The 56,840-nt window shown below is 69.9% G+C and carries 53 protein-coding genes (2 of these 53 cut by a window edge); 28 read left to right on the top strand and 25 right to left on the bottom strand.

Translation table 11 applies throughout. The features are described from left to right. Positions 1–364: the 5' end (the start) of a LacI family DNA-binding transcriptional regulator gene (locus GON06_RS00725; protein ID WP_157310363.1), read on the bottom strand. The gene continues 665 nt to the left of window position 1, outside the view; 364 of the gene's 1,029 nt are visible here — the first part of the coding sequence; its start codon is at positions 362–364; its stop codon lies off the left edge, out of view. A 278-nt stretch (positions 365–642) separates the two neighbouring features. On the opposite strand from GON06_RS00725, the gene GON06_RS00730 reads away from it, so the two are divergent. The 6 genes from GON06_RS00730 to GON06_RS00755 are packed head-to-tail and all read left to right on the top strand — an operon-like array spanning position 643 to position 10,140. Beyond that, positions 643–1,971, top strand: coding sequence for an ABC transporter substrate-binding protein (locus tag GON06_RS00730; RefSeq protein WP_157310365.1), 1,329 nt, complete (start codon positions 643–645; stop codon positions 1,969–1,971). Positions 1,972–2,014: 43 nt separating this feature from the next. Then, positions 2,015–2,977: a carbohydrate ABC transporter permease gene (locus GON06_RS00735; protein WP_157310367.1), complete on the top strand. Its 963-nt coding sequence runs from the start codon at positions 2,015–2,017 to the stop codon at positions 2,975–2,977. Then, positions 2,974–3,870, top strand: a complete 897-nt coding sequence (locus GON06_RS00740; protein WP_157310369.1) for a carbohydrate ABC transporter permease — start codon at positions 2,974–2,976, stop codon at positions 3,868–3,870. The genes GON06_RS00735 and GON06_RS00740 overlap by 4 nt, the downstream gene beginning before the upstream one ends. Further along, the gene (locus tag GON06_RS00745; protein ID WP_232528017.1) at positions 3,867–6,329 is read left to right on the top strand and encodes a glycoside hydrolase family 2 protein; all 2,463 of its coding nucleotides are present in this window, start codon (positions 3,867–3,869) and stop codon (positions 6,327–6,329) included. The genes GON06_RS00740 and GON06_RS00745 overlap by 4 nt, the downstream gene beginning before the upstream one ends. Next, positions 6,326–7,279 (top strand): glycoside hydrolase family 113, encoded by a 954-nt coding sequence (locus GON06_RS00750; protein ID WP_442923165.1) that lies wholly within the window; start codon positions 6,326–6,328, stop codon positions 7,277–7,279. The genes GON06_RS00745 and GON06_RS00750 overlap by 4 nt, the downstream gene beginning before the upstream one ends. 23 nt (positions 7,280–7,302) lie before the next feature. Next, entirely contained in the window at positions 7,303–10,140 is a 2,838-nt protein-coding gene (locus tag GON06_RS00755; RefSeq protein ID WP_157310371.1) for a glycosyl hydrolase, read from the top strand. Positions 10,141–10,145: 5 nt separating this feature from the next. Here the strand turns inward: GON06_RS00755 and GON06_RS00760 are convergent, their stop codons facing one another. From GON06_RS00760 to GON06_RS00795, 8 genes are all read right to left on the bottom strand, one after another. Beyond that, complete coding sequence (locus GON06_RS00760) at positions 10,146–10,928, bottom strand: PaaX family transcriptional regulator (protein ID WP_332837032.1); 783 nt, start codon at positions 10,926–10,928, stop codon at positions 10,146–10,148. Between the two features lie 89 nt (positions 10,929–11,017). Next, on the bottom strand, positions 11,018–12,277 hold the full coding sequence (locus GON06_RS00765; protein WP_157310375.1) for a kynureninase: 1,260 nt from the start codon (positions 12,275–12,277) through the stop codon (positions 11,018–11,020). A gap of 24 nt (positions 12,278–12,301) precedes the next feature. Continuing rightward, complete coding sequence (locus tag GON06_RS00770) at positions 12,302–13,441, bottom strand: hydrolase (protein ID WP_157310377.1); 1,140 nt, start codon at positions 13,439–13,441, stop codon at positions 12,302–12,304. Further along, positions 13,438–14,310 (bottom strand): tryptophan 2,3-dioxygenase, encoded by an 873-nt coding sequence (locus GON06_RS00775; RefSeq protein ID WP_157310379.1) that lies wholly within the window; start codon positions 14,308–14,310, stop codon positions 13,438–13,440. Before GON06_RS00775 ends, GON06_RS00770 begins: the two co-directional genes overlap by 4 nt. A 47-nt stretch (positions 14,311–14,357) precedes the next feature. Next, positions 14,358–14,891 carry a cysteine hydrolase family protein gene (locus GON06_RS00780; protein WP_157310665.1) on the bottom strand — a complete coding sequence of 178 codons (534 nt, stop codon included), beginning with the start codon at positions 14,889–14,891 and terminating at the stop codon, positions 14,358–14,360. Between the two features lie 74 nt (positions 14,892–14,965). Further along, a complete protein-coding gene (locus GON06_RS00785; protein WP_157310381.1) occupies positions 14,966–16,417 on the bottom strand; it encodes a purine-cytosine permease family protein in 1,452 nt (483 codons plus the stop codon). Between the two features lie 56 nt (positions 16,418–16,473). Continuing rightward, complete coding sequence (locus GON06_RS00790) at positions 16,474–17,757, bottom strand: M18 family aminopeptidase (RefSeq protein ID WP_157310383.1); 1,284 nt, start codon at positions 17,755–17,757, stop codon at positions 16,474–16,476. Between the two features lie 88 nt (positions 17,758–17,845). Further along, positions 17,846–18,484: a hypothetical protein gene (locus GON06_RS00795; RefSeq protein WP_157310385.1), complete on the bottom strand. Its 639-nt coding sequence runs from the start codon at positions 18,482–18,484 to the stop codon at positions 17,846–17,848. Between the two features lie 88 nt (positions 18,485–18,572). Here GON06_RS00795 and GON06_RS00800 point away from each other — a divergent pair, with 88 nt between their 5' ends. Further along, positions 18,573–19,103, top strand: a complete 531-nt coding sequence (locus GON06_RS00800; protein WP_157310387.1) for a MarR family winged helix-turn-helix transcriptional regulator — start codon at positions 18,573–18,575, stop codon at positions 19,101–19,103. Positions 19,104–19,254: 151 nt separating this feature from the next. Then, positions 19,255–20,118 carry an EamA family transporter gene (locus GON06_RS00805; RefSeq protein ID WP_157310389.1) on the top strand — a complete coding sequence of 288 codons (864 nt, stop codon included), beginning with the start codon at positions 19,255–19,257 and terminating at the stop codon, positions 20,116–20,118. A gap of 6 nt (positions 20,119–20,124) precedes the next feature. Here GON06_RS00805 and GON06_RS00810 read toward each other — a convergent pair whose 3' ends face one another. Continuing rightward, positions 20,125–20,868 (bottom strand): GntR family transcriptional regulator, encoded by a 744-nt coding sequence (locus GON06_RS00810; RefSeq protein ID WP_332837033.1) that lies wholly within the window; start codon positions 20,866–20,868, stop codon positions 20,125–20,127. 168 nt (positions 20,869–21,036) lie between these two features. On the opposite strand from GON06_RS00810, the gene GON06_RS00815 reads away from it, so the two are divergent. The 7 genes from GON06_RS00815 (at position 21,037) to GON06_RS00845 (ending at position 27,994) form a co-directional block, all read left to right on the top strand. After that, positions 21,037–21,960: a phosphate/phosphite/phosphonate ABC transporter substrate-binding protein gene (locus tag GON06_RS00815; RefSeq protein WP_157310391.1), complete on the top strand. Its 924-nt coding sequence runs from the start codon at positions 21,037–21,039 to the stop codon at positions 21,958–21,960. 166 nt (positions 21,961–22,126) lie between these two features. Beyond that, a complete protein-coding gene (phnC, locus tag GON06_RS00820) occupies positions 22,127–22,939 on the top strand; it encodes a phosphonate ABC transporter ATP-binding protein (protein WP_157310393.1) in 813 nt (270 codons plus the stop codon). Beyond that, positions 22,936–24,660 carry a PhnE/PtxC family ABC transporter permease gene (locus tag GON06_RS00825; RefSeq protein WP_157310395.1) on the top strand — a complete coding sequence of 575 codons (1,725 nt, stop codon included), beginning with the start codon at positions 22,936–22,938 and terminating at the stop codon, positions 24,658–24,660. The genes phnC and GON06_RS00825 overlap by 4 nt, the downstream gene beginning before the upstream one ends. Next, positions 24,657–25,802, top strand: coding sequence for a TIGR03364 family FAD-dependent oxidoreductase (locus tag GON06_RS00830; protein ID WP_157310397.1), 1,146 nt, complete (start codon positions 24,657–24,659; stop codon positions 25,800–25,802). Before GON06_RS00825 ends, GON06_RS00830 begins: the two co-directional genes overlap by 4 nt. Further along, positions 25,799–26,503, top strand: a complete 705-nt coding sequence (locus GON06_RS00835) for a phosphonatase-like hydrolase (RefSeq protein WP_157310399.1) — start codon at positions 25,799–25,801, stop codon at positions 26,501–26,503. The genes GON06_RS00830 and GON06_RS00835 overlap by 4 nt, the downstream gene beginning before the upstream one ends. A gap of 132 nt (positions 26,504–26,635) precedes the next feature. Then, positions 26,636–27,721, top strand: coding sequence for an alcohol dehydrogenase catalytic domain-containing protein (locus tag GON06_RS00840; protein WP_157310401.1), 1,086 nt, complete (start codon positions 26,636–26,638; stop codon positions 27,719–27,721). Between the two features lie 69 nt (positions 27,722–27,790). After that, positions 27,791–27,994, top strand: a complete 204-nt coding sequence (locus GON06_RS00845) for a hypothetical protein (protein WP_157310403.1) — start codon at positions 27,791–27,793, stop codon at positions 27,992–27,994. A 9-nt stretch (positions 27,995–28,003) separates the two neighbouring features. Here GON06_RS00845 and GON06_RS00850 read toward each other — a convergent pair whose 3' ends face one another. Then, positions 28,004–28,456 carry an FHA domain-containing protein gene (locus GON06_RS00850; protein ID WP_157310405.1) on the bottom strand — a complete coding sequence of 151 codons (453 nt, stop codon included), beginning with the start codon at positions 28,454–28,456 and terminating at the stop codon, positions 28,004–28,006. A 363-nt stretch (positions 28,457–28,819) separates the two neighbouring features. Here GON06_RS00850 and GON06_RS00855 point away from each other — a divergent pair, with 363 nt between their 5' ends. Next, positions 28,820–29,800, top strand: coding sequence for a hypothetical protein (locus GON06_RS00855; protein WP_157310407.1), 981 nt, complete (start codon positions 28,820–28,822; stop codon positions 29,798–29,800). Positions 29,801–29,908: 108 nt separating this feature from the next. Further along, positions 29,909–30,952, top strand: coding sequence for an NAD(P)H-dependent flavin oxidoreductase (locus GON06_RS00860; protein ID WP_157310409.1), 1,044 nt, complete (start codon positions 29,909–29,911; stop codon positions 30,950–30,952). Between the two features lie 183 nt (positions 30,953–31,135). Here the strand turns inward: GON06_RS00860 and purU are convergent, their stop codons facing one another. Further along, positions 31,136–31,987, bottom strand: a complete 852-nt coding sequence (purU, locus tag GON06_RS00865) for a formyltetrahydrofolate deformylase (RefSeq protein ID WP_157310411.1) — start codon at positions 31,985–31,987, stop codon at positions 31,136–31,138. A gap of 68 nt (positions 31,988–32,055) precedes the next feature. Between purU and GON06_RS00870 the strand changes: the two genes are divergently transcribed. Together GON06_RS00870 and GON06_RS00875 are read left to right on the top strand one after the other, a co-directional pair. Continuing rightward, entirely contained in the window at positions 32,056–33,255 is a 1,200-nt protein-coding gene (locus tag GON06_RS00870; protein WP_332837034.1) for a cation:proton antiporter, read from the top strand. Next, complete coding sequence (locus tag GON06_RS00875) at positions 33,252–33,713, top strand: glutaminase (protein WP_332837035.1); 462 nt, start codon at positions 33,252–33,254, stop codon at positions 33,711–33,713. Before GON06_RS00870 ends, GON06_RS00875 begins: the two co-directional genes overlap by 4 nt. 140 nt (positions 33,714–33,853) lie before the next feature. Here the strand turns inward: GON06_RS00875 and GON06_RS00880 are convergent, their stop codons facing one another. Continuing rightward, positions 33,854–34,570 (bottom strand): glutamine amidotransferase-related protein, encoded by a 717-nt coding sequence (locus GON06_RS00880; protein ID WP_332837036.1) that lies wholly within the window; start codon positions 34,568–34,570, stop codon positions 33,854–33,856. 98 nt (positions 34,571–34,668) lie between these two features. Between GON06_RS00880 and GON06_RS00885 the strand changes: the two genes are divergently transcribed. Next, positions 34,669–37,197, top strand: coding sequence for an ATP-dependent Clp protease ATP-binding subunit (locus GON06_RS00885; protein WP_232528020.1), 2,529 nt, complete (start codon positions 34,669–34,671; stop codon positions 37,195–37,197). A 147-nt stretch (positions 37,198–37,344) separates the two neighbouring features. Here the strand turns inward: GON06_RS00885 and GON06_RS00890 are convergent, their stop codons facing one another. From GON06_RS00890 to GON06_RS00905, 4 genes are all read right to left on the bottom strand, one after another. Beyond that, positions 37,345–38,070: a LysR substrate-binding domain-containing protein gene (locus GON06_RS00890; protein ID WP_332837037.1), complete on the bottom strand. Its 726-nt coding sequence runs from the start codon at positions 38,068–38,070 to the stop codon at positions 37,345–37,347. A 121-nt stretch (positions 38,071–38,191) separates the two neighbouring features. Then, the gene (locus GON06_RS00895) at positions 38,192–38,866 is read right to left on the bottom strand and encodes a helix-turn-helix transcriptional regulator (RefSeq protein WP_157310415.1); all 675 of its coding nucleotides are present in this window, start codon (positions 38,864–38,866) and stop codon (positions 38,192–38,194) included. Between the two features lie 48 nt (positions 38,867–38,914). Then, entirely contained in the window at positions 38,915–39,262 is a 348-nt protein-coding gene (locus GON06_RS00900; protein ID WP_198346567.1) for a hypothetical protein, read from the bottom strand. Next, positions 39,259–40,812 (bottom strand): PspC domain-containing protein, encoded by a 1,554-nt coding sequence (locus tag GON06_RS00905; RefSeq protein WP_157310417.1) that lies wholly within the window; start codon positions 40,810–40,812, stop codon positions 39,259–39,261. The genes GON06_RS00900 and GON06_RS00905 overlap by 4 nt, the downstream gene beginning before the upstream one ends. 114 nt (positions 40,813–40,926) lie before the next feature. Here GON06_RS00905 and GON06_RS00910 point away from each other — a divergent pair, with 114 nt between their 5' ends. After that, positions 40,927–42,120, top strand: coding sequence for an ATP-binding protein (locus GON06_RS00910; RefSeq protein ID WP_157310419.1), 1,194 nt, complete (start codon positions 40,927–40,929; stop codon positions 42,118–42,120). A 118-nt stretch (positions 42,121–42,238) separates the two neighbouring features. Beyond that, the gene (locus GON06_RS00915; RefSeq protein WP_332837038.1) at positions 42,239–42,895 is read left to right on the top strand and encodes a response regulator transcription factor; all 657 of its coding nucleotides are present in this window, start codon (positions 42,239–42,241) and stop codon (positions 42,893–42,895) included. Between the two features lie 4 nt (positions 42,896–42,899). Here GON06_RS00915 and GON06_RS00920 read toward each other — a convergent pair whose 3' ends face one another. The 4 genes from GON06_RS00920 to tyrS form a co-directional block, all read right to left on the bottom strand. Then, a complete protein-coding gene (locus tag GON06_RS00920; protein WP_332837039.1) occupies positions 42,900–43,307 on the bottom strand; it encodes a DapH/DapD/GlmU-related protein in 408 nt (135 codons plus the stop codon). A gap of 67 nt (positions 43,308–43,374) precedes the next feature. Beyond that, positions 43,375–44,148 carry a DNA-formamidopyrimidine glycosylase family protein gene (locus GON06_RS00925; protein ID WP_157310423.1) on the bottom strand — a complete coding sequence of 258 codons (774 nt, stop codon included), beginning with the start codon at positions 44,146–44,148 and terminating at the stop codon, positions 43,375–43,377. Continuing rightward, a complete protein-coding gene (locus GON06_RS00930) occupies positions 44,135–44,884 on the bottom strand; it encodes an EI24 domain-containing protein (protein WP_157310425.1) in 750 nt (249 codons plus the stop codon). The genes GON06_RS00925 and GON06_RS00930 overlap by 14 nt, the downstream gene beginning before the upstream one ends. 31 nt (positions 44,885–44,915) lie before the next feature. Continuing rightward, on the bottom strand, positions 44,916–46,121 hold the full coding sequence (gene tyrS / locus GON06_RS00935; protein ID WP_157310427.1) for a tyrosine--tRNA ligase: 1,206 nt from the start codon (positions 46,119–46,121) through the stop codon (positions 44,916–44,918). Positions 46,122–46,334: 213 nt separating this feature from the next. Here tyrS and GON06_RS00940 point away from each other — a divergent pair, with 213 nt between their 5' ends. Continuing rightward, the gene (locus GON06_RS00940; protein WP_157310429.1) at positions 46,335–46,799 is read left to right on the top strand and encodes an HIT family protein; all 465 of its coding nucleotides are present in this window, start codon (positions 46,335–46,337) and stop codon (positions 46,797–46,799) included. A gap of 1 nt (position 46,800) precedes the next feature. Here GON06_RS00940 and GON06_RS00945 read toward each other — a convergent pair whose 3' ends face one another. Further along, positions 46,801–51,444 carry an ATP-dependent helicase gene (locus GON06_RS00945; protein WP_157310431.1) on the bottom strand — a complete coding sequence of 1,548 codons (4,644 nt, stop codon included), beginning with the start codon at positions 51,442–51,444 and terminating at the stop codon, positions 46,801–46,803. Positions 51,445–51,496: 52 nt separating this feature from the next. On the opposite strand from GON06_RS00945, the gene GON06_RS00950 reads away from it, so the two are divergent. Next, the gene (locus GON06_RS00950; RefSeq protein WP_157310433.1) at positions 51,497–52,108 is read left to right on the top strand and encodes a hypothetical protein; all 612 of its coding nucleotides are present in this window, start codon (positions 51,497–51,499) and stop codon (positions 52,106–52,108) included. A 37-nt stretch (positions 52,109–52,145) separates the two neighbouring features. Beyond that, positions 52,146–52,550: a DUF6157 family protein gene (locus tag GON06_RS00955; protein ID WP_157310435.1), complete on the top strand. Its 405-nt coding sequence runs from the start codon at positions 52,146–52,148 to the stop codon at positions 52,548–52,550. A gap of 3 nt (positions 52,551–52,553) precedes the next feature. Here the strand turns inward: GON06_RS00955 and GON06_RS00960 are convergent, their stop codons facing one another. Together GON06_RS00960 and GON06_RS00965 are read right to left on the bottom strand one after the other, a co-directional pair. Continuing rightward, complete coding sequence (locus GON06_RS00960) at positions 52,554–52,739, bottom strand: PspC domain-containing protein (protein WP_116240776.1); 186 nt, start codon at positions 52,737–52,739, stop codon at positions 52,554–52,556. 31 nt (positions 52,740–52,770) lie between these two features. Next, complete coding sequence (locus tag GON06_RS00965; protein ID WP_157310437.1) at positions 52,771–54,399, bottom strand: ABC-F family ATP-binding cassette domain-containing protein; 1,629 nt, start codon at positions 54,397–54,399, stop codon at positions 52,771–52,773. Between the two features lie 235 nt (positions 54,400–54,634). Between GON06_RS00965 and GON06_RS00970 the strand changes: the two genes are divergently transcribed. Next, on the top strand, positions 54,635–54,883 hold the full coding sequence (locus GON06_RS00970; RefSeq protein WP_157310439.1) for a hypothetical protein: 249 nt from the start codon (positions 54,635–54,637) through the stop codon (positions 54,881–54,883). On the opposite strand, the gene GON06_RS00975 is transcribed toward GON06_RS00970, so the two are convergent. Continuing rightward, the gene (locus GON06_RS00975; RefSeq protein WP_157310441.1) at positions 54,850–55,524 is read right to left on the bottom strand and encodes an alpha/beta hydrolase; all 675 of its coding nucleotides are present in this window, start codon (positions 55,522–55,524) and stop codon (positions 54,850–54,852) included. The genes GON06_RS00970 and GON06_RS00975 overlap by 34 nt on opposite strands. A 71-nt stretch (positions 55,525–55,595) precedes the next feature. Between GON06_RS00975 and GON06_RS00980 the strand changes: the two genes are divergently transcribed. Together GON06_RS00980 and GON06_RS00985 are read left to right on the top strand one after the other, a co-directional pair. Further along, on the top strand, positions 55,596–56,183 hold the full coding sequence (locus GON06_RS00980; RefSeq protein ID WP_157310443.1) for an NUDIX hydrolase family protein: 588 nt from the start codon (positions 55,596–55,598) through the stop codon (positions 56,181–56,183). Positions 56,184–56,196: 13 nt separating this feature from the next. After that, positions 56,197–56,840, top strand: partial view of a hypothetical protein gene (locus GON06_RS00985; RefSeq protein ID WP_157310445.1) — the 5' portion only. It continues 280 nt past the right edge of the window; the window shows 644 of its 924 coding nt (coding positions 1–644); its start codon is at positions 56,197–56,199; the stop codon falls past the right edge of the window.

Consider the following 56,840-nt stretch of genomic DNA (forward strand, 5'->3'; position numbering starts at 1 on the left):
CCCGCTGCGCGAGCAGGGTCTCGGCGACGCGCTCCTCGCCCTCGGCGGTGTCGTCGGTGGTCGCCACCAGGAGCGAGAAGCCGTTGCGGCTGAGCTCGGCCTCGATGCCGGCCGCCACCTTGTAGTAGAACGGGTTGCTCAGATCGCCCATCAGGAAGCCGAACGTCTGCGAAGCGCCGCCCTTGCGCAGTGTGCGCGCGAGCGCGTTGGGGCGGAATCGGAGCCGCTTGGCAGCGCTCAGCACCCTCTCCACCGTCTCGGCCGACACGACGTCGGGGTTCGCGTACACGCGCGACACGGTCTTCGAACTGACCCCGGCCAAGCGGGCGACGTCGTCGAGCGTCGCTCTCTGCTGCACTGCCATCGTCGCTCCTTCGTCCGGGGCCGCACGGTGAGCCTAACAGTCGCATCGTGGTGTGTCCATCGAAGGACATTCAGTAGACATTTCTGATCTTGCGGGGTCGCGTGGAGTGATAGAAGATCCAGTTCAAAGCGATTTATATCAACCCTGCGGGTCTTAGAAGAGCGTGAGACAGCACAGACATTTAGTTGCGTTTCATGTGACCTTGAGCCTACGGTTGCAGCACTGCCCCGCTGGGGCCGTGCCCGGTTTCAAGGGTGAACCTGACAAGGAGTCCACACATGGCGAAGAAGGCAGTGGCAGCAGCAGCCGCGATCGCTGCGGCCGCGATCGTGCTGAGCGGATGCTCGGCCGGCGGCGCGAACGATCCGGAGAACACGATCGACGGCGAGGTGAAGGGCGAGATCACCGTCCTGACCAACCGCACCGACCGCGTCGACGACGGGACCTTCGAGACGTACGCGAAGGAGTTCAACAAGAAGTACCCCGACGTGAAGGTCAAGTTCGAGGGCGTCGACGACTACGACAACGCCATGAAGACCCGCCTGAACGGAGACAAGTACGGCGACGTCCTGGCGATCCCCGCGCAGGTCAAGCCGGGACAGTACGACCAGTTCTTCGAGCCGCTCGGCAAGACCAGCGACTTCGCCGAGAAGTACCGCTGGACCGAGAAGGCCACCTCCGGTGGCGAGCAGTTCGGCATCGTGACCGCCGGCAGCGCGAACGGCATCCTCTACAACAAGGCCGTCTTCGAGAAGGCCGGCGTCACCGAACTGCCGAAGACCGAGGACGAGTGGCTCGCGGCGATGAAGAAGGTCAAGCAGAGCACCGACGCGGTGCCGCTGTACACGAACTACAAGGACGGCTGGCCGCTCGGGCAGTACAACGGCAGCATCGGCGCCATCACCAACGACGTCAACGGCGGAGTGAGCATGGCCGAGAACGATGCGCCATGGACCGAGGGGGGCGAGAAGGGCACCGACATCTACGCCCTCGACAGCTTGATGTACGACACCGTCGCCGCCGGCCTGACCGAGTCCGATCCGCTCTCGACCGACTGGGAGGGATCGAAGACCCAGATCGCCGAGGGCAAGATCGGCGCGATGATCCTGGGCTCGTGGGCAGTCATCCAGATGAAGCAGGCCGCCGAGAAGGTGGGTGCGAACCCGGATGACATCGGATACATGGCCTGGCCGTCGAACATCGACGGCAAGCAGTATGCCGTCACCGACGGCGACTACGCGCTGGCCGTCAGCAAGCACTCGAAGAGCAAGGCGGCCGCCTGGGCTTGGATCCAGTGGTTCGTCGAGGAGTCCGGCTACGCCGAGAACGAGGGCATGATCAACACCGTCAAGGATGCCGACGCACCGAGCTACCTCACCGACCTCCAGGATGCCGGAGTCGAACTGATCTCGCCTGCCCTCGCCCCCGAGGGCAAGGAGAGCCTGCAGAAGGACATCGCGAACGACGCCGGCATCGACCTGTTCGGCCAGGTCTACCGCCAGAAGCTGATCGATATCGCCCGCGGCGCAGCCGACGGTGACAAGGACAGCTACTTCGCCGAGCTCAACAAGAAGTGGGGTGCTGCGGCGGAGAAGAACGCCGAGTAAGCAGCATCCCCTTCCGCAGCAAGAAAACCGACGGAGCATTCCCATGGCGATCACCGCAACGACGAACGCACGCGTGGAAGACTCTGCAACCCCCGTGCGGGGGCGCGGCTCGCGAGAGCCTCGCCCCCGCACGGGCCGGCGGCGGATCTTCACCAGCCTCACCCCGTGGCTCTTCCTCGCGGCGGCGGTGGGACTGCTCCTGATGCTCACCTACTGGCCGGCGCTGAACCTCTTCTACTACAGCGTCACCGACTGGGACGGCATCGACCAGACCAAGAACATCGTCGGCCTCGAGAACTACATCGAGGTGTTCACGAACCCTGAGATCTTCCAGGTGTTCTTCGTCAGCCTCTACTACTTCGCCGCCACGTTCGTGCAGATCGGGCTCGCGCTCTACTTCGCGACGATCCTGAGCTTCAGCACCCGGTTCCAGAACATGTGGCGCGGCATCATCTTCTTCCCTTACCTGGTCAACGGCGTGGCCATCGCCTTCATGTTCCAGTACGTGTTCCAGCAGGGCGGCACGCTCGACATCATGCTCAGCTGGTTCGGCGTCACCGATCCGCCGATGTGGCTCGGCGACCCGGCCATCGCGAACTGGTCACTCGCCAGCACCTCGGTGTGGCGCTACACAGGCCTGAACTTCGTGCTCTTCCTCGGCGCGATCCAGTCGATCCCGTCCGAGCTGTACGAGGCGGCCGAGATCGACGGCGCCTCGAAGTGGCAGCAGTTCTGGACGATCATCGTCCCCGGCATCCGCCGCGTCGTGGTGCTCAGCCTCATCCTCGCCATCTCGGGCTCGCTCGCAGCCTTCGAGACCCCGTTCATCATCACCGGCGGTGCGAACGGCACAGCCACATTCGTGATCAAGACCGTGCAGGAGGCGTTCGTCTTCAGCCATGTCGGCCTCGCCTCGGCGATGGCGGTCGTGCTCCTGATCATCGTGCTGCTGGTCACCTGGATCCAGCGAAAGCTCTTCCCCGACGAGAAGGTCGAACTGTCATGACCGCCACGACGACGCAACAGACCGTCAACCCGCGCGGAACGCGCGGCAGGACCGTGGGGATGGAGGGATTCCGCATCCGCCGGGTCTCTGCGGCGACCGCGAAGTACCTCAGCCTGATCATCGCGGCCTTCTGCACCTTCCTGCCGATGATCGCGATCCTGTTCGCCAGTTTCAAGCCGGCCGCCGAGTACGCCAAGACCTCGGCGCTGACGCCGCCGAGCGACTGGCTGAACTTCGACAACTTCGTGCGCGCCTTCGTCGACGGCGACATGCTCGAGGGCCTGGTGAACACGGCGATCGTGCTGGCTGTCTCGCTGGTCGCGACGATCTTCATCGGCAGCATGGCCGCCTACGCAATCGACCGGTTCACCTTCCACGGCAAGAACATGGTGATCGCGCTGTTCATGATCGCCACCCTGGTGCCCTCGGTGACCTCGCAGGTCGCCACCTTCCAGCTCATCAACGGGCTCGGTCTGTACGACACCAAGGCCGCGCTGATCCTGCTCTTCTCCGGTACGGACATCATCGCGATCTACCTGTTCATGCAGTTCATGGCCTCCATTCCGCACTCGCTCGACGAGGCCGCGATGCTCGACGGCGCGAACCGCTGGACCATCTACTGGCGCATCATCCTGCCGCTGCTCAAGCCCGCCATCGCCACTGTGATGATCATCAAGGGCATCGGCATCTACAACGAGTTCTACACGCCGTTCCTCTACCTGCCCTCGGAGGGCGTCATCTCGACGACGCTGTTCAACTTCAAGAGCGCGACGAACTCCGCCTGGGAGGTCATCGCCGCCGGCACGATCCTCGTCATCATCCCCTCTCTGATCGCCTTCCTCTTCCTGCAGAAGTGGATCTACAAAGGCCTCGCGGCCGGAGCTGTCAAATGACCCTCGTCAACACCATGCCCCACGTCTCGTCCCGCCGGGAACTGCACTCTGGCTGGAGCCTGAGCGCGACCGCCGGTCCGGTGCCGGACTCCATGGGAGCACTCGCGGCCGTGCCGGCGGTAGTGCCCGGATGCGTGCATGTCGACCTGCTCGCCGCGGGCCTGATCCCCGACCCGTACCTGGACGACAACGAGGCACTTCTCGCCTGGATCGGCCTGGTCGACTGGACCTACACGACGACGTTCGAGTGGTCGCCCGACGGCCATGAGCGGCACGATCTGGTCTTCGACGGCCTCGACACGGTCGCGACCGTGCGCGTGAACGGGCGAGTCATGCTCGAGGCGGCGAATCAGCACCGCTCCTACCGGATCGACCTTCGCGACGTGCTAATGCCCGGCGCGAACATGATCGAGGTCGCTTTCCGCTCGCCGATCAAGTACGCGAACGCGCAGAGCCTGGAGTTCGGGGCGCGTCCGCGGCCCTACCCGCTGCCCTACGAGGCCATCCGCAAGTCGGCCGCCAACTTCGGCTGGGACTGGGGCATCGCCACCTACACCTCCGGGATCTGGCGGGCCGTCCGGCTGGAGTCGTGGTCAGTCGCCCGCATCGCCGAGGCGCGGTTCGCCGCGGCTCCCGCCGGCGAGGGCGGCCGGGTGGACATCGCACTGACGATCGAAAGGGCGGATGCCACGAAGGCGCTCTCCGCACGGGCATCCGTCGCCGGTACCGCGACCGAGATCCCGGTCGCGGGCGATCGCGCGAGCGTGACGGTCGAGGCGGCAGACGTCGATCGCTGGTGGCCGGTGGGGCATGGCGAGCAGCCGCTCTATGCGGCGTCCGTCGCTCTTCGTGCAGGCGACCAGGTCCTCGATGAGGTGACCAGGCGTATAGGCTTCCGCACGATCGCATGGGATACAGCCCCCGATGCCGACGGTACGCCGTTCACCCTGGTCGTGAACGACCGCCCGATCTTCGTGAAGGGCGTCAACTGGATCCCCGACGATGCGCTGCCGGTGCGGGTCGACCGCGCCCGCTACGAGCGCCGGCTGCGTCAGGCGGTCGCCGCGAACCTCAACCTGGTCAGGGTGTGGGGCGGGGGAATCTACGAGGCCGACGACTTCTACGAACTCTGCGACGAACTGGGACTGCTGACCTGGCAGGACTTCCTGTTCGCCTGCGCCGCGTACCCGGAGGAGGAGCCGCTGCGGGGCCAGATCGAGGCGGAGGCGCGCGAGAACATTGTGCGGCTCTCGTCGCACGCGTCACTGGTGCTGCTCACCGGCAACAACGAGAACCTGTGGGGGCATGAGGACTGGGGATGGAAGACCTCCCTCGACGGCAAGTCCTGGGGTGCGTACTACTATCACGAGCTGTTCCCGCAGCTGGTGTCAGAGCTCGCCCCGCACCTGCCCTACAGCCCCGGCAGCCCGTTCAGCCCCGGCGGCGAGCACCCGAACGCCGAGTCGCACGGCACCATGCACCTGTGGGAGCAGTGGAACCGGCGCGACTACCTCACCTACGCCGAGCATCGCCCCCGCTTCGTGGCCGAGTTCGGCTGGCAGGGCCCGCCGACGTGGTCGACGCTGGTGCGCTCGGTGTCGGACGCTCCGCTCACACCTGAGTCGCCGGGCATGATCGTGCACCAGAAGGCGATGGAGGGCAACACCAAACTCACGAACGGCCTGCTGCCGCACTTCCGCGTACCTGCCGACATGGAGAGCTGGCACTGGGCGATGCAGCTGAACCAGGCGCACGCCGTGCGCTTCGCACTCGAGCACTTCCGCGCTTCGGCCCCTCACACGATGGGTGCCGTGATCTGGCAGCTCAATGACTGCTGGCCCGTGACTTCGTGGGCGGCGATCGACGGGGACGAGCGGCTGAAGCCGCTCTGGCACGCGATCAAGAACGCGTTCGCGCCGAGGGCGGTGTCGGTCCAGCCACGCGACGAGGGTCTCGCCGCAGTGCTGTCGAACGACTCGGCTGACGACTGGTCCGGGGAGCTGGTCGTCCGCCGAATCTCCTTCGACGGCTCGGAACTCGCCGCGCAGCGGGTCGCGTTCTCGGTGGCACCGTGGGGTTCGGCGACGGTCGGGATCGACGCCACCGTCACGACGCCGGGGGATGCCGCGGCGGAGCTGATCGTCGCGGATGCCGGTGAGCGAGGCTTCCGGTTCTTCACCGAGCCCCGCGACTCCGTGCTCGCCGCGGCCGAACTGTCGTTCGAGACGGCCGTCGTGGCCGGCGGCACCGAGGTGCGGGTGACGGCCTCGAATCTCGTCCGCGATCTGTCGCTGCTGGTGGACAAAGCCGACGAAGCGGCGTTCACGGAGGATGGGCTCGTGACCCTGCTGCCGGGTGAGACGGCGACGTTCACCGTGCGGCATGAAGGTCCGATCGACCCGGCGTCGCTGATCTCCGAGCGAGTCGTCCGCACCGCGAACGAGCTGGTAGCCCGGTGACCGCGGCTCTGGCCGGCGAGTATGTCGCCGGGATGACCTGGGGGTGGACCGGCATCCGCGGCACGTGGGCCACGCCCGCGGCATCCGAATCGCTGGCGAGAATGGCCGACCACGGCGTGAACTGGACGGCGATCGCTTACGCGGTCGAGCAGGCAACGGCGCAGTCCACCGAGCTGCCCTGGGATCAGGCGCCCACGGTGACCGAGGACGAGATCATCTGGGCGATCCGCGAGGCGAAGTCGCACGGGCTGAAGGTGTGCCTGAAGCCGGTCGTGAACGTCAGCGACGGCACCTGGCGCGCGTACATCGGGTTCTTCGACTGGGACGTTCCGGGCGAGCCGACCTGGGGGCAGTGGTTCGTGGCGTACACCGAGTTCATCCTGCACGCGGCCCGGATCGCCGAGGCCGAGGGCTGCGAGATGCTCTGCATCGGCTGCGAGATGGTGCGTGCGGACTCGCGCGAGAGCGAATGGCGGGCGCTGGTCGCGGCCGTGCGCGAGGTGTACTCGGGCGTGATCGCGTACAACTGCGACAAGTACCAGGAGGACCACGTCACCTGGTGGGACGCCGTCGACGTGATCACCGCGAGCGGGTACTACCCGATCGACCGCTGGGACGCCGAGCTCGATCGCATCGAGCAGGTGGTGGATGCCGCCGCTAAGCCGTTCTTCTTCATGGAGGCCGGCTGCCCATCCCGCGTCGGCTCCGCCGACCTGCCCAACGACTGGAATCTCGTCGGCACGCCGTCGGGCGAGGAGCAGCTGCGCTACTACCGCGCGATGTTCGACGCCTGCGACGCCAGGCCATGGATGCGCGGATTCATGCTGTGGGACTGGCCGCCGGTGCTGTACGCCGAGGCGGATGCCGCGGAGAGCGACGACTACTGCCCCTACGGCAAGCCCGCCGGCGCGTACGTGCGAGAGAGGTACCTCGCCACGAGGACCGCTTGACACCCCCCTCGAAGGAGAAGTCGATGAAGACACCCTGGAAACTGATCGCGGCTACCGCCGCGGCCGCGCTGCTGGTCGGAGGCGCGACGCCCGCTGCGACCGCAGCCGGAGACTCGCCATCCGTCGATCTGGCCGACGCGCAAGCCACCGCCGCGACCCGCAGCCTGTTCTCCTATCTGCGGGACACCCGCGGCGAGGGCATCCTGTTCGGCCACCAGCACACCACCGACTACGGCGAGAGCTTCGAGACCCGCGACGGGGTCTCCAGCGACGTGAAAGCGGCGACCGGCGACTATCCGGCGGTGTTCGGCTTCGACACCCTCATCATCGAGGGGCGCGAGAAGCCTGGCGACGCCGATGCCACCCGTGAGCAGAACGCCCTGACTCTGGCGAAGTCGATCCGCGAGGCGCACGACCTCGGCGGTATCGCGACCCTGAGTGCGCACGTGGAGAACTTCGCCACCGGCGGGGACTTCTACGACACCTCGGGCGACGCCCTGCGCGCCGTCCTGCCCGGCGGCCCGAAGAACGCCGAACTCACCGCTTACCTCGACCTGGTCGCGCTCGCCGCGACGAACGCCGTGGATGCCGACGGCACGGCCATCCCGATCTTGTTCCGGCCATGGCACGAGAACGCCGGCTCGTGGTTCTGGTGGGGCGCCGCGTTCGGCTCACCGGGCGAGTACGCCGAGCTCTTCCGCTACACGGTCGAGTACCTGCGTGATGTGAAGGGCGTGCACAACCTGCTCTACGCCTTCTCGCCGGGCGGCGGCTTCGGGGGTGATGCCGAGCTGTATCTGCGCACCTATCCCGGTGACGATTACGTCGACGTCCTGGGCTACGACACCTACGACGCCTCGGCATCGTCATCGTTCCTGACCGGGCTCGTCGACGACCTCGGCATGATCGCGAAGCTCGCCGATCAGCGGGGCAAGATCAGCGCGTTCACCGAGTTCGGCATCACCGGGGGAGTGCAGCCGGACGGCTCGAACGCGAACACGCACTGGTACACCGATGTGCTGAACGCGATCAAGGCCGACCCCGGGGCATCCCGCTCGGCGTACATGCTGACCTGGGCGAACTTCGGTGGCTCGACGACGCCGTACACGCCGACCGACGGCGAGATGCTGCTCGACTTCCTGGCGTTCCACGACGACCCGTACTCGCTCTTCGCCGACGACCTGAGCGGGGTCTACGACAAGGCGACGGATGCGGTGGCCGCGGCGCCGACCGTGCATCTCGCGGCTCCCGCCCACGGCGCCCGGGTCTCCACCGGTACAGTGCCGCTGCTCACATCGGTGCGCGGCGTCGACGCAGACAGGGTGACGGTCACCGTCGACGGCACGGATGTCGTCGATGAGCTGACTGCCCCAGTGGGCGACTCGCTGTGGTGGACCGGCGAACTCACCCTTCCCGCCGAACTGCTCGACAACTCCGCACGTGGGCTCACCGTGCACGTGTTCTCCGACGGCGCCGAGGTCGTGACCGAGGCGTCCTCGATCGTCGCGGGACCGCGGCCCGAGCTCGAGCCCGGCGTGGTCGACGACTTCGAGGGCTACGGCGACGATGCCGCGCTGCGCAGCGAGTACGTGCAGTACGGGGCCAACACCATCGGGCTCGAGCAGGGCGCCGTCGGCGACGGCACCCGGGCGCTGCGACTGGACTACTCGTTCGCGACGCAGTCGTACACCGGCATCGGCAAGCAGGTCAGCGCCGACTGGACCGGCTTCTGGGACTTCCAGGCCTGGGTCGACCCGGATGCCTCGAACAACAAGCTCGTGCTGCAGCTGGTCGCCGACGGCGTGACCTTCGAGGCGTACCCGTCGCTTGCCGGCGACGCGCCGTCGCTCGTGACGATCCCGTTCGCCGACTGGCGTCCCGCGCCCTGGGACACCGCCCACGCCGACGCGCGGCTCACGCCGGACCGGCTGGCGAAGGTGACGCAGTTCAACATCTACGTCAACGCAGTCGACGGCGGCGCGGCATCCGGATCCCTCGGTATCGACAGTCTGCGTGCGGTCGTGGGAACCCCGCCGCCCACGACATACAGCGACGTGCCCCGCGATCACGCGGACTACACCGCGATCGAATGGCTGCACGACGACGTGACCGACCTCGGCGACAAGCACGGCAGGTTCCACCCGATGAAGTCGGTGAAGGACGACGAGGTCGAGGCTGTGCTCGTCGCCTACGACGCCTCGACCGATGTCACAGCGACAGCCAGGCGGCTGTCGGTGACAGAGGCGCTCTGGGCGCTGGCCGGTTCGCCGCAGCCCGCGTCACGGGTTGCGTACAAGGATGTGCCGGCGCCGTCGGCGGATGCCGTCTCGTGGGCTGTCGGCGAGGGCGTCGTCGAGATCTCCTCGGCGAAGATGTTCGGCGCTAACGGAAAGGTGTCCCGCGCCGAGCTCGCCCGCTGGCTGCAGAAGACGGACGCCTATCGCGCGGCGCACCAGGCGCTCACCGTGTCGGACTTCGAGGACGGCGCCGACGGATGGGCGATCGCCTCGTGGCAGAGCACCGGCACCGTCGCCGCGTCGGATGGACGGCTGGTCGTCGACGCCGGTGCGGACGGCAACTGGATCAGCCGCACCGGCGGGCTCGACCTGTCCGGACGTACCGAGCTGCTGCTCGACGTGACAGAGACGTCCGGGTACGACACGAAGGCCGCCCTGCAGCTCGGGCCGGACTGGATCTGGTGCGAGACCGGTCAGGCCGGGTGGACGTCGACGCCGGGGATCATGGCGATCGACCTGACCACGTTGAGCCCCGAATGCCAGGCGATTCTCGATGATGTCCGCGGGATCAACGTGTTCCTGAACGAAGGGCACCACGAGATCGACGTGGTCAGCGCCCGCTGACGGCGTCACGCGATAGCGCGGACATGCTCCCAGGCGGGGGCGGTCAAGCGGGCGGACAGCCCGGCGAATGCGGCGAAGCCGCGCTCGCCGGGCCAGTCCGCCGGCAGCAGCTCTGCGGGCAGGCCGGGATCGACGTAGGGCAGCACGCGCCAGCTGTCGATCAGCCGTACGTAGGCGGCGAAGGGCTCGTCGGGCAGGGCATCGACGGATGCCTGGAATCGGAGGTGCTCGGCGCGGAGCGCGTCGAGATCCCACCATCGGGCGACGGCCTCGGACAGCGGGCCGGCCGGGCGGGGGTCGTCGGCGCGGAAGAGCGTCGCGAACGTGCGCGCCCCCAGCTCGTCGAGCAGCTGTCCGACCTCGTCGTCGAGATACCCGGGCACGATCCACAGTCCCGGCGCGACGGACCCCGCACCGATGAACTGCAGCCGCCTGCGCAGCTGGTGGCGCAGGTCGCGTCGAGCCTCGGGGATCGTCGCCGAGATCAGGCACCACGGATCTCCTGCCTGCATCCGGCGCACCTCGAAGATGCGGCGATCGCCGCGTTCCAGCATCCGCGTCGCCGCCGGATTCAGGAGGTATCCGCCGGGCTGCGACAGCAGCAGCCCTTTTTGCTTGAGACGCGCGATCGCGGTGCGCGCGGGCGCGGGCAGGATCCCGAGGTCGCCGGCGAGGCGCACCAGCGCGGCCGACGAGATCGCGCCGTCTAGCCGGCGCAGATACAGCCCGATCGTCGTGCGCAGCAGCGACGTCGTGCTCCCCGGCCGCGCATCGATGTCGTCGAGCACGGTGTCACCGGCACCCGCATGGGAGCCTTTCGCGGCTCCCGGGGCGCCCGAAGCCGCGTTCGGCTCCCCTGCAGCTGGTCGGCCCATGGTCACGTCAGTGCATCGCGGACGGCGACGACTCCGCGCAGGGTCTCCTCGTGCGATGTGCTCAGCGGCGAGAGGCCGAGGCGGATGCCGTCGGGGAAGCGGAAGTCCGGGATGATGCCCTCGCCCCACAGCTCCTGGGTCACGCGCTGGAAGGACGGATGTCCGATCGTGATGTGTCCGCCGCGGCCCGCGGCATCCCGCGTGCTCAGCAGTCGCACGCCCAGTGGAGCGAGCAGCTCGTCGTAGGCGCGCACCGCGAAGTCGGTGAGCGAGATCGACTTCGCCCGCACGGCGCCGATGCCGGCGTCCGCGATGAGGTCGAGCATCCCCTGCATCCCGAGCATCGACATCACCGGCGGGGTGCCGCTGAGCAGCTGGCGGATGCCGGGCACCGGCGCGTACTCCGGGCCCATCGCGAAGATGTCCGCAGCGCTCCACCAGCCGTGGATCGGCTGCGTGATCTCGGATTGAAGATCGGCGCGCACGTACCCGAACGCAGGGGAGCCCGGCCCGCCGTTCAGGTACTTGTAGGTGCAGCCGACCGCGAGGTCGACGCCCCAGGCGTCCAGCTGCATCGGCACGACGCCGACGGAGTGGCACAGGTCCCAGAGCATCAGCGCGCCGGCATCGTGCACGGCGGCGGTGATGGAGGGCATGTCGGCGAGCGCGCCGGAGCGGTAGTCGACGTGGCTGAGCACGACCAGCGCGGTGCGTTCGCCCACGACCGCGCGCACATCGTCGACAGAGACGCCGGTGATCTCGTTCGGTTCGACCCAGCGCAGCGTCGCGCCGACCTCGTCCGCGATGCCCGCCGCGATGAAGCGGTCGGTGGGGAAGTTGCCGGCTTCGATGACGATCTCGTCACGCCCGGGGCGAGCCGCCACGGCCGCCCGGATGAGCTTGTAGAGCATGACGCTGGTCGAATCGGCGACCACCGTCTGCCCCTCCGCCGCTCCCAGAGCGACCGATGCGATCCGGTCGCCGATGCGCATCGGCAGCTCCATCCACTGCTCGTCCCAGGAGCGGATCAGCCGGGTGCCCCAGTCGTCCCGGATGAACTGCGCGACCTTCTCGGGCATGTCGGCGAGCGGCCGCCCGAGCGAGTTGCCGTCGAGGTAGGCGGTGACACCCGGTGCTTCGGCGAAGGCCGCGAGGTGGTGCGCGAGCGGATCGGCGGCGTCGAGTCGGGCGGCCTCTGAGGCGAGGTCGGGGGCGGACAGCCCTGCGACGCGGCGGTGCTGGTCTTCGGGGGATTCGGTCATGTCGGTCCTCAGGTGCTTCGTCGGTCAGAGGGGAGCTGGAGCGGTGATGTCGCTCTGCAGGTCGGCGCGGGTCAGCAGGCGGGCGGACGCGAGGTCGGTCTCGGGCGCCACCAGCAGCACCGCGCCGGGGAGGAGCGGATCGAGCGGCGCGAGTGCCCTGAGCAACGATGGTCCCTCGACGCCTGCCTCACGGAGCGCGGCCAGCTCGGCCGTGTTCAGATCGACCGGAGTCGGCCCGTTGCCCATGTCGGTGCCGTACAGCAGCATGCCGCCGGCCGCAGCGAAGCGGCGGACGTTGTCGATCGCGATCGCGCGGTGCGCGTCGTCATGGACGGCGATGGTCGAGATCCATGCGACGGATGCCGCCTGGAAGGCGATCTCGTCGTCGTCCAGCGGTTCGGAGAACGGGGCGTGCGCGAGGGCGGTGGCACCGAGACGTGCAGCGCGCTGCGCCTGACCCGCGCCCTCCGCGTGCACGATCAGCGGAAACCCGCGTCCGGCGGCGAGGTCTGCGAGCGCGCGCATCAGATCGTCGTCGAGCACCGGGCCGGCCTCCGAATGGGCAACGGCCTTCAGCGCGCTCGCGCCCGCCGCCGCCAGGTCGTCGACCACGGCCGCGGCGTGGGCGGCGTCGCGGAGTTCGACGACCGCCCCGTCCGGTGCCCAGTCCCGGTCGGAGGGGTATCCGCCCGGCGCGGTGAGGAACGGGCCGGCGAAGTCGATCACGCAGCATCCGGTGCGGCGCGGTGCCGCGACGGAGAAGTCCGCGTCGGCGGGGACGGGCCTATCCGGATCGTCGGCGACGCCGCCGAGCGTTCGGATACGCGCGGGGATCCCGCCCGCGTCGGTCGCGATGGCGGGCACGGCCTTCGCGGGCGCGGGGATGCCGGACAGCGCAGGATCCACCTGCGCGGACAGCGCCCGTATCGCCTCGAGGTCGGCACCGAGATCCACGACGCGCCCCAGGCGCGAGCCGGTCAGAAGGGCGGGATCGACGAGCTGCAGGTGCACGTGATGGTCGGTGAACCGCCCTGTGACGATTCCCTCGAGCCGGGGCGCGCCGACAGGGGCCAGCGTCGCCAGCAGGCGTACGCCGTCGCCGTCGGCGATGAGCGCACCCTCGTGCGTTCCGCCTTCGCGGTGGTAGCGGACGGCGTGGATCACATCCCGATCCGATCGTCCTTGCCGATCTCGGTGCGCACCGTGTAGAGCTCGGGGAAGAAGGTGAGTGACAGCGCGCGCTGCAGGAAGTCGACACCGGTCGATCCGCCGGTGCCGCGCTTCATACCGATCGTGCGGGTGACCGTGCGCAGGTGCCGGAAGCGCCAGAACTGGAAGTTGTCCTCGACATCGACGAGCTCCTCGCAGGCCTCGTAGAGCTCCCAGTGCTCCTTCGGGTTCTCATAGACCTCGCGGATCACCGGCACGAGTTCCTCGGTCTCCCGGTATGGCAGGCGCACGTCGCGATCGAGAATGGATGCCGGCACGGGAAGGCCCCGCCGGGCGACGTAGCGCAGGAACTCGTCGTACAGGGTCGGCCGCTCGAACTCGGCGGTGAGCAGGGCGAGGTTCTCGGGGTGGTCGCGGAACAGCGCCAGCATCCGCTCGTTCTTGTTGCCGAGCGCGAACTCGACCGCGCGGTACTGCACGGACTGGAATCCGGACGAGTTGCCCAGGTCGCTGCGGAACTCGGCGTACTCGGTGGGGGTGAGCGTGGCGAGCACCGACCACTGCTGGGTCAGCACCTCCTGGATGTGCTTGATGCGCGCGATGTGCTTCAGAGCTGATCGCAGATCGTCCTCGGCGAGCCGCACGCGCGCGGTGTCGAGCTCGCGCAGCACGAGTTTGAGCCACAGCTCGGTGGTCTGGTGCTGGATGATGAACAGCATCTCGTCGTGGTGCTCTGGCACCGAGACCGGATGCTGTGCTCCGAGCAGCCGGTCGAGGTCGAGGTAGCCTCCGTAGGTCATCCGATCCTTGAGATCGGTGACGATGCCGTCCTCCAGGGCGCGCTCGTTCTGCTCAGCAGTCATGCCGCGAGAATAACACCATCGCAACGGTCGTCATAATAATGAAATGCCTACTGACCGGCGAGCACCATCTCCGTGGTCGAGATCGTCAGTTGCGGCGGATACAGCCCCATCACGTGCAGCGCCGCCGCATGGTTCTCGGCGGTCGACCCCGCGCAGGCATCCGCTGCGATCGTCGCGTGCGCTCCGGCATCCGCTGCGGCGAGAGCCGTGGACAGCACGCAGCAGTCGGTCGAGACGCCGGTGAGGACGACGTGCGCGCCGCGTCCGACGATCGCCTCGATCTCCGGTCCCCACTTGCCGAACGACGGCAGATCGAGGGTCGGATGCCGCGACAACTCGCGGGCCTCTGGTACGAGGTCGAAGAGCGGATCGGATGCCGGCCTGTCGGCGAACGGCCACGCGGCGAAGTAGTCGCCCCAGGCCGTGGAGCGGTCGGCGGTCGGCAACCATCTGGTCACCAGCACGTTCTCGCCGAACGCGCCGGCCAGGCGGCGGATGTTGGTGAAGGCGTCCGCGAAGAACGGCGATCCCCAGTCGGAGTCAGCGGCGGCGAAGATGTTCTGGGGGTCGATGACGACCAGCCATCCTTCGTCTCGTCGCTGCGCTCCGGGTCCTGAGCGAGCGGAGCGAGACGAAGGGCGCTCAGGAACCGGAGTCACGCGCCGGCCTCTTGCTCCCGGATCCTCCCGGCGCGGGCGAACCAGGTCACCAGGAACGACAGCACCAGCGCGAAGATCACGCCGAGGTTCGCGTACCCCCAGGCGTCCCGCCAGCCGAGCAGGTCGAGGAAGTACCCCTGCCAGTCGTTCCAGGGAGTGTCCGGGATCTGGTTCATCACGAAGCCCCAGCCGATCACGGTCGCGACGACCATCGTGATGATCGAGGTCCAGTCGAACGCGCCGTACCGGCCGGACGAGTCGAACAGCGCGGCGTCGTCGTAGTCCTTGCGGCGGCGCAGGATGTCGGCGATGAGGATGCCCGCCCAGGAGGCCATCGGCACCCCGAGCGTGATGAGGAACGACTGGAACGGTCCGATGAAGCTCGTCGCGAAGAACACCACGAAGATCGTGCCGGCGGTGAGGATGATGCCATCGATGCCCGCCGCTGCGGGGCGCGGGATGCGGATGCCGAGGCTCAGCAGCGTGAGACCCGAGGAGTAGATGCCGAGCACGGCGCCGGAGACGAGGGTGAGGATCGCGACGATGAGGAACGGGAACAGCGCCCAGGTCGGCAGCAGCACGGCCAGCGCTCCGATCGGATCGCTGCCCACGGCGGCGAGGAGGTCGTCGTCCGACCCCGCGAGCAGCAGGCCGAAGAACACCAGCACGATCGGCGCCACCGAGCCGCCGATCGTGTTCCAGGCGATGATCTGCCCGTCCGAGGCGGAGCGCTTCTGGTAGCGCGACCAGTCGGCGGCGATGTTGATCCAGCCCAGTCCGAAGCCGGTCATCACCATGACGAGGGCGCCGATGGTCTGCGCGAACGTGCCGTCGGGACGCGAGAACGCGGTGGCCCAGTCGATGTACTGGAAGGTGAGGATGAGGAACAGCACGGTCATCGCGCCGGTCAGCCAGGTGAGCACCGACTGCAGTTTCATGATCGTGTGATAGCCGAGCACCGAGGCGCTCACGATCAGTGCCGCGACGAGGATCGTCGCGATGATCTTCACGGCGGTGTCGTCGCCGTCGACCCAGCCCAGTTCGCGCAGGATCGTGCCGGTGGCGAGCACCGCGGTGATCGCGAGCGAGGTCTCCCAGCCGATCGACGTCAGCCACGACACGATGCCGGGCAGCTTCTGCCCCTGCACGCCGAACGCCGCCCGTGAGAGCACCATCGTCGGCGCGGATCCCCGCTTGCCGGCGATCGCGATCAGTCCGCAAAGGAAGAACGACACGACGATGCCGATCACCGAGACGATCGTCGCCTGCCAGAGCGAGACGCCGAAGCCGAGGATGAACGAGCCGTACGACATGCCGAACACCGACACGTTCGCCGCGAACCACGGCCAGAACAGGTCACGCGGCTTCGCGGTGCGCTCGGACTCGGGGATGATCTCGATTCCGGTGCGCTCGATGAGCGTCGACGTCGAGGTGCTCTCTGCGGTCATGCCCTCATCCTGGCACCGGCCGGGGCCCGGCGGCCAGGGTCACCCCGCCACGGGGCTCAGCCGGCGAAGAACGCCTCCGCGACGCGGGACAGGTCGTGCAGGTCGCTCACGCCGGCGAGCTCACGCGCCGAGTGCATCGAGAGGATCGGGATGCCGATGTCGACGGTGCGGATGCCGAGCCGCGTCGCAGTGATCGGCCCGATCGTCGATCCGCAGGGCACGGCGTTGTTCGACACGAACTCCTGCGATGCGACGCCGGATGCCTCGCACCAGGCGGCCCAGGCCGCCGCGCCCACGGCATCCGTGGCGTACCGCTGGTTCGCGTTGATCTTCAGGATCGGGCCCGAGCCGAGCAGCGGCTGCACCACCGGATCGTGACGCTGGGAGTAGTTCGGGTGCACCGAGTGACCCACATCGCTGGACAGGTGCCACGACGCGGCGTACGCGCGCCGGCGATCCGCGGCATCCGCGCCGAGCTGCTCGTAGACGCGCTCCAGCACATCCTCGAGGAACGGGCCTGCCGCGCCGGAACGCGACTCGGAGCCGAGCTCCTCGTGGTCGAAGGCGGCGAGCACCGGGATGACGCCCGTCGCCGCGTCGGCGGCGGCGAGCAGCGCCACGACGCCGGCGTGCACGGATGCCAGGTCGTCGAGGCGTCCGCTCGCGAAGAACGCGTCGTCCTTGCCGAAGACCGCACCGCGCGCGGAATCGGCGACGACCGCGTCGAAGCCGCGGACCTCGCGCGGGTCGACGCCGGCGGCGTCGGCGAGCTCGGCGAGCAGGTCCGCGTCGGCGGGGGAACCCAGACCCCACACCGGCTGCGTGTTCACCTGCTTGTCGAGGGCGAGTCCGTCGTTGACGCCGCGATCGAGGTGGATCGCCAGCTGCGGCAGGCGCAGCAGCGCGCCGGTGTCGGCGAGCACCACGCGGCCGTCGGTCAGCGCGAGCCGGCCGGCCAGGCGCAGCTCGCGGTCCAGCCAGGAGTTCAGCAGCGGCCCGCCGTAGACCTCGACGCCGGCCTGCAGCCAGCCGTGCGATCCGGTGGTGGGCTTCGGCTTGAGCTTGAACCCGGGGGAGTCGGTGTGCGCGCCCAGGATGTGCGCGGGCGTGATGGCCGAGGCGTCCGCCGGCACCACCCAGGCGATCGCCGCACCGTCGCGCACGACCACGTACCGTCCGCCGGGCTGTGCGGGCCAGGCGTCCGCCTCGCTCAGCCGCGTGAAGCCGCCGTCCTCGAGCCGTCGCGCGATCTCTGCGGCGGCGTGATAGCTCGACGGGGACGCGGCGACGAAGTCGGCCAGATCGGCGGCGTGGGCGAGGGCGGCGGGAGAGACGGGCATGCCTTCGATGCTAGGGCGTGTGGGGCCCAGGCTCTGACGAGCGCGCGCAGCTGCCTCGTCAGAGCCCGCCCCGAGCGGTTCCCGTCCGTCACATCCACGGAAGCCGCGTCGAGATCGGCTCCGGAACCGGGAGCGAACCGGGGGTGAGCGCCCTCACGGCCTGCGGCGTCGCGCCGATCTGCCGAACAGCGACTCCGTCCCCGACTCTGACGGCGACGAAAGAGCTCTCGGACGGGACAACGGGCGGGATCGGGATGGCGTGCCGGCCGGCGTCGAGCTCAGCCTCGAACACGGAGATCTCGTGCCCGACGGGCTCGGGCGGGACGAACGTTCCCCAGATGCCCTGCACTGCGACTTTCGCGACCGTATCGGTCGTCACGTGGAGCACCCGTGAGGTGGCGTCGTAACTGAACTCCGGGGTGACGGCGCAGAAGAACTGCTCGATCTGCGCGGCCAGCAGCGGCGCGACACCACCGAGGCCGGGCAGGAAGGTCACGTGGGGGTTCACCGCGAGGATCTGTTCCTGCAGTCGTTCCTTCTTCTCCGGCGGCACCATTCCGCCGAAGACCACGAGGTCGACGCTGCCGAAGTCGTAGTCGGTCAGCAGCTGGTCGAACTGGTTGCTCGCATTCGCCGCGTATCCGCGTCCGCGCAGCAGCGCGACGGCGTCCAGCAGCACGGCTGTGCTGCGGCCGACGATGAGTACTCGTCCCTGATTCGTTGACATGGCATCCATTCTTGTTGGTTGCACCAATGTTGGTCTGACCAACATAGCGCATTGTTGGCTGGGCCAACAAGGGGCGTAGGATTCCGGCATGCGTGAGACACAAGTCGGCCGCACTCCAGACCGCCTCAGGGACCGGCCCACCTGGCTGCTGGGGCGAGCCGCCGCGCGCGCGTCGGCGTTGCTCGCCGGCGGGTTCGAAGCAAGAGGCAACGGCCTGCGCGGGTATCACTACCGCCTGCTCGCCGCACTGGAGCAGTTCGGCCCGTCGAGTCAGATCGAACTCGGGCGCGATGCGGGCATCGATCGCAGCGATGTGACGGCGGCGCTCTCCCTGATGGAGGATCGCGGCCTCGTCGTGCGCGCGATCGACCCGGGGAACCGTCGGCGCAAGATCGTGTCGATCACGGATACCGGGGTCGCAAGACTGCGAGAACTGGACGAGATGCTCGATGGCATCCAGGAAGAGCTGCTCGCTCCGTTGTCGCAGGCGCAGCGGGCGCAGTTCGGCAAGATCATGGTCGCGTTGGGGGAGCCGAGCAGTTCCCTGCCGGAGGCCGGCCCTGGGTCTCGTGACCGCGCTGACGCCGAGGCCTCGCGACGGGCGGGCGGCGTCGCCTAGGGTGGTTCTCGACAGCGCCTAGGGTTCCGGGGCATCGGCCCGACTGGTCCGAGCGGCGCCACGGCTCGCCGCGCGGCGGGCCGTCATCTGAACGGACAAAAGCCTGGAGGACCCGTCCGTCGCGCCCCGCGGCGGGCAGAAGGGTCTTCGGATGTCCGGTATCGCCATCGCTCTCGCGCTCGCCGCGGCTGTCGTGCACGCTGCCTGGAACGTCATCGCACATGACGTGAGTCGCGCAGGCGTCGCGTTCCTCTGGTGGGGAGCGGTGGCGAGCACGGTGATCTGGGGCGGCGTGATCCCGCTCACCGGTGGCTTCGGCACCGACGACGTCGCCGGCATCGCTCTCGGCATCGGTGTCTCCGGCGTGCTGCACGTGATCTACATGAGCGTGCTGCAGCGCGGATACCGGGCGGGAAACCTGTCCACCGTGTACGCGACCGCGCGCGGCACCGGACCGTTCCTGTCGGTGATCATCGCGATGGCGCTGCTGGGGGAGCGGCCCAGCCTCATCGCCTTGGGCGGAGTGTTGCTGGTGATCGCCGGGGTGGTCGCGATCGGACTGGTCGACCGGGGGCCTTCGGCGGGCCGGCGCGGCCCGGACCCCGCGATCGTGTTCGGCCTGCTCACCGGCGTGGCTATCGCGGGCTACACGATCTGGGACGCGTTCGCGCTGCGGACCTGGCACCTCTCACCGGTGGCGTTCATGGTGGGCGCCGCTGCGGCCGAGATCCCGTTCTTCACGATCGCGGTCGGCCGGCGGTGGGATGCCGTGGGTGCGCTCTGGCGCACGCAGTGGCGCTGCATCCTCGCCTTCGGCGTGCTGTCGCCGCTCGCCTACATCCTGGTGCTGCAGGCGATCACGATCGCCCCCGTGGCGCTGGTCGCCCCGCTGCGCGAGGTGAGCGTCGTGCTGGTGAGCCTGTTCGGCGCCCTCGTGCTGCGCGAGAGCAGACCGGGATGGCGCATCGCGGCATCCGTCGTGGTCGTCGCGGGCGTGGCGCTGATCGCGGTGTGAGAGGGCTCAGCCCGCGACAGCGCGCAGGTACTGGCCGTCGGCCGAGATGCCGGAGCCCGAGACGGTGAAGCGCACGACGTCGCCGAGGTAGCGGTCCTGGGATGCCTCGAAGATGCGGCCCTCCGCGTCGCGCGAGACGCGGCTGAGGCGCAGGATCGGCGACCCCTGAGGCACGCGCAGCAGTGCGGCATCCCGCTCGTCCGCCGCGATCGCGTCGATCTCGTGCTGCACGCCGACGATCGGATGCCCGTGCGCGCCGAGGAACTCGGTGATCGAGATCGCGTCGAGGTCGGCCTGGAACAGCAGCCGGCCGACCTCCTCGATGTAGTTCAGGCGCTCGACCATGGTGGGCCGGCCGTCGAGCAGCCTCAGTCGCAGCACGCTGACGATCTGATCATCGGGCGAGACGCCGAGCGGTTCGGCGAGCTCGGCCGCCCGGCGCAGGCTGACCTCCTGGGTCTGCGCGCCCGGCTCCAGGCCCAGGTCGCGCGCCCAGCGTGTGAACGGGACGGACATGTCCACGGCCTGCGTGGCCTTCTTGGAGACGACCCTGGCGGGGCGTCCGCGCGTGGTCTCGACGAGACCCTCGGCGCGTAGCGCCGCGAGTGCGTTGCGGATCGGACCGCGCGACGTCTGCCAGCGCTCGGCCAGCTCGGCCTCGGTCGGCACATCGTCTCCCGGGCGCAGCCGGCCCGACGTGATCCGCTCCCGCAGATCGTCGGCGATACGGAGGTAGACAGCTTGGGACACATAGGCATACTAGTTGCGCAGGTGGGTGCACGGTGCCCTGTTCTGCGGATGTTCACCCCGGGAAACCCTTGGTGAACGACGAGGGAACAGTGCCGAGATAGGTACATTTGTCGCGCTTTCGGGTGTCATTCTTGGTCGCGGATTCCTCCACACACCCGAAAGGTCCTCATGAAGCTCCGTGCTCTCCCCGCTCTCGTCGGCGCTGCGGCCCTCGCCCTCGGCCTCGCCGCCTGCTCCGGCTCGGCCGGTGCCACCGGCTCGTCCGACGAGCCGAAGGCGGAAGGCGGTTACGCCGTCGACGCGAACACCCTCGTCTTCGGCGTCGTGCCCGACTCGGTCGACACCGAGACCAACTACCAGCCCCTCATGGACTACATCGCCGAGGAGACCGGCAAGAAGGTCGAGTACCACGAGTCCACCGATTACGCCGCGCTCATCGAGGCCGCGATCGCCGGCAAGGTCGACGTCGCCTCGTTCTCGGGCTTCACCTACGTCACCGCCACCAATAACGGCGCGAAGCTCACCCCGATCTCCTCGATCATCACCAAGGAGGGCCAGGAGCCCGGCTACTACTCGCAGGCGATCGTGCCCAAGGGGTCGTCGATCAAGACCCTCGAGGAGTTCAAGGGCAAGAAGGTCTGCTTCGTCGACCCGTCGTCGACCTCGGGCTACCTGTTCCCGTCCTACAACCTGCTCGAGGCGGGCGTCGATCCCGAGAAGGACGTCACCCCGGTCTTCGCCGGCAAGCACGATGTCAGCGTCACCAAGGTCGGCGAGGGCAAGGAGTGCGAGGCCGGCTTCGCCGAGGACAGCGAGGTCGCCAAGTCCGACAAGGTCACCAAGATCGCCGAGACCATGGTGCCCGGTGCGCCGCTGGTCTACGCGAACGCTCTGCCGGATGACGTGAAGAAGACCCTGACCGACGCCCTGTCCGAGGTCACCATCGACGACATCATCGCCGCCGGCGTGACCAGCGCCGACAGCGACGCCTTCCGCACCGTCTTCTACGCCACCAAGCCGGTCGACGACGCGTACTACGACCTCATCCGCGACATCTGCAAGAAGACGAACGCGACCCAGTGCCAGGGCTGACGCCCGTCGGCCGTTGAGCGCCCTTCGTCTCGTCGCTGCGCTCCTCGCTCAGGATCCACGGAGTGAGACGAAGCGCGTCCACACAAGCTGACGCGCTTCGTCTCACTCCTTCGTCGCTCGCTCAACGACCGGAACCTCGGTCATCGACCGGGAATGGAGACTCCTCATGAACCCCGAATCCGTCATCCGCATCGACTCGCTCACCAAGCGATTCGACGAGACCACGGCCCTCGCCGACGTGAACCTCAGCGTCGGCCGCGGCGAGATCGTCGTGCTGCTCGGCCTCTCGGGGTCCGGCAAGTCCACCCTGCTGCGTCACATCGACGCGCTCGAGCTGCCGACATCCGGCCGGGTGGACGTGCTCGGAGAGGACGTCACTCGCCTGCGCGGACGCGCCCTGCGCCGGTTGCGCAGCCGCGTCGGCTTCATCTTCCAGCAGTTCGAACTGGTGGGCTCGCTCACCGTGCTGGAGAACGTGCTGACCGGTGCCCTCGCCACGCTGCGCGGTCCCAGGCTCGGCCTGTTCGGCTACTCGCGCGCCCTGCGCCGCCGCGCGCTCGGGCACCTCGACCGGGTTGGACTGCTCGACCGCGCCTACCAGCGCGCGGACACCCTCTCCGGAGGGCAGCAGCAGCGCGTCGCCATCGCCAGAGCACTCATGCAGAACCCCGAGGTGCTGCTCGCCGACGAACCCGTCGCCTCGCTCGACCCCGAGTCGAGCTCGCAGGTGATGGCGCTCATCCGCGAGATCGCCGCCGAGGACGGACTCACCGTGCTCTGCAGCCTGCACCAGGTGGACCTCGCGATCGACTGGGCCGACCGCATCGTCGGCCTGCGGCACGGCGAGGTCGTGCTCGACACCACCACCGATGACCTCGACAAGGCGCAGGTGATGGAGATCTACGGCCGCGTCGCCACCACCACCGCCGAGATCAACGCGCTGGAGACCGAGCTGCTCGCCGCGGAGCCTGTGGCATGACGATCACAGCCCCGCGCCTGCAGCGGCCGTCCGCGCCGCCGCCCGCCGACGTCCTCGACCGCGCTCCCCGTCGCCGGGTCAGCCCCGAGCGCATCTCCGCCGCGCTGACCCTGCTCGTCATCGCCGGCCTCGCCGTGGCATCCCTCGCCGAGCTGAACATCTCGTTCGCGGGCATGGCCGACAGCTGGGGGAACGCGCAGAACTTCTTCGCCCGCGTCGGCGGACTGACCTTCCCGCCCGCCGACGAGCTGATCCAGCTCACCGTGCTCACGGTCGGGCTGGTGCTCACCGGAACGCTGCTCGCGGCGGTGCTCTCGGTGCCGATCGCCTACCTCGCGGCGTCCAACACCACGCCGAACACCACCGCCCGCGCGGTCGCACGCTTCATCGGGGTGTTCACCCGCGCGCTGCCCGACGTCGTGCTCGCGATGGTGTTCGTGCTGATGTTCTCGCTCGGCACGCTGCCCGGCATCCTCGCCATCGGCATCCATTCCGTCGGCATGATCTCGAAGATGTTCGCCGATGCGATCGAGCAGATCGACGAGGGTCCGCGTCTCGCGATCCGCGCCGCAGGCGGAACCCGGATGCAGGAGTTCTTCTCCGGTGTCCTGCCGCAGGTGCTGCCCAGCTGGGTGGCGACGGTGCTGCACCGCAACGACATCAACCTCCGAGGCTCGGTCGTGCTCGGCTACGTCGGCGTCGCGGGCCTCGGCCTCGAGATGTCGCACGCCTTCAAGTCGCTGAACTACGGCCTCGGCCTCGGCATCGCCCTCGTGATCTTCCTGCTCTGCGTGGTGATGGAGATCGTCTCCAGCGCGGTGCGCGTCGCGATGCTCGGGGAGAATGCGGGCCGGGGTGTGTTCGTGCGGATGTTCATCAACGCCCGCCGCGCGGATGCCGCGCAGCTGGGCATCCGGCGATTCGCCTCCGTCGACGCGGCGATGCGCCGTCCCTGGACCGCCACCCGCATCCGCAATGTGTCGGCCGGCTTCGTCGCGATCGCGGTCGTGATCGCGGGCGTCGCGGTCAGCGACATCGTCTGGGGCGACCTGCTCACGTTCTGGGCGAAGATCCCAGAGGTCGCCGCGCAGTTCTGGCCGCCGGACTTCGGCAGCTACGGCTTCCCGGTGATCGCCGGAGCCATGCTCGACACCGTGAAGATCGCGCTCGCCGCGTGCCTGATCACCCTCGTGCTCTCGCTCGGCATCGGCTCGCTCGCCGCGCGCAACGTCGCCCCGAACGTCGGAGTCCGAGGCGGGTTCCGCCTGCTGCTGGTGATCATCCGAGGCATCCCCGAGCTCATCCTCGCGATCGTGTTGATCGTGATCACGGGCCTGGGAGCGCAGGCGGGGACGATCGCGCTCGCGTTCGGCGGCATCGGCCTGCTCGGCAAGCTCATCGCCGACTCGTTCGAGGAGGTGCCCCGCGGGCCGGAGCGCGCGATGACCGCCGCCGGCGCCACGCGCCTGCAGCGCTACGCCGCGGCCACGCTGCCGCAGGGGTCCCGCGCCCTGATCGGCCACACGTTCTACCTGCTCGACACGAACATCCGCGCCGCGACGCTGCTCGGCATCGTCGGCGGCGGCGGCATCGGCTACTACCTGCTGAACGCCGGGCAGGGCTCGAACTACCCGCTCGTGACCAGCATCGTGCTGATGATCCTCGTGACCGTGCTGATCGTGGAGGGCATCGCGATGTGGATGAGGAAGGTGTTCCGATGAGCCGCGCAGATGTCGTCGTCGTCGGGTCGGGGATCGTCGGGCTCGGCGCCGCCTATGCGGCGGTGCGCCGGGGACTGATCGTCACCGTCGTCGATCGCACAGAGCGCCCTGTGGGCGCCACGATCCGTAACTTCGGGCACCTCTGCATCGGCGCGCAGACAGGTGAGGCGCGCCGGTACGGAGACGCCTCCCGCGGGCTCTGGCTGCGCCTCGCGCAGGACGCGGGATTCTGGCTGCGCGAGTCCGGCACGTTGGTCGCGGCCCGGCACGACGACGAGCTCGCCGTGCTCGAACGGGCCGCCCGCGACGGCGGCATCCGGATGCTGGATGCCGCGGAGTTGCTGGCCCGTGCGCCGCTGCGCCGGGGCGATCTCGTCGGCGGCGCGCTCATCGAGGCCGATCTGCAGGCGAACCCCCGCGAGGCCGCCGACGCGATCGTACGGCACCTCGCAGACCTCGGCGTGGACTTCCGCTTCCGCACCGCGGTCACCGCCGTCGAGACCGGGCGGGTGCACACCACCCGCGGACCGATCGACGCCGGGCTGGTGGTCGTCGCGGTGAACCACGATGTCGACCAGCTGCTGCCGGTAGTCGCCGAGGATGCCGGCATCCAGCGCTGCGCGCTCGACATGATGCGCGTCGCGGCGGACCTGCCCGCACCGCTCACGGCACCGCTGCTCACCGGCTGGTCGTTGGTGCGGTACGGCCGGTTCGGCGGCCTGGCCGAGACGGCGGCGCTGCGCGAGCGGCTGCACGCCGAGCGCCCCGACCTCGCCGCGCTCGACCTCAACCAGATGTACACCCAGCTGCCGGACGGATCGCTGCTGGTCGGCGACTCGCATGTCAAGGACGTGCAGCCGGGGCCGTTCCAGCCCGAGGAGGCCTTCGACGCGTTCCTCGACGAGGCGCGGGCGCTGTTCGCCGCAGACCGCTTCCGCGTGCTCGAGCGGTGGCAGGGCGTGTACGCGTCCGGACCGGCGGAGTTCCTCCGCGAACAGGCCGCCGACGGCGTGCTCGCGATCGCGGCGACCACCGGCATCGGCATGACCTGCGGACTCGGCCTCGCCGAGACCGCCCTCTCAGAGACCCTCGGGTGGGCATCGTCGTCCGCCCTCATCACCGCCCAGGAGGCACTCGCATGATCCCCATCGAACTCGTCGTACTCGACATGGCCGGCACGACGGTGCTCGACGACGGCGTCGTGGAGCAGGCGTTCCAACGGGCCGCGCAGCGCACCGGCGTCGCCGAGCGGATGCCGTGGGACGAGGCCCTCGCCTATGTGCGCGAGACCATGGGGCAGTCCAAGATCGACGTCTTCACGTATCTGTCCGGCGGCGACCGCGCCGCGGCGGAGCGCGCCACGGCGGCGTTCGAGGGTGCCTACGAGGAGATCATCGCCGAGCAGGGCGCCACCGAGATCCCTGGTGCACGGGCCGCGATCGAGTCGCTGAAGGGCGCCGGGGTGCAGGTCGCCCTGACCACCGGCTTCGCGCCGGTGACCCGCGATGCAATCATCGCCGCACTCGGCTGGGGCGACCTCGTCGACGTCGCGCTGTCGCCGGCGGATGCCGGACGAGGGCGACCGGCCCCCGACCTGGTGCTCACCGCGCTGCTGCGCGCCGGCGTCTCAGACGTGCGGGCCGTCGCCGTGGCCGGAGACACCGCGAGCGACGTGCGCTCGGGGCGCAGCGCGGGCGCGGGGTTCGTCGCCGGCGTGCTGACCGGCGCACACGACCGCACGGCGCTGACGGAGGCCGGAGCGGATGCCGTGCTGGCATCCGTCGTCGACCTGCAGCCCGCGCTCGCCGCGCAGGGCCTGCTGCGAGTCGCGGCGGCCGCGTGATGCGGCGCGCGGGGGGCGTGCCGACAGCGAGTGCACCACTTGCCGCCGAGTGCACGGGGCTCGGACGTCGATACGTGGTGCTTTCGGCGACTGCCGGTGCACTCGCCGCAGGCAGCGCGGGTGGGCGCTGACATGCGGACGACTCTGACACGACCTCCGGGTCTGCATCGCGACGTCGTGCTGCGCCCGCCCGCCGTGGCCATGGCCTTCGTCGGAGAGGGCCTGCCGCACGAGGTCGTCGCCGTCCCCGGCGTCGCCCTCGGCGAGCACGAGGTGCTCGTCGCCGTCGAACTCTCCACTGTGTGCGGCTCGGACGTGCACACCGCGCAGGGGCGCCGCGCAGCATCGGTGCCCCTCGTGCTCGGGCATGAGAGCGTCGGGCGGATCGTCGCCGTCGGCGACGGCGGAGTGCAGGGATCAGACGGCTCGGAGCTCGCCGTCGGCGATCGCGTGGTGTGGTCGGTCACCGCGTCCTGCGGCACGTGCGATCGGTGCGCCGCCGGTATCCCGCAGAAGTGCCGCTCCCTGGTGAAGTACGGGCATGAGCGCATCGCACCGCACGCCGAGCTGAACGGCGGCTTCGCCAGTCATGTGCAACTGCGCCCTGGCACGACGATCGTGCGCGTGCCGGAGCAGCTTCCGGCGACGGTCGCCGCTCCGGCATCCTGCGCCACGGCGACCGCATGGGCCGCCGTCGCACGAGCCGGCGGGATCCGCCCGCTCGAGGGGGCGCGCGTGCGCGTGCACGGGGCAGGGCTGGTCGGCATCTCGGCTGCGGCGATCGCCGCCGAGCACGGCGCCGTCGTGGACGTGCGCGATCCGGATGCCGCGCGCGCGGCGCAGGCGGAGGAGTTCGGCGCGACCGGATTCGACGGCGCTCCGGATGTGGTGATCGAGGCCTCCGGGCACGCCGTGCGGGCGGCATTGGACGAGGTCGAGGTCGGCGGGGTCGTCGTGCTGGTCGGAAGCGTGTTCCCCACGCCGCCCGTTCCGCTGGATGCCGAGAGCATCGTGCGCCGCCTGGTCACCGTCACCGGCGTGCACAATTACACCGGCGCTGAGCTCACCGGGGCGGTCGGCTTCCTCAGTGGTGCAGGGCGGGCCTACCCGTTCGCTGGTGCCGTCGGGGCTGTGCATCCGCTCACCGAACTCGACGGCGCGATCAGGGCCGCTGCGGCACCGGGTGCGCCGTTGCGGATCGGTGTCGCGGTGCGCTGAGCTCCGTCGCAGATGCCCGTGCCGCGGAGGGCTCGGGGTGTCAGACTGGAATCAGGAAAGGAGGCGACCATGTCCGATCCTGAGATCCACACCTGGTGGCCGCACCTGCACGCCGCGACGAAGGAGCTGCTCGAAGGAATCGGGGACGACCCGCTGCCTGCGAAGGTGCTCGACGAGATCGCGGTCATCACGGGCAGACCCGTTCCCGAAGACTGCCACCTGACTCCGAGCGACCACGACTTCATCCGCACGCAGCGCGAAGAGGTGGACTGAGCAGACCGATCAGTGGTGGTAGTCCGGACGATCCGGCTGCCGCCGCTGATGCGTGCCCTCGCCGCCCTCGCGTCCGCCGTAGGGCCGGCCGTGATCGGCGTACTCGGCGCGCATGAACACGATCCGCCAGGGGCCCATCGTGAACCGTGCCCCGGTGCGCAGCACCTCGGTTCGGTCCTGCGCGCCCTCGATCGGACGCGCGTTCGTCTCGCCCGGTCCGTGCATGGTCAGCAGGTACTCATCGTGCTCGTCGTGCCGGATCGTGGCGTGCAGGGGCATCGTGCCCTCGAGCACGACGTGATTGCCGCCGTCAGAGCCGATGGTGACGAGATCGGCGTCGAGCGGGAAGACGATCCGCCCGTCCTCCTCGTTCACGATGAGCAGGTGCGGTTCGCCGGACCCCCACGACGAGTGGGTGGTCGTCGGCTGGGGCGCGTGGGGCGCCGGCGCTTCAGGACGCATGATGTCCTCCTCGGGCTCGCCGTCGGCGGCCCTGGGGACCCGCTCCCGTCACGGGGGCGGAGCCGCCGACGGGTTCACTTTCGATGTTACGCCGGTCGCAGGGGCGCGGATCCGGTTCTGCCGATCCCCAGCCCTTTGGTTCCGGTCGCAATCCGGCACAGTGTTGACGTATTGGACTGTGCTCGATTGCGACGGGAGCGCCGGGGCGCACGCCCCTGCCGGTTCGAATCGCGATTCAGCACAGTGCTCGGGCGTGGCACTGTGCTCGATTGCGACCGGGGCGGATAGGACGTGGATGCTCGGGCAGCGGCGACTGTGGATAACCCGGTCGCACAGTGGGCGGGGAGTGCCATCATCGGGCGAATGACAGGACGGCGTCCGCTTCCCGACGAACTCGACCGGCGATTCGGCATCGCCCGTGCCCGTGCGAATGGCGTGACGCGCAGCCGGATGCGGGCGTCCGACCTCGAGGTGCCCTTTCCCGGCGTCCGGCGCCGCGTGGAGCAGAACCCCGCTGCGCTGCCCGGGGATCCCTACGAGCGGCAGGCGCATGCGCGCCGCGAGCGTGCCCTCGACTATGCACCACGGCTGACCGTCGGCCAGTTCGTCAGCCACGAGTCGGCTGCGGCTGTGCTCGGTGCGCCCCTGCCCATGGTCCTGGACGAGCACGGCGAGATCGCCGACCTCTCGCGTGCGTCCGTGCACGTCAGCGTTCTCGGTACAGGGCCGCTCCCTCGCTGCTCGGGGGTGATCGGCCATCGCGCGAACCCTGAGACCGCGTGCGTCGGGACGGCCCGAGGCCTCCGCATCTCCGATGCGGCGACGACCTGGGCGTCCCTGGCGCATCTGCAGGTTCCCGACCTCGTCGCCGTCGGTGACTACTTCTGCCGTAGGTGGCGGCCCGGGGTCGGCCGGAAGCACGTCGGGAGACGGTCGTTCTGCACGATCGATGATCTGCGAAAGATCACCACCGGCGGTCGCCGTCGCGGAATCATCCGTCTGCGCGAGGCGGTGGAGCTGGTCCGAGAGGACTCCTGGTCGCCTCGCGAGACGAAGCTACGACTGCTCCTGTGCGAAGCGCACCTGCCGGAGCCTCAGCTCAACATCGATGTGCGCGACGACGACGGTCGATTTCTCGGATGCGTGGATCTGGCATATCCGGCGCTCAAAGTCGCGATCGAGTACCAGAGCATGCTGCACGGCCCGCGGTACGCGGCGGACGTGGAGCGGATCGCCGCGCTGCGCGCAGCAGGCTGGATCGTGATCGAGGTGACCAGCGAGTTGTTCCGCCGCCCCGACGAGATCGTGCGCCGCGTGCGCGCGGCGATCTCCGAGCGGCGCTGAATCGCGCTGCCGTCGCAATCCGGCACGGTATTCGCGGCTTGGGCTGTGCTCGATCGCGACGGGAACGTGCGTGAAACACGGGTTCGGCGCGGGCGTAGCCTCGGGAGTATGAGTGACCTCTGCGCGCTGCTCGGCATCCGGCATCCGATCGTCCTGGCTCCGTTCGGCGGGCTCTCATCGGTCGCCCTGACCGCCGCGGTCAGCGAGGCAGGAGGACTCGGGTCGTACGGTCTGTACGGCTACGACGGCGAGCGGATCGCGCGCACGGCGGCCGCGCTGCGGGATGCCACCGATGCGCCGTTCGCGCTGAACATCTGGCTGCCGACGGGCGACGAGGTCGCGCCGGGCCCGGAGCACGACGGCTACGCCGAGGCGCTCGCCTCCCTCTACGCCGAAGTCGGAATGGATGCTCCGCCGCGGCCCGCCAGCTATCTGCCGACGCTCGACGAGCAGCTCGACGCGATCTGGGATGCCGCACCCGCAGCGCTCAGCGTGGTCTTCGGCGTGCCCTCCAGCGAGCTCGTCGAGGAGGCCCACCGGCGCGGCATCCGCGTCATCGGCACGGCGACCACCGTCGCCGAGGCAGTGGCGCTCGAGGCCGGCGGGGTGGACGCGATCGTCGCGACAGGTGCCGAGGCGGCCGGCCACCGGGTGTCGTTCCTCAAGCCGGCGGAGCAGTCGCTGGTCGGGCTGTTCTCGCTGCTGCCGCAGGTGGCGGATGCCGTGTCGGTGCCGGTCATCGCGGCCGGCGGCATCGCCGATCGCCGGGGGGTCGCCGCGGCCTTCGCCCTCGGTGCCGACGGCGTGCAGGTCGGCACGTCGTTCCTCGTCACCACGGAGTCCGCCGCGAACGAGGCGCATCGAGCCGCGATCCGCGGCACCGCCGCCGACGAAAGCGTGCTCACGCGCGCGATGAGCGGGAGGCTGTCCCGCGGCGCCGCGAACCGCGTGGTCCGCGAGATAGAGGCATCCGGCGCCATCGCGCCGTTCCCCGCGCAGAACTGGCTCACCGGACGGTTCCGCGCCGTCGCCGGGGAGCGCGGCCTCGGTGAGCTGCAGTCGCTGTGGCTCGGGCAGTCGGCGCCGCTCGCACGCGGCACCGCAGCATCCGACGTCTTCGCCGAGCTGCTGGTGGGCGTACCGGCGACGTGACCTTCGGGTCGCGATCCGGCACAGTGCTGTGCCGTGGGACTGTGCTCGATTGCGACGGGAACCCCACGCGGAGCAGCATCGCCGTGTTCCGGTCGCGATCCGGCACAGTGCCGTGCCCTGGGACTGTGCTCGATTGCGACGGGAGCGGTGCGAGCGACCGCGACAGGGACCGCGAGCGCGACGCTAGAGGATGACGGTCGAGCGGCCGTGCACGATCACGCGATCCTCGGCGTGCCACTTCACGGCGCGCGCGAGCACGAACCGCTCCACGTCGGCGCCGCGGCGCTGCAGCTCGGCCGCCGACTCGGCGTGCGTCACGCGGGTGACGTCCTGCTCGATGATCGGCCCCTCGTCGAGGTCGGCCGTGGCGTAGTGCGCGGTCGCGCCGATCAGTTTCACGCCGCGCTCCTTCGCCCGTGCGTAGGGGTTCGCGCCGATGAACGCGGGCAGGAAGGAGTGGTGGATGTTGATCACCGGTGCGCCCAGCTCCGAGATGAACGAGTCAGTGAGGATCTGCATGTACCTGGCCAGCACGACCAGGTCGACGTTGCCACGCAGCAGCTCGAGCTGGCGCTGCTCCATCGTCGCCTTGTCGTCCGCGGGGATGTGCACGAACGGCACCCCGAAGGCCCGCACCGAGTCGGCCAGGTCGGGGTGGTTGGACACCACCATGGTCACGTCGATGTCGAGCTCGCCGCGCTGCGTGCGCCAGAGCAGCTCGAGCAGGCAGTGATCGTACTTCGAGACGAAGATCGCGACCCGCTTGCGCAGCGACGCGTCGTGCAGCGACCACTCCATGTCGAAGCGCTCCGCGACCGCGGCGATGGATGCCTCGAGCGCCGGCCGCTTCGCGGCCAGACCCTCCAGGTGGATGACCGTGCGCTGGAAGAAGCGTCCGCCTGCGGCATCCGTCGAGTGCTGGTCGAGGGAGATGATGTTCGCGCCGTGCTCGGCGAGGGCGCCGGCGACGGCCGCGACGATGCCGGGCTGGTCGTCGCAGGCGATGAGAAGGCGGGCGGTGTCGGGCTGGGCCATGCATAGATTCTGCCGCTCCCGCGTCTCAGCCGCCGAATCATGACGCCCTCGGCCACTACTCTTAGCGGGTGGAACACACCGCTATCAGCCTCGTCATGATCCCTCTGCTGGCGGTGCTCGCACCGATTCTGGCCCGCCTGATCGGCCCGGTGCTGCGCATCCCGGTCGTCGTGTTCGAGCTGGTGCTCGGGATCATCGCCGGTCCCGCGCTGCTCGGCTGGGTGCATCCGAACGAGATCATCGACATGCTCAGCGAGTTCGGTCTCGCGATGCTGTTCTTCCTCGCGGGCACCGAGATCGACTTCAAGGCTCTCGGGCGCAAGTCGCTCGGACGCGCCTCGCTGGGCTGGCTGGTCAGCATCGCGCTGGGCATCGGCGTCGGCTTCATGATCGCCCCCGGTGACGGCATGATCGTGGTGGCGATCGCGCTCAGCTCGACCGCGCTGGGCACCCTGATGCCGATCCTGCGGGATGCCGGTGAGATGGACTCCCCGTTCGGCAAGGCCGTCATCGCGATCGGCACCATCGGCGAGTTCCTGCCGCTGATCGCGATCTCGATCTTCCTCAGCGTGCGTGCAGCGCCCGCCGCGACCATCGTGCTGCTCGTGTTCGTGGCGATCGCGCTGCTCGCGGTCTACGCGGCGCGGCGCATCCCGCACGGCCGTCTGCACACCTTCGTCAGCACGACGCTGCACACCTCGGCGCAGTTCGGCGTGCGATTCGTGCTGCTGCTGGTCGCGGCGCTGGTGGCTCTGAGCGTGTGGCTCGACCTGGACATGCTGCTCGGCGCGTTCGTGGCCGGATCGGTCTGGCGGATCATGATGTCGAGCGCCTCGAAGAAGGATGCCGAAGAGGTCGAGAGCAAGGTCGAGGCGATCGCGTTCGGCTTCCTGGTGCCGATCTTCTTCATCTACACGGGCGTGACGTTCGACCTGAAGGCGCTGCTGGCCTCGCCGCTGGCCATGATTCTGGTGCCCATCCTGCTGGTCGCGCTGCTGGTGATCCGTGGCCTCGCCGCGCAGTTCTCGGCGAACCAGGGCATGTCCACGCGCGATCGCACTGCGCTCGGTCTGCTGGCGGCGACCGGCCTTCCGATCATCGTCGCCGTCACCGGAATCGGCGTCAGCGAGGGGATGCTCGGGACCGACATCGCCGCCGCACTCGTCGGCGCCGGCATGCTGTCGGTGCTGCTGTACCCGCTGATCGGCATGACCATCCGCGGTGAGCGGTCGGCCGTGCAGAGCCCGCAGCTGCAGGGAGAGCTGTGACCACAGCATCCGTGCTGCTGGACGCCGCACGGCGGCAGCTTGCGGATGCTCCGATGCAGGGCATCGGAGTGGCGAAGGTCTCGCGGTGGCGGGCGCCGCGCATCGTGCGAGCGGGTGAGGCCTGGCACCTCGGCGTGCTGCTGCTCACCCACGACGGCGTGCTCGCCACCGGTGAGGTTCTGCGCGCCGCGGAGGAGGTCCGTCGCGGCTACGCCGCGGAGTCGGCCAGGGCGCGCGCCGACCGCCGCGCGCAGGCGCGCCGCGGCGGCTTCGGTGAGGGAGAGATCGTGCACGTCGGCTGGACGGAGCTGGATGTCGCCGCGGTCGATGCCGGGGGAGTGTCCGGCCCGCTGCTGCTCGTCGACGGCGTGCCGTCCGTGCGCTGGAGCGCGGCAGGTGTGAGGTCGCTGGAGGCGTACCTGCGCGAGCAGATCGAGCTGCGGTACCCGGGAAGCTGAACGTCCCTCGTCTCGCTTCGCTCGCTCAGGAACCGGGGTCGGCGCGGCCCTCGAACCGTCTCGGGTCCTGAAGGAGCGCGAGGCCGAGCGAGCGCCGTACTGAGCGAGCGAAGCGAGTCGAAGTGACGAAGGGCGTCGTCTCAGCGACCGACGAGCTCCGCGAAGCGCCGCAGCAGATCCGTTCCGGTGGGCGAGGTGGCGAGGATCTCAGCCTCGACCCGGTCGAACTCGGCGGGGTCGAAGTACCCGGTGCTGCGGTAGAAGTCCATGCGGTGCGCGAAGTCCTGCGGCGTCGGCTCGGGGTGGAACTGGGTCGCGTACAGCCGGTCGCCGACCCGGTAGGCCTGCACCGGGCAGTCGTCGTTCGTCGCGAGCAGCACTGCGCCGGGAGGCGGCTCGGCCGAACCCTCCTTGTGCGCGGTGAGCACGTCCATCTGCGGAGCGCTGGGTCCGAACACCGGATCGTCCGCGCCGGCCGCAGTGATGCGGATGGTCGTCTCGCGAGTGAACTCCGGGGTCGCGGTGCCGACCGTGCCACCCAGCATCCGCGTGACGACGCCGATGCCGTAACAGGTGAACATCGCCGCGGGGCCGCCGTCGATGGCGGAGCGGGCGATCCGTTCGAGGTCGGCCTCGACGCGCAGCTGCTCGTCGGACTTCTCCTCGTCACCGACGTTGAACGGCGACCCGCCGACGACGATGCCGTCGTACTCGCGCCAGTCGATCTCGTTGAGCGGATGCCCGATCAGGTCGTGCCGGTCCAGGGTCTCCACGCCGAGCCCGCGCCGGAACGACAGGTGCTCGGCTGCCGCCGCGCCCTGCTCCGGACGCACGCAGACGTAGAGGAGTGAGACCACAGAGCGAGTTTAGTGCGGCGAGCGGGAATACCAGCACCGCCCCGACGTTGAACTTGACAGGAGTACACTCAACTTCTCTCAGACTTCAGGAGGACATGATGCCCAGCGACATCAACGGCGCAGGATCTTTCGACGACTTCCTCGCCCGCTACCTCGCCGGGGAGCAGGCCCGGCAGGCGCGATCGATCGACCTCGGTCGCTTTCTCACCGCACGTACGCAGCAGATCCTGCAGCGCGCGGGCCGCTTCGCGATCGAGCGCGGACAGATCGAACTCGACGCCCTGCACATCCTGCGCGTGATCGTCGACGACGATGCCGTCGCGAGTGCTGTGCGGCACATCGGCGTGGACCCGGCGAAGATCCTCGCCGCCGTCGACGCCCGGCTGCCCGAACCCCGGGACGCCGGCGACGTGGACGCCGCCACGCTCACCCCGAGCGCCTCGCGCGCCCTGTTCCACGCCTACCAGGTGGCCCGGTCGTCGGGCTCGACCTACATCGACCCCGAGCACCTCTTCTTCGCGCTGGTGCTCGGCCAGGACGTGCCCGCCGGGCAGGTCCTGGCGCAGGCCGGCGTCACCGCGGAGGCCCTGACCCAGGGGCTGCGCGAGGGCGTGCCCGCACCTGCGGGGGCTCCCGCCGAGGAGGCGCCCGCGAACCCGGCATCCGAGACGCCGATGCTCGACCAGTACGGGCTCGACCTCACCGCCCGCGCCCGCGAGGGCGCACTCGACCCGGTGATTGGCCGGGCCGACGAGATCGAGCAGACCATCGAGATCCTCAGCCGTCGCACGAAGAACAACCCCGTGCTGATCGGCGAGGCCGGTGTCGGCAAGACGGCGATCGTCGAGGGGCTGGCCCGCGCGATCATCGAGGGCGCCGTGCCCGAGCAGCTGAAGGACCGCCGCGTGGTGGCCCTCGACCTGCCCGGAATGCTCGCCGGCACCCGGTACCGCGGCGACTTCGAGGAGCGCCTCACCAAGACGATGGACGAGATCGCCGCCCACAAGGGCGAGGTCATCGTGTTCATCGACGAGGTGCACACCGTGGTCGGCGCCGGAGGTTCCGGCGAGTCCGGCGGCATGGACGCGGGCAACATCCTCAAGCCGCGCCTGGCGCGCGGTGACCTGCACATGATCGGCGCGACGACGCTCGACGAGTACCGCCGCATCGAGAAGGACCCGGCGCTGGAGCGCCGCTTCCAGCCGGTGAAGGTCGGGGAGCCGTCCGTCGCCGACGCCGTGCGCATCCTCGAAGGCCTCAAGCAGGCCTATGAGGACCACCACCGCGTCACCTACACGGATGCCGCGATCCGCGCCGCCGTGCAGCTGAGCGACCGGTACCTGTCCGACCGCGTGCTGCCGGACAAGGCGATCGACCTGATCGACCAGGCCGGTGCACGGCTGCGGCTGCGACTCGGCGTGCCGGTCGACGTCAGCGACCTGATGGCGCAGCTGGCCGACCTGGAGGCGCAGAAGAACGCCGCCGTCACCGGCGAGCACTACGAGGAGGCCTCCCGCATCCGCGACGAGATCGCCGAGGTGCAGGAGCGCATCGACACGGCCGCCGTTCCGGCGGTCGGGAGCACCGTCGTGGACGAGCCCGAGATCGCCGCGGTGATCTCGCGCGCCACCGGCATCCCGGTCAGCCGTCTCACCGAGGGGGAGCGCGAGCGTCTGCACGATCTGGAGTCGGATCTGCACGCAAGGGTGATCGGGCAGGACGATGCGGTGAAGGCCGTGGCGCGTGCCGTGCGCCGCAACCGCACCGGCATGGGCGACGCCCGTCGCCCGGTCGGATCATTCCTGTTCCTCGGTCCGACCGGCGTCGGCAAGACCGAGCTGGCCAAGGCCCTCGCGTCCCGGCTGTTCGACGACGAGGACGCGGTGATCCGGTTCGACATGAGCGAGTTCGGCGAGCGGCACACCGTGTCGCGCCTCGTCGGCGCCCCTCCTGGATACGTCGGGTACGACGAGGCCGGTCAGCTCACCGAGCGCGTGCGGCGCAACCCGTACTCGATCGTGCTGTTCGACGAGATCGAGAAGGCGCACCCGGACGTGTTCAACCTGCTGCTGCAGGTGCTCGACGACGGGCGGCTCACCGACGGCCAGGGTCGCACGGTCGACTTCCGCAACACGGTGGTCGTGATGACCTCGAACATCGGCTCGGAGTTCCTGGCCTCGCGGTCGGGAGCGCTCGGCTTCGTGGCCTCCCGCGACGAGTCCGGGTTCTCCTCGCAGGAGGACCTGAAGGCCCGCGTGATGGGCAAGCTGCGCGAGGCGATGCGTCCGGAGTTCCTGAACAGGATCGACGAGATCGTGATCTTCCAGAAGCTGTCGCTCGCGGAGATCTCGCAGATCGTGCGGCTCGTGCTCGGCGCGACCGCCGACCGCCTGTCGCTGCGTGAGGTGACCCTCGAGGTCACGGATGCCGCGGTGGCCTGGCTCGGTGAGCACGGCTACGAGCCGGAGTACGGCGCGCGGCCGCTGCGCCGCCTGATCCAGCGCGAGGTCGACGACCGGATCGCCGACCTGTTCGTCGCAGGCGAGCTGGCCGACGGCGGTCACGTCGTGGTGGATGCCGCGGGCGACGCGCTCGCGGTGCGCGCCAAGGCGCCGGTCACGGTCTGACTCCCTCGGGACGTTTCCGTTCCCGTCGCGATCGAGCACAGTGTTCCGTGTGCGGACTGTGCTCGATCGCGACGGGAACCCGCTGTTCGCGCGGCGTCGTCGAGGGCTCGCGGTGTGGGGCAGGCGCAGACTGATTCGAGATGCGCGTCAGCGCGAGGAGTTCGCGGTGCGGCCGCGCACGATTCCGACGAAGGTCTCGACGTCGGGGGTGGTTCGGTCGCGGGGCCAGGCCAGCGCGACGGTCGACGTCGGCCCGCCCTCGAGCACCCGATGGTCGGCATCCTTGCGGTGATGCAGTCGCGCCAGCGACATCGGCACCACGACCACGCCGATCCCGGTGGCAACGGTCGCGATGGCGTCTGCGGTCGTGGGGACCGGCGCGAATCGCGGCGCGACGGTCGGAAGATCCAGCGGGCCGAGCACGTCGTCGAGCGGAGTGACCAGCGTTTCGCCGTCGAGATCGGCGGCGGTGAGGGTCTCGGCTGCCATGAGATGGGACTCGGCGGAGGCCACGACGACAGGCAACTCGTCGTAGAGGCGGATCACGTGCAACTCGTCGGGGCGCTCGATCGGCAGACGGACGAGAGCTGCGTCGAGGTCGGACAGCGCCTCGCGCTGAACGGCGGCCTCGATCGGAACGAGTTCCAGGGTGATGTGCGGCATCCGGGTCTTCCAGGCGTCGATCCATTTGCCGGGCGTCGCGCCGGGGATGGCGCCGAGACGGAACGTGCGCGGGGCCTCGTCGACGACCTCGGCGGGTTCGGGTTTCCTGACCTGCGGACGCTTGGCCGGCGCGGCCTTCCTTCCCGCCGGCTTGCCTCGACCTCCGCTGGGTCGCTTCCCGGCTGCGGGTCGCCCGCTCTTCTTCACCACGCACTCACGCTACTGGCTCAGCGCGCCCCTGTCGCCGCAGCATCCCGTCCTGGGGAATGTCCCTGTTTGCCGCATCCGGGCGCGGAACGCGACCAATCGCGGCATTCCTCGGGGCTGAGGGTCATGCCTCGCGGGTCACTGTCACGCAGCAGCGGCCCGCCGCCGGGTCGAGACGGGCGTCGAGATGCGCGCAGCCGAGTCCCTCCACGATGCCGTCGACGTAGGCATGGTTCATCCCGCAGACGAGTCCGGTGTGCTCGCGTGCGAGCGAGTCGAAAGGGCAGTTCGCGAGGACCAGGCCGTCGTCCGATCGGCGCGGCTCGTATCCCTGCGTGGCGAGGGTCGCGGCGGTGCGGTCGAGCTCGTCGGCCTGCACGGCGGGGGCCGCCGCGCCCAGCATCCGCCCCTCCTCCTTGGCGACCGTGTCGAGGGCATCGGGCAGTGCCGTGCCGTCCGCCGTGCGCTCGATCGCCGCGGCGAGCAGGTGACCCACCAGGTCGTACCGACGCTCGGGCAGCGACACCGCGACGGTGCCCGCTGTCCGGCGGTACAGCTTCGACGGGCGCCCGGCTCCCGGGCCGGTGCGCCCCGTGAGCCGGCGGAACTCCACCTCGAGCAGACCAGCCTCCACGAGGCGGTCGAGCTGGAATCGGGCGACGTGCGGCGGCAGGTGGAGGGCGGATGCCGCCGCTTCGCGCCCGACCGGTTGCGGCTGCGCGGCGACGTACTCGTACAGCGACTGCCGCGTGGGATCGGCGAGTGCGCCGATGCGTCCTGCCTCTGCGCTGACGTCCATCCTCTAAGTGTAGCTTCTGTCGTATTTAGAGGATCGGGAACGGACGGGTCAGCGCGACATCCGCCGCTGCAGGCGGCGCAGCAGCCCGGCGAGGCCGGCGACGAGGACGAACACGCCCACGACGAGAAGCGAGACCGCGACGATGGTGGCCGGAGCGAGCCCGGCCAGCCAGTCGGTGACCCCGTCCCGTCGTTGCGGATCGCTGAGCACCCAGATGCCGCCGAATGCGAGGCCGGCGAAGAACAGGCCCCAGATGATCGCCGCCCAGCGGGTCCGCGGTGCAAGGGGTCCCGCGGATGCGGCGGCCGGATCTTCCGAGGCGGATGGCGTCGCGGCATCCGTCTCGGCGAACAGACCCTTGTCCAGGAAATCGGTGCCGTCGTCTGCGGTGCTCATTCGGACTTCTCCTCGGCCTGCTCGTTGAACGTGATGTCGATGATGCCGGACTGCTGCTGCAGCCGCACCGGCGCAATGGTGCTCGGTGCGTCCGGCCGCTCGGAGTCGGGTCCTGAGGCTCTCGTGCGCTGAATCAGCCGTGTGCCGTCGGCCCGCTGCGTGCCCGTCCAGACGCCGCCATCGGTCGCCTCGACGGTGCCGTCCTGTGCTGTCGTCAGGACCGTCCAATTGACCGTGGCGTCCTGGACAGCGGCGTCCAGCTCCAGCGTCACGCCCAGCGGAACCTCGATCGAGGTGTAGCCGTCGCCCTTGTACAGGGTGACCGGGTTGCGCTCGCCGCCGTCGAGGGGCATCAGGTAGATCGACATCGACCCGAACGGCTGGCGTACGGTCGTCGCCTGCGAATTGTTCATGCCGCTGTCGCCCATCACGACGTCGCCGATGGTGGTGAAGCCCCCGGCGATCGCCCCGCCCACGAGCGTGATCACGGTGAGGAAGGTGAGGAACCCGCTTCGGCGTCGCGCGACACCGGCGATCACCATCCCGAGCGCGAGGATCAGAGCAGCGGTGCACAGTGCGAGCGCCACGGCGGCGCTGCGATCCGCGAACAGCGCGACGACGGCTCCCGTCACCAGGGCCAGTCCGGTGACCGCAGCGAGATACGCTCCGCTGATCCGCGGATTCGACGCCCGCTTCGCGCGCCGACGTTCCGATGCCTCGGCGGCGAACTGGGCCGCGACGGCCTGCCGCTCGCGCCTGGCTTGCTCCCGTGCTGCACGATCGGCGTCCTGCTGCTGTCGGCGCCAGGCCTGGTCCTGCTCCCGCCAGGCGGCGTGCTGCGCACGCCAGGCATTCAGATCACCGGCGTCCGCAGGGGCCGACGGTGGCGCGGGAGGATCGGCGGGGGTGGATGCCGCGATCACCGGTTCGGTGATCAGCGAGGCATCCCGCCCCCGCCCGTCCGCGGTGGAGGCGATTCCCGAGTCGCCGTCCGTCGCGGATGTGCCGGGGCCGGCCGGATCAGCAGAAGCCTTCAGCGGATCCGGTGCCTGGGCACCCGGGGTGCGGCGCGCGGCGCGCACGATGAGGACGAGCAGAGCGATCGCGACCGCCAGCCCGATGAGGAGGAACAGCACGGAGACAGGACCCGCTCCGTAGAAGAGCCCCCAGCTGCCGCCGAGCCACCAGAACGGATTCGCGATCGGCAGGAACGCGAGGATCACCAGGGCGAGGATGCCGAGCTGCGCGGCCTCGAAACGGCCGTGCACCAGGTCCCGGGCGTGGATCCTTCCGTCGGCATCCGGCAGCAGCGCCCAGGCGACGGCGTACAGGAAGACGACCGGCAGGCCGAACAGCAGTGCCACCAGCAGGATGCCGCGCACGATCAGCGGGTCGATCCGCAGCCGTGCGGCGATGCCGGCGCACACGCCGCCGAGCCACCCGTCGGAGCGGGCGATCCCGAGGCCGGCGACCCACAGGAAGAACCGGTCGGAGCCGTGCGGCGCCGGCGGCGGCGGGGTGGGGGACGGCGGTGCGGTCGGGATCGTCATGTCTCGATCCTGACGGGCCGAGGTCCGGAGCCGCCATGGGGTGAACCCCTGACCCGACCCTGATCTTCGCCGGAGACCGGGGTGCGCGGTCCGCACGGGTGATTGGATTGCGGCATGCACTCTTCCGTCCCCGGCACCCTGCCGCGCCCTCCTCGGGTCGCGCCGCCGCCGCGTCCGCCGCTGGACCGCGACCGCGAATGCGTGATCTCCGGTGTCAGCGCAGGGCTGGCGCGCCATCTCGGCGCGCCGGTGTGGGCGGTCAGGGCGCTGTTCGTCGTGTTGGGGCTGCTCGGTGGCGTCGGCATCCTGCTGTACGCGTGGTGCTGGGCGCTGATGCCGTGGCAGGCGGGCGAGAGCGCGCCGTCCCGCCAGGTGCCGATCGCCTGGGTGCTGCTCGCCCTCGCCGGCGCTGCGCTGTTCCTCATCGTGGTGGACGGCGGGTATCCCTGGGTGTACGGGGCGGTCGTCGGCGGCAACCCGCTCACGGTGCTCGCCCTGCCGGCGTGCCTCGTGCTCGCATCGGTCGCCGGCATCTGGTCGGCGCTGGTCGATCAGGCCGACCCAGCCCGCGGGCCGCGGCACTCGGTCATCATCCGCACGATCGCCGTGGCGATGATGCTGATCCTCTTCCTCACGCTGTCGCTGCGCGGTGTGGCGTCGCTGGTGCTGCTGCTCCCGCTGCTCGCGATCGCCGTGGTGCTGTCGTCCACGCTGTACCGCCGCTGGCGCGAGCTCTCCGGTGAGCGCATCCGGCGTATCCGCGAAGAGCAGCGCAGCGAGATGGCTGCGCACCTGCACGACTCCGTGCTGCAGACGCTCGCGCTGATCCAGAACCGCGCCGGCCCCTCGAGCGAGGCGGCCCGGCTCGCCAGAGCTCAGGAGCGCGAGCTGCGCGCCTGGCTGTACGACGGCGACTCGCCCGCCGACAGCGACCTTCCCACCGACCTGCGCGACTACGCCGGAGCGCTCGAACTCGACTATCCGGTGCGCATCGACGTCGTCTCCGCCGGGCTCTCGGCGGAGCGGGCCAGCGGCGAGGTCGCCGCAGCCGCGCGCGAGGCCATGCTGAACGCAGCCCGGCACGCAGGCGGCGAGGTGTCGGTGTACATCGAGGGCTCGGCGGCGGGCGTCGACGTGTTCATCCGCGACCGCGGGGCGGGATTCGACCTCGACGGCGTGCCGAGCGACCGGCTCGGCGTACGCGAATCGATCATCGGCCGGATGCGGCGCGCGGGCGGCAGCGCCACGGTGCGCAGCAGCGGACAGGGGACCGAAGTGCACCTGACGTTCACCGGAGTGCAGTCGTGACCGGCCTGTCCCTGTACGGATGCAGGCCGAATGTCCGTCTGCAGACGGACACGCCGGGGGATCTGCCTGCAGGTGTGCGTTCCTGCCTGCATCCGTGCCGCGAGAACGGAGAGGCAGCGTGACTGGCATCCGGGTCGTGATCGTCGACGACCACTCGATCTTCCGCTCCGGGCTGCGTGCCGATCTGGACGCGTCCGTCGACGTCGTCGGCGACGCCGCCGACGTGCCGTCGGCGATCGTCGTGATCCGCGAGAAGGTGCCCGACGTGGTGCTGCTGGACGTGCATCTGCCGGGCGGCCCCGGCGACGACGCGTCCGGTGGAGAGTCGGTGATCCGCGGCTGCGCCGGGGTGCCGACGAGGTTCCTCGCGCTGAGCGTGTCGGATGCCGCGGAGGACGTCGTGCGCGTCATCCGCGCGGGCGCACGTGGTTACATCACCAAGGGGTCATCCGGAGCCGAAGTGAGCAGCGCCGTGCACGCCGTGGCTGACGGGGATGCGGTGTTCTCGCCGCGCCTGGCCGGTTTCGTGCTCGACGCGTTCGGTGCGGTCGCGGGTGAGACCGCGACGGTGGACGACGAACTCGACCGGCTGTCCGCGCGCGAGCAGGAGGTCATGCGACTGATCGCCCGCGGCTACGCGTACAAGGAAGTGGCGTCCGAGCTGTTCATCTCGATCAAGACCGTCGAGACCCACGTGTCGGCCGTGCTGCGCAAGCTTCAACTGTCATCGCGGCACGAACTGACCGCGTGGGCCACGGAGCGACGACTGCTCTGACCGATCAGGCCGCCAGCCACAGTCCCTTCTGGTCGGTCGCGACCATCAGTCCGGCGGCGACGGTCTCGTCGTCGCCGATACGGGCTCCACGGGCGATGCGCGCCCCCGCTCCGACCTCGGTGCGGACGCCGATGTGTGCGCCGTCGCCGATCACAGCGCCTTCTCCGACGTGCGCGTGCGCGTCGATGTAGGCGTTCTCGCCGATCACGGCATCAGGCTCGATCCAGGCGCCGCGCGAGACGTGCGCGCCGGCTCCGACCCGCGCGCGCGGTTCGATATAGGCGCCGGACTCGATCAGAGCCTTCGGGTGCACCTTCGCGCCGTGCGCGACGAGGCCCCGGCCGTTGGCGTGCTTGCGGTACCGCAGCGTGGCGCCCTGGTCGTCCTCGATATCGATGTAGTTCTTGCCCACGATTCCTCCCGTCCGGACACTGCCGGATATAGCAACAACCGTGGGAGTGGCGGATATATTCCCGCGTTCACCTCTGGCAGCGAGGGCACCAGAAGGTGACGCGTTCCGTGGTGGGATCCGCGCCCTGGGAGCCGGTGAGGATCGACGTTCCGCACCGTCGGCAGGGGCGTCCGGCACGGCCGTACACCCAGGTGTCCTGCCCGCGCCGCGCGACGCCGGTGAAGGTGCGCACAGGGCGGTCGCGGTTCATACGGATCGTCCGCGCGCCGAGGTCGAGCAGAGCCGCGGCGTCGACGTCGGCTGCGGGTGTCTCGGGCAGGATTCCGCGCAGGAACAGCAGTTCTGCGGCGTACTCGTTGCCGAAGCCGGCGACGTTGCGCTGATCGAGCAGGGCGACGTGGATGCTGCGCGCGTCGGCGTGTACCCGAAGGGCGGCTTCGGCCGGATCCCAGTGGTCCGAGAGCGGATCGGGGCCGAGATGACCGACCAGCTGCTGCTCGTCGCGTGTGGGCACGACGTCGATGTCATGGATGTCGACGCCCACCGCCTCGGCGGCCGCGGTTCCCACGATCGCACGCACCTTGAAGGCGGGATGCCGCCATCTCTCGCCCGGCCGGTAGACGAACCAGGAGCCGTCCATGCGCAGATGGGAATGAACGGTCAGGTCGCCGATGCGCATCAGGATGTGCTTGCCGCGCGGAACGACCTCGTGCACGGTTCGGCCGGTCAGATCGACGGTCGCGGCCTGCGGCACCCGCAGCTCGAACCGGGTGATCAGTTGCCCGTGCAGTGCGGTGTCCAGGCGGTGCGCCGCCTGGTAGACGGTGTCACCCTCGGGCATCCGCCGGCTGCCGTTCTGTGAGCGCCCGCGCGAGCATGGTGGAGCCGGCCACGGCAGCGGGCATGGTGATGATCGCGCCGAGCGGGATCATGAAGCACAGCTGCGTCGCGACGCCGAAGCCGAGCACGCGGGCGCGCCCGGAGCCCAACAGCCGCGATCGTGTCTCGGAGTCGAGCCCGCGGGCGTCGAATGCGCGGCCGGTGAGCTCGCGGGCGAGCAGACGACCCGACAGCACGACGCCGGCGACGGAGGCGATGACACCGCCGACCACCGGGATGAACCCGATCGCGAGCGTCAACAGGGCGACGAGGATGCCGAGCACGACCAGCCGCAGCCCCTCGCCGACGGTGGCCCAGAACCCGGTCTCGCCGGTGGGCTCCTCACCGCCGAGCGAGCGCTCCACGCCGCGCCAGATGCGCTGATAGAACGGGTCGCCGATCGTGAGTGCGAGGGCGGTGAACACGAGTCCGGCGAGGATCGCCGCGGCGATGAACAGCACGATGCCGAGAGCAGCGCGCAGGGCGATCTGCCATCCGTCCTCCCACCCGTCGGCGAACGGCGTCATCCACGCGGTGATGCCGCCGAGGGAGAGGCCGAACGGGATGAGCGCGGCGGCGAGCACGATGAACGCCAGGACCGCCGGAATGAGGCCCAGTGCCAGCAGCTTCGGATGCGTGCGCCACATGCCGAAGCCACGTAGCAGTGTGCCGAACCCGGCGGCGAACTCGCGGATCATGTCACCAGCGTATGCGGCGCCGCCCAGCGCGTCATGGACGCACGTCGAGGCGCGTCCAGGTCCGCCGGCCGGTGCGCAGGATGCTGCCGTCCTCGACGGTCAGCACCAGATCCGGGTCCGAGACGACGACGCCGTCGAGCCGTGCGGCGCCCTGCGCGAGCAGACGACGGCGGGCGGAGCCGCTCAGCTCGGGCCGGACCAGTTCGAGCAGCCCTCGCACCGTGATCACCGGAGAGCTCAGCTGCACAGCATCCGTCCTCTCCGGCGCCGCGCCCTGCGAGAAGACGCGCAGGAACGACTCCCGTTCTCGCGCGGCGACGTCCGTACCGTGGTACCGGACGACGATCGCCTCCGCCATCGCGAGTTTGGCGTCGCGTGCGGCGTGGCCGCCCTGGGCGGCAGCCGACGAGATGCGGCCGACCTCGTCGTCGTCGAGGGTCGTGTACGCGCCCGCCCACACGCCGGTGAGGTCGTCGGGCAGACTCATCGCCCTGCCGAACTTATCCGTGGCGGTGTCGGTCAGCGCGACGTAGTTGCCGAGCGACTTCGACTGCTTCGGCCCGCCGTCCAGGCCCGGCGTGATCACCGTGGTGATCAGCGACTGCGGTCGCGCGCCGAGGCGCTGCTGGTACTGCCGGCCCATCATCTCGTTGAACAGCTGGTCCGACCCGACGATCGTGAGGTCGCTGTCCATGGCGAAGCTGTCGTAGCCCTGCAGCACCGGGTAGGTCAGCTCGTGCAGGGCGATCTCACGACCCTGCGCGAGACGTTCACGGAACATGTCGCGCGCCATCAGCTGCGCGTGCGTCGTCATGCTGAACAGACTCAGCAGCTCGGCCACCGGCATCCGGTCGAACCACTCCGAGTTGCGTCGCACCTCGAAGACCTCCGGCGAGGTGTCCAGCACCAGCGAGACCTGCGCGAGGAACGCGCGGGCGTTCTCCTCGATCTGCTCATCGGAGAGCACCGGACGCGTCTCGCTCTTGCCGGTCGGATCGCCGACGCGGGTGGTGAGGTCTCCCAGCAGGAAAACCACGCGATGTCCGTGCTCCTGTAGGTGCCGCATCAGCCAGAGATTCACCGCGTGGCCCAGGTGCAGGTCGGGGGCGGTGAGGTCGACGCCGTACTTGATCCGCAGCTGCGCGCCGCTGTCGAGTCTGTCGCGAAGGGCGTCCTCATCGACGATCGTGTCGATCGTGCGCCGCATCGGCCGCAGGATGTCGTCTGCTCCGGTCATGGTGGTCCTCTCGTCAGGTGGAGAGGATGGCCGGGCCAGAGCCTCCCGCGGATACGCGAAAGGCAAGGACGGATGTCCTTGCCTCGAGCTCTGGCCAGTGTGTGATGGGCGCTACAGACCGCCGGCTCTGGCCAGAGCCGGGCGATACGAATACAGACGCGCCGTCATGTCGAGCACCGTATCACGACGGATACCGGGCCATACGATGGCGGGGTGTGGTGGTCCGAGGCGGAGCAGGCGGCGCTGGCCGATCCGTCGACCTGCGGGATGTGCGCCGACGCGCACCTCGAGGAGAACCCGCACAGTGTCCTGATCGCGTCCACGCCGACGGCGCACATCCGGTTGGCGCGGAACCAGGCGCATCCGGGCTACTGCCTGGTCATCCTGCGTGAGCACGCCACCGATCTGGCCGACCTCGACGCCGACGCGCTCACTGCATTCTGGAGCGACGTGCAGCGCGCGGGGCGTGCGATCGGCGCGGTGCTCGATCCGCGCAAGATCGACTATCTGGTGATGGGGCACCGGATGCCGCACCTGCACTGCCATCTGCTGCCGCAGCACGGCGACGACGACCCGCTGCGGAACGTCGACATCTCGGACGGGCCGGTGCTGCTGCCGGATGCGGGGCTGCGCGAGCGGGCGGAGATACTCCGGCGAGCGTGGGCGACTGCCGGCTGAGTCACACCGCCTTGCGCAGTGCATATCCGCGTGGAGTGACGACGAAGCCGGCCTCCTGCAGGATGCGGGCGATGGCCGTGCCGTACACGCCCTCGCCGTTGATCTTCTCGATCGTCAGCGTCTCGAGCCGGCGCAGTCGTGAGGTCGCCGCGAGGTCGGACACAGCAGCGCGCAGGGTCTCCTCGTCATCGGTGAAGGCCAGCACGGTGCGGCCTCCGCGCTCCAGGTAGAGCACGAGCGCACCGTCGACGATCACGACAAGCCCGCCTGCCTTGCGACCCGGTCGATGCGACACCTCGTCGATGCGCGGCCAGGGCAGCGCGGCGCCGTACGGATTCGCCGGGTCGGTCGCGGCGAGCGTGACAGCGTTGCGGGGCGGGGGATCGGCCAGGCCGGCGAAGGTGCGCAGCCGGTCGACGGTGGTGGATGCGGCGAACTGCGCGGCTCCGAGCCGTTCGATCACATAGCCGCGACGGGCGTGCCCGGCCTCCTCGAACCCGGCGAGCACGCGGTACGCCTGGGCGAAGCCGCCGGGCACGCCCTCGGCCTGAACGGCGCCGCGGGTGACCACACCGTACCGATCGAGCAACAGACCCGCGGTGACGGTCGCGCGGCGAGCGGCATCCGGGTCGGTCTCGGGAAGCACAGACCAGCGGCCACCGATCGTCGTGGGGCGAGCGCTCGCCGGGCGAGCCAGCGAGACGCCGCGGTAGGTGCGGGTGCGCGGCGCGCGGCGCGTGGTCTTGTGCGCCTGCGACCCGCCGGCGATCAGCGCGCGCACCGGCGCGAATGTGTCGTTGGTGATGTGCCCCTGCCAGGTCAGGGCCCAGAGCGCGTCGAGCACCGACCGTTCATTCTCCGCATCTGTCATCGCCTTAAGCGCACCGGCGAACTGGGCGCCGCTGAGGCGCAGAGCGTCGAGCAGCTTCTCCTCGAGCGATCCGGGTGCAGGAGGCTCCTCCGGGAAGGGGAGCGTGAACGGCGCGAGATCGACCGGATGCAGCGACACCCAGCCGTCCCGGCCGGGCAGTGAGCCGTGGCCGGCCCAGACCACCTCGCCGGCTGCAGTGAGCTCGTCGAGCAGCGCGGGTGTGTAGTCGCGCACCCGGGTCGGCAGTACCAGCGACTCCCACGCGCTCGCGGGGATCGGCACGCCGGCGAACTGCTCGACCACCGAGAGCACACCGTCGACGCCCTCGAGTGGGCGGGTCAGGTGCTGCCAATCGGGCAGGAACCGAGCGTATGCCTCGGCCGGGACGGGCTCGACCGATCCTCGGATCGCTGCGAGTGACCGCATCCGCAGCCGGCGCAGCACCTCGGCGTCGCACCACTCCTTCTCGTCGGCGGATGAGCCGCTGTTGGCCGGCAGGAAGTACCCGCTGTTCAGCCGCCCGGCCGATTCGAGCCGCTGCAGGGTGTGCCTGGCGACGGCGCTGCCGAGCCCGAAGCGGGTCGCGACGGCATCGGTCGTGAACGGTCCGTGGGTGCGTGCGTGCCGCGACACCAGGTCGCCGAGCGGGTCGGCGACCGGCTCGAGGAACGCCACCGGGATGCCCACCGGAAGCGCGGTGCCCAGGCCGTCGCGCAGGCGCCCGGCATCCTCGATCGCGGCGAACCGGCGGGCGCCCGCGATCGTCACCTCGATCGCGCGGTGCGCGGAGACGAGGGAGGCCAGGTGGGCGGATGCCTCGGCGTCAGATGCTGCGGCAGAAGGCGTTTCGTCTCGGTCGCTGGCGCTCTCTCGCGGGGCGGCCGGGGGAGTGGACTCCAGCCGCCGCGCCACCTCGGCGGCATCCATCGGCCCGAGCATCCGCAGCAGGTCGGCGACGCCCTCCACACCGCGAGCCCGTCGCGACGGGTCGAGCCGTTGCGCCTCGAGCTCGAACTGGGCGAGCACGTCGGGATCGAGCAGCTCGCGCATCTCGACCGTGCCGAGCAGCTCTCCGAGGAGCGCAGGGTCCACGGACAGCGCCGCCGCGCGGCGCTCGGCCAGCGGCGAATCGCCCTCGTACATGAACGCACCGACGTAGCCGAACAGCAGGTCGCGGGCGTATGGCGAGGGCTGCGCGGGCTCGGTCTCCACCAGCCGCACGCGGCGCTCGGCGATGTCCGTCGCCAGGCGCCGCAGCGAGGGCAGGTCGTAGACGTCCTGCAGCACTTCGCGCAGGGTCTCGAGGATGACAGGGAAGGTGGGATGCCGTCTCGCCACCTCGAGCAGCTGCGCCGAGCGCTGTCGCTGCTGCCAGAGCGGGGTGCGCTTGTTCGGATTCATCCGCGGCATGAGCAGCGCACGCGCCGCGCACTCCCGGAATCGCGAGGCGAACAGCGCCGATCCGCCGACCTCGGCGGTGACGATCTGCTCCAGCTCATCGGCGTCGAAGACGAACAGATCCGCTCCGGGCGGCTCGGCATCCGCATCCGGCACGCGCACGATGATGCCGTCGTCGCTCGCGACCGCCGATCCCTCGACGCCAAGGCGCTCGCGCACCGTGGCGCTGATCGCCAGGGCCCACGGTGCATGGACCTTCATGCCGAAGGGCGAATGCAGGATGATCCGCCAGTCGCCTACCTCGTCGTGACCGCGTTCGACGGTCAGCGTGCGGTCGGTGGGCAGAGTGCCGGTGGCCTCGCGCTGCTCATTCAGATATCCGAGCAGGTTGTCGCGGGCTCGTTCGTCGAGGCCCGCGTCGATCAGGCGCTGCTGCGCCTTTCCCGGATCGGTGGTGGACACCTCGCGCGAGAACGCGCCCAGGGCCTCGCCGAGCTCGAAGGGGCGGCCGATGCCGTCGCCGTGCCAGAACGGCACCTTGCCCGGCTGCCCGAACGCGGGGATGACGTTGACCCGGTCGTGTGTGATCTCGGCGATCCGCCAGCTGGTCGTGCCGAGCGTGAACACGTCGCCCACGCGGGACTCGTAGACCATCTCCTCGTCCAGTTCGCCCACACGAGCCCCGGTCGTCTCACCGGCGACGAACACGCCGAACAGGCCGCGGTCGGGGATGGTTCCGCCACTGGTCACTGCGATGCGCTGCGCGCCGGGTCTGCCGGTCAGCGTGCCGGCATCCCGATCCCAGACCAGCCGCGGCCGCAGTTCGGCGAACTCGTCCGACGGGTACTTGCCCGCGAGCAGATCGAGCGTCGCCTCGTATGCCGAGCGGGGAAGCGAGGCGAACGGCGCGCTGCGTCGCACCGTCTCGAACCAGTCCTCCACATCGAGCGGATCCAGCGCGCAGGCAGCCACGGTCTGCTGGGCGAGGATGTCGAGGGGGTTGCGGGGCACGGCGATCGCCTCGATCTTGCCGGCCAGCATCCGCTCGGTGACGATCGCGGTGTGCAGCACGTCGCCGCGATGCTTGGGGAAGAGATCCGCGCGGCTGATCTCGCCGACCTGGTGGCCGGCGCGTCCTACGCGCTGCAGGCCGGATGCCGCTGACGGCGGCGCCTCCACCTGGATCACCAGGTCGACCGCGCCCATGTCGATGCCGAGCTCGAGGCTGCTCGTTGCGACCACGCAGCGCAGCACGCCCGACTTCAGCTCGTCCTCGACCAGGGCGCGCTGCTCCTTGGAGACTGAGCCGTGGTGCGCCTTCGCGAGCACTGGATCGGCGCCTGCGGTCGATCCCGCCTGCGCCATCATCGCCGCCGGCGGTCCGGAGGCGTCGGGCAGAGGCACCCCGATGCGCTCGGAGTAGATCTCGTTCAGCCGCCCGGTGAGCCGCTCGGCGAGGCGCCGCGAGTTCGCGAACACGATCGTGGAGTTGTTCTGGAGCACCCGGTCGACGATCGCCTCTTCGACGTGCGGCCACACCGAGCCGGTCACCTCGGTGTACTCGGCGGGCTCGTCGGAGGCCGCCGCCGCACCCGGTGGCGGGGGAGGGTTGCGCATGTCGTCGATCGGCACGACGACGCCGAGCTCGAAGGTCTTGGTGGCACGCGGCGCGACGATCTCGACGGGCGCGGAGCCGCCCAGGAAGCGCGCGACCTCGTCGATCGGCCGCACGGTCGCGGACAGGCCGATGCGCTGGGCCGGAGCATCCGCGCCGCGCGCCTCGCGCAGGGCGTCGAGCCGCTCCAGGCTGACCGCGAGATGCGCGCCGCGCTTGGTCGCCGCGACGGCATGCACCTCGTCGATGATCACCGTGTGCACGCCGCGCAGCGTCTCGCCGGCGCGGCTGGTGAGCATGAGGTAGAGCGACTCGGGCGTGGTGATGAGGATGTCGGGCGGATCGCTGACCAGCTTGCGGCGGTCGCTCGAGGTGGTGTCCCCGGAGCGCACGCCCACCGTGATCTCGGGCACCGGCACACCGAGCCTTCGCGCCGACTGACCGATGCCCACCAGGGGCGAGCGCAGGTTGCGTTCGACGTCGACGCCGAGCGCCTTCAGCGGCGAGATGTAGAGGATGCGGGTGCGCGGAAGGCCGTCGGGCGCGGAATCCGCTGCCGAGGCCCGCTCACGGAAGACGCTGTCGATCGCCCAGAGGAAGGCGGAGAGCGTCTTGCCAGATCCGGTCGGCGCAACGACGAGGGCGTGCTTGCCGGCGGAGATCGCATCCCATGCCCCGGCCTGCGCCGAGGTGGGCGCGGCGAAGGCACCCCGGAACCAGTCCTGCGTGGCGGGGGTGAACCGATCGAGCACGTCGCCCATCCCTCCATCATGAAGCAGGCTTCGGACATCCGGGCCCGGTAGCGTCGGATGCATGGACGACGCCGAGTTCACCCGCTTGTACGGAGCGTGGGAATCGCGCACGCCCGAAGATGTCCGCGCCCTCTTCGACGGATACCGCGGGGTGTGGTGGATCGCCGGCGGCTGGGCGCTGCAGGCCTTCACCGGCGTCGTCCGCGGGCACGAGGACATCGACCCCGGCATCCTGCGTACCGACCTGCCGCTGCTGCGCGCGCATGTCGCCGGCCTGCTCGATCTGTGGGGCGCCTCCTCGGGCGCGCTCAAGCCGGTGAGCTCCGACGATCCGGCGGACCTCATGGAGGGCTGCGGCCAGGCCTGGGCGCGCCGCAGCGCGGCCGACCCGTGGGAGTACGACATCCTGCTCGGCCCCGGCACGTCGGACGAGTGGCGCTACAAGCGCGACGAGTCGGTGCGGATGCCGATGAGCGAGGCCCTCTGGGCGCGTGACGGCATCCGGTATCTGCAGCCGGAGATCCAGCTGCTCCACAAGGCGAAGGGTCTGCGTCCGAAGGACGAGGCCGACTTCGCGACGACGCTGCCCTTTCTCGACGCACGGCGTCGCGACTGGCTGCAGGAAGCGCTTGAGCGCACGCTTCCGGGACATCCCTGGATCGCGCGGCTCTGAACGGCCTCGTGTCGGTGGCCGGGTGCAAGCTGGGTTCATGGCCGACCACACCACGAACTACGTCTCGACGTTCATCGAGGTCGCCGAGGACTGCCCGGCGGATGCCGCGCAGGAGCCGCCGGCCGAGAAGCCGACGATCGCCGCGCTGCATTACCGGCTGATAGCCGAACAGCCCTACGGCCGCACGTCCGACGACGTGATCTTCCAGACCCAGGCGCTGCGCCGAGGGATCGCCGACACGGCGGAGGCGCGCGAGGAGTTCTTCTCGAAGGGACAGGCCTGCCTGCGATCCTCGCCGCTGGGCAAACGCTACGGCTGGGGCGTCCTCAGCGATGCCGAGGGTCGTGTCACGCTGGTGCCGCGGGAGTCGGAGGAGTACGCGCGCCTCGCCGCCGACCCGACGATCGGGCACACGAGGGCGATGCGCTCGAAGCGCGCGTAGGCGTCACTCCTCGTTGGGGATCACGATCCAGAGCAGGATGTAGGCCCAGAGCGACAGGCCGGCGAACAGGACGAGCAGCACGGTCAGGACGCGCACGGTCGTCGGGGTGAAGCCGAAGCGATGGGCGACGGCGGCGCACACACCGGCGATGATGCGGCCCTGGCGGGGACGGACGAGAGCGGAAGACATGCCTCCATCCTCCCCGCCAGGCGCCCGGATGTCACCCGATCTCGGTCAGACGCCCCTCGGAGTCCAACTCCAGAGTGAGGTCCAGGCCGAGCCGTTCCAGGAAGACGTCGTCGTGGCTGACGACGAGCACCGCGCCCCGGTAGGCGCGCAGCGCGTCGACGAGTTGCCCGACCGTGTCGAGGTCGAGGTTGTTCGTCGGCTCGTCGAGGATCACCAGGTGCGGCGCCGGGTCGGCCAGCAGGAGCGTCGCCAGGGCGACGCGGAAGCGCTCGCCGCCGGAGAGCGCGCCCACGGGCCGGTCCATCGCCGCCCCGCGGATCAGGAACCTGGCCAGCCGGTTGCGCAGCTCCTTCTCGGGAACGTGCGGCGCGGCGGCCGCGACGTTCGCCACGACCGATGCCGCGTCGTCCAGGCCGTCCACCCGCTGCGACAGGTAGCCGATCCGGTCGGTGTGCGCCTGCGCGGTCAGTTCCGGATGCAGGTCGAGCACCGGAGCATCCGCGGCATCCGGCTCTTCCGGCACGAGCCTGCGCAGCAGCGTGGTCTTGCCCACGCCGTTGCGGCCGATCAGCGCGACGCGCTCCGGTCCCTGGATCACCCAGGCATGTGATCCGTCGCCGATGGTGGCGATACGTCGTGCCCGTGATAGATCGGGGTCGGGGAGGTCGATCTTCATCGAGGCGTCGTCGCGCACGCGGTGCCCGGCGGCGTCCAGCGCCTCGCGGGCGATCGACTCCTTCTCGGCGACCTCGGTGCGCAGCCTGCCGGCCGAGACCTCGGCCTCCATCTTGCGACCGTGCGCGACGATCTTCGGCACCCGCTTCTCGACCTCGGCTTTGTTGGCCATCCGCGCGCGGGTGGCCAGTTTCGCCTCGGCCTCGATGCGCTGCCGCTTCTCCTTCTTGAAGGCCTGCTTGGCATCGCGCTCGGCCTGCCGCGCAGCATCCTGCTCGGCGTCCAGCCAGGCGCGCCATTCCGAGTACGGACCGCCGAACACGTTCAGCGCGCTGCCGTACAGCTCGGCGGTGTCGTCCATCAGTTCCAGCAGGGTGATGTCGTGGCTGACCACGATCAGGGTGCCGCGCCAGCCCCGCACCATCTCGCCGAGCCGCGCACGCGCGTCTCGGTCGAGGTTGTTGGTCGGCTCGTCGAGCAGGGTGATCGGCGCGCGCCGCAGCCGGATGCCGGCCACGGCGACCAGCACGGCCTCGCCGCCGGACAGCTCCCCGACCGTGCGGTCGAGGAACGACGGGTCCAGCCCCGCGTCGGCGAGGGCGACCTGAGCGCGCGCCTCGACGTCCCAGTCGTCGCCGACCGCGTCGAAGTGCGCGGGGTCGACGTCTCCCGCGGTGATCGCTCGTACGGCGTCGAGGGCGTCGGCGACTCCGAGGAGCACCGCGACCCTGGCATCCGTGTCGAGCGTGAGCTGCTGCGGCAGATAGGCGACGTCACCCGTGGTCGAGAGCGACCCCGACGTCGGGGTGAGCTCGCCTGCGATCAGGCGCAGCAGGGTGGACTTGCCCGAGCCGTTGCGGCCGACGAGGCCCGTGCGTCCGGAGCCGAAGGCACCGGAGACCGAGTCCAGGGCGACCGAACCGTCCGGCCAGGCGAAGGTGAGTCGGTCGAGGACGACCGAGGAGGTGATTGTGGGGGTTGACATGAGCGGCTCCCGAGAGTGTGCGGGTGCGCTGAACAACGGTTGTTCCCGAGAGGACTCGAGGGAACGGATGCCTGAGGGCAGGAAGGATCGTCGGATCAGCGCGTGGACAGGACGCGGAGACGACGATTCAGATCAATGGACTTCCCAACACGGCGGACAGGACTCGTCGAGGTTACCGGTCGGGACGGGATCGCGCAACCCGGGCGTGTCGCGCGATCCGCGTACTGTTGAGGTCATGGAACAACGGCAGCCGAGCTCTCACGAGATGCGCGCCCGGATGGGCTTCGCGGGCAGCATCGTGGTCGGGCTCGGTGTCGCGGCGGCGCTCTGGTCGGCCACGCACAACATGGGCGTGACGGTGGGCGTCGCGGTCGCGATCACGATCGCGCTGATGGTCGCGTTCGCCGGAGCGTTCCGGAAGCGGCGGCCGAGGCCGCCTCGCGACGACACTCAGGATGCCGGAGACTCCGACCCTCCGGTCTGAACCGCGGCGTCCCGCCAGGTCGTCAGGAAGACGCCGACGTCGTTCAGCTCGGCCTCCGAGATCGAGTGGGTGAGCCCCTGGTAGACCCGTCCGGAGAGCTCGGCGTGATCGGGCAGCCACTGCGCAGTGTGGTCGATCAGGTGCTGCGGGATGACGTCGTCGTGCGTGCCCCGGCCCCAGAACACCTTCGGCCGCTGCTCCTGCAGCACGGCGTCGTTCGGCAGAGCACCGGGCGCCGCGTACCCGCTCAGGGCGACGACGGCGTCGAACCGCGACGGATCCAGCCGCAGCGCCTGCAGCGACACCGCCGCGCCCTGCGAGAAACCCAGAAGGGCGACGGATGCGGCATCCGACGCCTCCTCGTCCAGCCAGCGCACCAGCGCCTCGGCCGCGGTGGTGATCTGGGTCGCGTCGCGCGACTGCAGATCGTCGATCGGGTACCAGGAGCGGCCGGGCATGGGCCACGGGGGAGCGAGGGGCGCGGCGAGAGCCGCGACGGCGATACCTTCCGGGAGGTAGGGAACCAGGCCGAACAGGTCTCGTTCGTCGGCCCCATAGCCGTGCAGCAGCACGAGGAGCGGCAGACCGGCGCGGTCCGCGGTCGACCAGAGCGTGGCCTCGGCGTCGATCGTGAGGGTCATGCAGCCATCCTGCCAGCGACCGCCGACGCGGGCCTCCCGCGTTCGCGGCACCCTGCTGGTAGAAAGGTCTCATGGCGGTGCGCACACCCGATCCCGACCCCGATGGCGACTTCGGTTTCGACGGCGTGCCCGAGTCGGATGCCAACCCGGGCTGGCTGACCGAGATCGAACTCGCCGAGGCGCGGCGCCGGCTCCCGATGCTCTACGTCGAAGCCGTCCCGGTGCGCACCGACGGCTCAGGCCAGGTCACCTCGCTCGGCGTGCTGCTGCGCTCGACGCCCCTCGGCGAGATCACTCGCACCGTCGTCTCCGGACGGGTGCGCTACGGCGAGACCATCCGCGACGCGCTGTTCCGGCACATCGAGAACGACCTCGGGCCGATGGCGTTCCCGCTGCTGCCGCCATCGCCCGACCCTTTCACTGTCGCGGAGTACTTCCCGATCCCCGGCGTCAGCGCGTACAGTGACGACCGGCAGCACGCGGTGTCTCTCGCATTCGTGGTTCCGGTGACCGGCACCTGCGAACCGCGGCAGGACGCGCTCGAGGTGACCTGGTTCACCCCGGAGGAGGCCGCATCCGACGCGGTCTGGGCTGAGATGGAGGGTGGCCGCGGCACCCTCATCCGCCAGGCGCTCGCGCACCTCGGCCTGCTGAGATGAGGGGCCTGCGGAGATGACCTGGACTCCCGAGGTCTGGTCCTCGACCGCATTCCTCGACGACCTCCGCGACTGGCTGTCCCCGTACGTCGGCGAGGTGCGCTCGCTGGAGCGGGTCAAGGACCGGCCGTGGGCGGCGGTCTGGCGGGTGGACGCCGCTGCCGGTGTGCACTACGTCAAGCAGAACTGCCCCGCGCAGCAGCAGGAGGCGCGGGTGCTCTCCGTGCTGTCACGCGTCGCGCCGGAGCACGTCGTCACGCCGGTGGCCGTCGACGTCCGGCGTGACCTGACTCTCACGGCCGATCAGGGCCGGGTGCTGCGTGACCTGCCCGAGCATGATCGCTGGGCCGAGCTGCTGCGCGACGCGATGCTGCTGTCCCGGGCCTCCGCTTCACATCTCGACGAGCTCGCGTTGACGACGATCGATCCCGCCGGCGCCCGCGAGTACGTCGAGAGCGCGCGTAACGGCTGGACCATCCCCGACGACCTCCGCGACGGCGTCGACGCGGCCGTTGCGTCGGCCGGGGACGCCGGAGAGCAGCTGGCCGCGCTCGGACTGCCTCTCGCGCTGAATCACAACGACCTGCACGATGCGAACGTCTTCGCACCGGAGGGGCGGCTGCTCTTCTTCGACTTCGGCGACGCCGTCGCCTCCTCGCC

The sequence above is a fragment of the Microbacterium sp. MAH-37 genome (assembly GCF_009758255.1).
Lineage (GTDB): Bacteria > Actinomycetota > Actinomycetes > Actinomycetales > Microbacteriaceae > Microbacterium.

Coding starts and splice junctions, on each gene's coding strand:
- GON06_RS00825 (WP_157310395.1), top strand. CDS start 22,936: ATGACGATCACAGCCCCGCGCCTGCAGCGGCCGTCCGCGCCGCCGCCC.
- GON06_RS00905 (WP_157310417.1), bottom strand. CDS start 40,812: ATGACGATCCCGACCGCACCGCCGTCCCCCACCCCGCCGCCGCCGGCG.
- GON06_RS00975 (WP_157310441.1), bottom strand. CDS start 55,524: ATGACCCTCACGATCGACGCCGAGGCCACGCTCTGGTCGACCGCGGAC.
- GON06_RS00740 (WP_157310369.1), top strand. CDS start 2,974: ATGACCGCCACGACGACGCAACAGACCGTCAACCCGCGCGGAACGCGC.
- GON06_RS00735 (WP_157310367.1), top strand. CDS start 2,015: ATGGCGATCACCGCAACGACGAACGCACGCGTGGAAGACTCTGCAACC.
- GON06_RS00965 (WP_157310437.1), bottom strand. CDS start 54,399: ATGTCAACCCCCACAATCACCTCCTCGGTCGTCCTCGACCGACTCACC.
- GON06_RS00955 (WP_157310435.1), top strand. CDS start 52,146: ATGGCCGACCACACCACGAACTACGTCTCGACGTTCATCGAGGTCGCC.
- GON06_RS00960 (WP_116240776.1), bottom strand. CDS start 52,739: ATGTCTTCCGCTCTCGTCCGTCCCCGCCAGGGCCGCATCATCGCCGGT.
- GON06_RS00980 (WP_157310443.1), top strand. CDS start 55,596: ATGGCGGTGCGCACACCCGATCCCGACCCCGATGGCGACTTCGGTTTC.
- GON06_RS00970 (WP_157310439.1), top strand. CDS start 54,635: ATGGAACAACGGCAGCCGAGCTCTCACGAGATGCGCGCCCGGATGGGC.
- GON06_RS00765 (WP_157310375.1), bottom strand. CDS start 12,277: ATGACCGAATCCCCCGAAGACCAGCACCGCCGCGTCGCAGGGCTGTCC.
- GON06_RS00900 (WP_198346567.1), bottom strand. CDS start 39,262: ATGAGCACCGCAGACGACGGCACCGATTTCCTGGACAAGGGTCTGTTC.
- GON06_RS00860 (WP_157310409.1), top strand. CDS start 29,909: ATGAGTGACCTCTGCGCGCTGCTCGGCATCCGGCATCCGATCGTCCTG.
- GON06_RS00800 (WP_157310387.1), top strand. CDS start 18,573: ATGCGTGAGACACAAGTCGGCCGCACTCCAGACCGCCTCAGGGACCGG.
- GON06_RS00885 (WP_232528020.1), top strand. CDS start 34,669: ATGCCCAGCGACATCAACGGCGCAGGATCTTTCGACGACTTCCTCGCC.
- GON06_RS00785 (WP_157310381.1), bottom strand. CDS start 16,417: ATGACCGCAGAGAGCACCTCGACGTCGACGCTCATCGAGCGCACCGGA.
- GON06_RS00950 (WP_157310433.1), top strand. CDS start 51,497: ATGGACGACGCCGAGTTCACCCGCTTGTACGGAGCGTGGGAATCGCGC.
- GON06_RS00930 (WP_157310425.1), bottom strand. CDS start 44,884: ATGATCCGCGAGTTCGCCGCCGGGTTCGGCACACTGCTACGTGGCTTC.
- GON06_RS00850 (WP_157310405.1), bottom strand. CDS start 28,456: ATGCGTCCTGAAGCGCCGGCGCCCCACGCGCCCCAGCCGACGACCACC.
- GON06_RS00855 (WP_157310407.1), top strand. CDS start 28,820: ATGACAGGACGGCGTCCGCTTCCCGACGAACTCGACCGGCGATTCGGC.
- GON06_RS00795 (WP_157310385.1), bottom strand. CDS start 18,484: ATGTCAACGAATCAGGGACGAGTACTCATCGTCGGCCGCAGCACAGCC.
- GON06_RS00730 (WP_157310365.1), top strand. CDS start 643: ATGGCGAAGAAGGCAGTGGCAGCAGCAGCCGCGATCGCTGCGGCCGCG.
- GON06_RS00910 (WP_157310419.1), top strand. CDS start 40,927: ATGCACTCTTCCGTCCCCGGCACCCTGCCGCGCCCTCCTCGGGTCGCG.
- tyrS (WP_157310427.1), bottom strand. CDS start 46,121: ATGACCGGAGCAGACGACATCCTGCGGCCGATGCGGCGCACGATCGAC.
- GON06_RS00945 (WP_157310431.1), bottom strand. CDS start 51,444: ATGGGCGACGTGCTCGATCGGTTCACCCCCGCCACGCAGGACTGGTTC.
- GON06_RS00895 (WP_157310415.1), bottom strand. CDS start 38,866: ATGGACGTCAGCGCAGAGGCAGGACGCATCGGCGCACTCGCCGATCCC.
- GON06_RS00840 (WP_157310401.1), top strand. CDS start 26,636: ATGCGGACGACTCTGACACGACCTCCGGGTCTGCATCGCGACGTCGTG.
- GON06_RS00830 (WP_157310397.1), top strand. CDS start 24,657: ATGAGCCGCGCAGATGTCGTCGTCGTCGGGTCGGGGATCGTCGGGCTC.
- GON06_RS00925 (WP_157310423.1), bottom strand. CDS start 44,148: ATGCCCGAGGGTGACACCGTCTACCAGGCGGCGCACCGCCTGGACACC.
- phnC (WP_157310393.1), top strand. CDS start 22,127: ATGAACCCCGAATCCGTCATCCGCATCGACTCGCTCACCAAGCGATTC.
- GON06_RS00790 (WP_157310383.1), bottom strand. CDS start 17,757: ATGCCCGTCTCTCCCGCCGCCCTCGCCCACGCCGCCGATCTGGCCGAC.
- GON06_RS00775 (WP_157310379.1), bottom strand. CDS start 14,310: ATGACTGCTGAGCAGAACGAGCGCGCCCTGGAGGACGGCATCGTCACC.
- GON06_RS00845 (WP_157310403.1), top strand. CDS start 27,791: ATGTCCGATCCTGAGATCCACACCTGGTGGCCGCACCTGCACGCCGCG.
- GON06_RS00835 (WP_157310399.1), top strand. CDS start 25,799: ATGATCCCCATCGAACTCGTCGTACTCGACATGGCCGGCACGACGGTG.
- GON06_RS00805 (WP_157310389.1), top strand. CDS start 19,255: ATGTCCGGTATCGCCATCGCTCTCGCGCTCGCCGCGGCTGTCGTGCAC.
- purU (WP_157310411.1), bottom strand. CDS start 31,987: ATGGCCCAGCCCGACACCGCCCGCCTTCTCATCGCCTGCGACGACCAG.
- GON06_RS00745 (WP_232528017.1), top strand. CDS start 3,867: ATGACCCTCGTCAACACCATGCCCCACGTCTCGTCCCGCCGGGAACTG.
- GON06_RS00755 (WP_157310371.1), top strand. CDS start 7,303: ATGAAGACACCCTGGAAACTGATCGCGGCTACCGCCGCGGCCGCGCTG.
- GON06_RS00815 (WP_157310391.1), top strand. CDS start 21,037: ATGAAGCTCCGTGCTCTCCCCGCTCTCGTCGGCGCTGCGGCCCTCGCC.